Genomic DNA, 55,791 nt, shown 5'->3' on the forward strand with positions numbered 1-55,791 from the left:
TGATCCACCCGTCCTCATTACGGACTTTCATCGCCTCGCTGAACGACAAATCGACCTCGCGGGTCGCCGTGTAGGATTCGCCCGATTCGAGGGTTCCGACCGGCTCTTCACCGCGCCAGACCTCATCGCCGTCGGTGCCCTGCCCGGCGAAGATACGACTGTAGACCGTGGTGTCCTCTGCGGTCGTGTCCTGGTTGTTCGTCAGTGTCGTGGTGACCTCTCGGCAGGTCGTCCCGCACTCTTCGACGTTCTCGATCACGAAGCCGAACGGCGGGGTCGACGTCACCGCGGCGTCCGCGTCGGAGCCGTCGCTCGCTCCGTTCGATCCGCTGTCGCTTTCGGCCGTATCCTGCGGCGTCGACGCCGTCGGGAACGGCTCTGTGTCGTCGCCGGAGCTTCCGGGGAGGACGTCGTCGCCGACAATGACGACTCCCGCTCCGACGGCGACGAGCAACGCGATGACAACGATCGGTGTTCCGTTCATATGTGTGTGTGTCTGAAATGGGTGCCCATTGGGAGGGTGGCAATCAGTTACGTGGGCTATGTGGGTGGCACCCCGAAAGGGATACCGGTGTCAGCGGGGGTTCATCCCGTTTGGGAGCCAGCTATTCTCGTCGGTATCGGTTCTCAGGCGTCAGTAGATTCGTCGTCAGTCTCGCTTTCGTCATCGCTGTCACCGACGTCCTCACCGTTACCGGCCGCGTCGCTCACGGACGGGCCGAGCGAATCGATCGATCCGTCGATGAATCCGTTGATGAGGCCGTGGATATCCGAGACGAAGTCGGGGACGGCACTCGGGAGGTCCTCAGGGGGTCCAGCCTGCCCCGCGGCGCCGGATCCCGCGTTGTCGGCAGCCGGTGATTCGTTAGCCGTCTCCTCGGACGTATCCGACGCGTTCGCCGCGCCGTCGGACGCGTTCGCGGCGGTCGCCGCGCCGCCGTTGTCTGCCGTGGCTGTGCTCCCCGGAATCGCGGCCGCCGAGCCCGTCGCAACGAGGAGCGCTGCGAGCGCAACGGCGAGTAGCTTCGTTCGGTTCATTGGTGATCTGCACCCGGATCGTTAGCTCGAGGGGACCTAAACCGTCGAGTCGCTAAATCGGTTTCCGCCCGGGTTTCGCGGCAGTTAATCCGAATTAGCCGGGGTTGAATCGGATTTGAGTGGGTGCAATTGACGGCAAGGCTTCCAGCGCCGCCAACTGTCGCTCAGACTCGCGCGACGACGCGCGCGGGCGCGCCATCGGCGTCGATCCGGAGCGGGAACGCGAGTAACTCGAACGAACCGTCCGGAAGCGCGTCCAGATTGCAGACGTTCTCGACGATCGGCAGTCCCGCGCCGAGGAGCGCGCGGTGTGCGGGGTGATCCGTCTCGCGGTCCGAGGGATCGGGGCTGAGCGCGTCGGTCGCGACCGCGACGCCCGCGTCGGCACACAGGCGCGCCGTTTCGGCCGCGAGAAACGGGTGTTCGAGCATTCGGTCGGTTCCCCACTCGTCTGCCCAACCGGTGCGGAAGACGAGCGCGTCGAGATCGGTTCTCGACCCCGTACCGCGTAATCCGTCCACAACCGACGGGGCGATCGCTTCTCCGGCACCCACGTCGCGGCAGTCGACGACGCGCGCGGTGAACCGCAGGTCACCCGGCCCGAACGAGTCGAGCGTCGCTCCCGCGGGATCGACGTGCGCCGGGGCGTCGACGTGCGTGCCGGTGTGCGATCCGAGTCCGAGTCGGGACACGCGGTAGCCGTCGTCCCCGTGGGTCGCGTGCGGTTCGACGATTACCGGTGGATCACCGGGATAGACCGGCATCCCCGACTCGATCGGTCGCGTGAGATCGACGAATCGATCGCTGCCTGCCCCCGGCGTCTGATCGGTCACGGACGTCCCTAGGGGTGCGTCCAGTAGACGACCGACTCGTCGGAGCCGTGCTCGTCGACCCGGACGAACCCGATCCGTTCGAACTGGATCACGTCGTCGACGTCCGTCTCCGCGAAGTCTGGTTCGGCGACGCCGTCGACGTCACCCTCGGGCGTCCGCATACGAACGTCGATACCGCCCGCGGCGGGCGCCCAGTGGACGACGTCGACGTCGCCGTCGCGCACCGCGTCGATGTCGTCGTCGGTGACAACGAGCCGTTTGTCGGACGCGGCGTCCCCATCGTCGGCGCTTCCGTCGCCCTCGCGGCGGACGCACGCGAATCCTTTCAGCCAGACGCGCTCGCCTGCGGCGGGGACGTCGTCGGGTTCGAGGAGGACACCCGCCGTCGCGGGAATCGTTCGTTCACCGCGCTCGGCGTGGTCGGGGTGCAGCGGCGGGTGCCCGGCGTCTGGATCGCCCTCGACGACGAAGCGCTCGCCGTCGCGGACGAGGAAGTAGCGCTCGGCATCGTCGTCAACGAGCTCTCTGTTCGCCGCATAGATCGAACTCATCGAGAGGTCGACGTTCGAGGTCGACGTGCCGAGCGCGATCAGCGCGTCGACGACCGCCTCGCCGCGGATGCCACGCCGACGGAGGCTCTGAAGCGTCGGGGCGCGCGGGTCGTCCCAGCCGTCGAGTTCGCCCGCGTCGATCTGCTCTTTCAGCGTCGACGTCGAGAGCTTCACGTCGTAGGCGTCGATCTGAACGTGCCCCCAGTGGACGACTTCGGGGTACTCCCAGTCGAAGTAGTCGTAGACGAACTGCTGGCGCTTCGCCGAGTCCTGGAGGTCGATGCCGCGGATGATGTGCGTGACGCCCGTGAGGTGGTCGTCGACGCCGGACTGGAAGTCGAGCATCGGCCAGCAGCGGTAGTCGGAAGCCTCCTCGCGCGGGTGCGGCGTGTCGATCATCCGGAAGGCGACCCAGTCGCGGAGTGCGGGGTTCTTATGTTCGATGTCCGTACGCACGCGGAGGACCATCTCTCCGGACTCGTACTCGCCGTCGATCATCGCGCGGAACTCCTCGTGGGTCGTCTCCGCGTCCTTCTCGCGGTGCGGGCAGGCCTCGCCGCCGTTCTTCAGTTCAGAGAACGTCTCGCCCGAACAGGAACACGTGTACGCGCCGCCCGCGTCGATCAGTTCGCGGGCGTGCTCGTAGTACGTCTCCACTCTGTCAGAGGCGATGATGACGTCGTCGGGATCGAAGCCGAGATACGCGATATCGTCCAGAATGGCGTCGTACGCGTCGAGGTCCGGGCGCTTCGTCTCGGGGTCGGTGTCGTCGAAGCGGACGATAAACGAGCCGTCGTAGCGCTCCTTGTACGTCCCGATGACCGCGGGCATCCGCGCGTGGCCGATGTGCCACGGACCGTTGGGGTTGGGCGCGGCACGCATCCGAATCTCGTCGTACTCGTCGACGTTCGGGAGGTCCGGGAGGTCGTGGTCGTCGCCCTCGTCCTCGGCTTCGATCTCTGCGAGTTCCTCGGGCGCGAGGTCCTCCAGTCGCTCGCGCTTTTCGGCGGTGGAAAGGCCGTTGACGCGGGCGACGACGCCCCCGACGACGCCCGGAATTTCGTCTCCGTGCGGGCGGAAATCGGGGTTCTCGCCCATCAGCGGCCCCATCACGGCCCCGACGTCGGCGTCGCTCTCGTACTTCACCGCGTTCAAGAGCGCGTGCTTTTCGGCCTCGCGCTCGACGCGTTCGCGTAGATCGTCGTCCATTAGGCGTTCGTGCGTCCTCCCCGGTAAAAACAGGCCCGGATTGGGTGCTGACGGCGCTCCCGAGGCGGAGGACCGACGCGCTTCTGCGGTAACAGATCGACGCGCTCCCGCCGTGGAGCAGACGTATTTCAACGAGAGGTGGCCGATCCGTTCCGAATCGCTACATCCCGCCCGCGGACGCGTCGGATCCGTGGCTCCGCGTCATAATGACGCCGCTCGCGAGCATCAGTAGCGCGAGGAACGCCATCCCGGCATCCCAGCCCATCCCGGCGGTCATCGCGCTCCCGCCCATCATCCCGTCGCCCGCCGACATTCCACCGGTCATTCCCGACCCCGTCCCCGACCCGGGCATCATTCCGGTTCCGAGCAGGGCCTGGTTGAGGAGCATCACGGCGGCGTACCCGATCATCAGCGGTCCGCTCGCACCGCCCAATCGATCCGCGTAGTCCGTGAGTAAGACGACGCCGTGGACGAGTACGACGACGCCGAGAAGGGCCATCACCCATCCGCTGGCGCCCATTCGAGTCGCCGTCGACGCGCTCCACAGCGAGTACGTGCCCGAGGCGAACGCGATCGACGCCCCGTACAGGCGAGTGTTCGAGACCATACCGCGCCTTCACCGGCGACGACCAAGAAGGTCCGGCAGAAGGGGCGACCGACCGCCCACCCACCGCACTGTTTTGTCAGCGGCGGTTGAACGTCACGGTGATGACCTTCGATCCGGACCGCGTGCGGACGGTGACGTTCGACTCCTACAGCACCATCGTCGACGTCGACGCCGCCGAGTCTGCCCTCGCCGATCGCGTCGCCGAGCCGGAACCGATCTCGAAGCTCTGGCGGGCGCGCTCGATCGAATACACGTTCGTCGCCAACGAGATCGACGCCTACCAGCCGTTCTACGAGATGAACCGCGACGCGCTGCAGTACGCGCTCGACGCGCACGACGTCGACCTCTCGACGACAGAGCGCGACGAGATCCTCTCGGTCTATCACGAACTCGACGTGTTCGACGACGTGCGCGACGGGATCGAGCGCCTCCGCGAGGGTGGCTACGACTGTTATGTCGTTTCCAACGGCAACCCCGAGATGTTGGCGTCGATGGTCGACCACGCAGACATCGGTGATCTCCTCGCGGACACGGTCAGCGCCGACGAGGTCCGGACGTTCAAACCGAACGCGGCGATCTACCGTCACGCCGCGGCCCGCACGGGAACGCCGATCGACGAAATCGCGCACGTGACCGCCGGGTGGTTCGACGTGATGGGCGCGAAGCACGCCGGAATGCAGGGCGTCTGGGTCGATCGAAAAGGGACGCCGTGGGAGCCGTTCGATGGGCGGCCGGACCTGACCGTCGAGACGCTCTTCGAGCTAGCGGACGCGCTCGACGTCTGACAACGGAGACCCGTCTGAGCGTCTGACAACGGAACACGTCCGGTCGTCTGAGTCTGAAGACGCATCCAGGTGTCTGAACCCGAAGAAACGGCCGGGGTCAGTACCCGCGAGTGATGAGGTAGTCCGCGAGGTCGCACAGCAGGTCGCGGGCCTCGTTGTCCGGGAGCACCGAGAGGTGATCTTTCGCGTTCTCGGTGAGCTCTTCGGCCTTCGCCTCGGCGTACTCGATCGACCCGGCGACCCGCAGCTCCTCTACCGCGGCGTCGATCTCGGCCTCCGAGACCGAGTCGACGTCGTCGGTCCCGACGAGGGAGTCGACGTCGACGCCCTGCTGGCGCGCGTGCAGGGTGATGAGCGTCTCCTTGTTCTCGACGAGATCGGAGCCGCGCTGTTTGCCGAGCTTCTCGGACGGAACGGTCAGATCGAGGACGTCGTCCTGGATCTGGAACGCGCGCCCGGAATCGATTCCGTAGCGGTAGAGCGCATCGACGGTTTCGCCGTCGGCGTCCATCAGGACGGCCGCCGTCGCGGTCGCCGCGCCGTACAGGACCGCGGTTTTCAGCTCGACCATTTCGAGGTACTCCTCGGGGAGCACCCGGGTTCGGCGCTCGAACTCGACGTCGAGCGCCTGCCCCTCACAGATCTGAATGCAGGTGGTCGCGAGCCGTCGGACGGCTTCGAGTCCGTTCGCGGGGTCCGCGCCGGACTCCGAGAGCAACTCGAACGCCTTCGCGTAGAGCGTGTCGCCCGCGAGGATCGCCGTCTCGGTGTCGTACTCTTTGTGCACTGCGGGGACGCCGCGCCGGAGATCGTCGTCGTCCATAATGTCGTCGTGGATCAGCGTGAACGACTGGATGACCTCGATGCTCGTCGCGGCCGACATCACGTCGATTTCGGTGCCGTCGAGCGCCGGGAACGAGCGGTAGTTCTCGGAGAGCGGCTCGACGTCCGCGAGCGCCTCCGCAGTCAGCAGGGCGACAGTCGGCCGAAGCCGCTTGCCGCCCGCCTTCAGCAGGTAGCGCGTCGCCTCGTAGAGGCGCTCGGGGGACTTCATCGGGACGTCGTCGTCGAGCGCCTCGTTGACGAGTTCGCGTCGCTGTCGGACCGCGTCGAGTACCCGCTTTTCCGCCGCGTCCGAACTCATTTCACTCCACCAGCTGGATCATGTTCCCGTTCCGCGTGGCGTGCAGGTCTCGGCCCATCTGGTACCCCTGCGACTCCGCGAGGTCGACGTACGGAGCCATCCCCTTGAGGTCTTGGTGGGCGGGGATGACGTGCTGGGGCTGAAGCGCGTCGAGCATCTGGTAGTGGCCTTCCTCGCGCAGGTGCCCGGAGACGTGGATCTCGTCGTAGATCCGCGCGCCCTGCATCCGGAGCAGGCGCTCGGACTGGTAGCGCTGGCCCTCGTTCGTCGGCTCCGGGATGACCCGCGCACTGAAGATGACCTTGTCGCCGTCCTCGATTTCGTACGGCGTCTCGCCGCGGCCCATCCGGGTGAGCATCGCCCGCGGCTCGCCCTGGTGACCCGTGACGACGGGCAGGAAGTTCTCCTTTCCTTCCTTCATAATCCGCTTGAACGTCCGGTCGACGGACTTGCGGTGGCCGTACATCCCGACGTCGTCGGGGAAGTCGACGAAGCCGAGTCGCTCGGCGGTGCCGGAGTACTTCTCCATCGAGCGACCGAGCAGGACGGGCTGTCTGCCGATGTCTTTCGCGAACTCGACGATCGAGGAAACGCGCGAGACGTGCGAGGAGAACGTCGTGGCGACGATCCCGCCGTCGTAATCTTCGATCGATCGGATCGTGTCTTCGAGGTGGTTACGCGCGTGCGACTCCGAGGGCGTGCGGCCCTTCCGGCCCGCGTTCGTACAGTCCTCGATGTAACAGAGGACGCCGTTGCCCTCGCGGCCGATCTCGCGGAACCGCTCCATATCGATCGGGTCCTCGAGGACGGGCGAGTGGTCCATCCGCTTGTCGAGGCCGTAGACGATCGCGCCCTCGGGCGTGTGCAGGACCGGGTTGACCGCGTCGATGATCGAGTGAGTGACGTGGACGAACTCCATTTCGACGTTGCCGGAGTCGCCGATCGACATCGTCTCGCCGCCCTCCATCTTGATGAAGTCGTTGTCGAAGCTCCCGCTGAACTTCGTTTCGTCTTCGACCTGCTGTTTCGCGAGTTCGATCGTGAACGGAGCCGCCACGATCGGCGCGTCGTATCGGTGCGCGAGTTTCGGGATCGCACCGATGTGGTCGAGGTGGCCGTGCGTCGGCACGATGGCCTTCACGTCGCCCTCGAGATCGGACATCACCCGGTCATCCGGGATGGCGCCCATATCGATCAAGTCGAGGCTGTGCATCTTTTCGGTCTCCACGTTGTCGTGGATGAGGACCTGACTGAGGTTCAGACCCATGTCGAAGATGACGACGTCGTCGCCCGCGCGAACGGCCGTCATCTGTCGACCGACCTCTTCGTATCCGCCAATTGTCGCGATTTCGATTTCCATAGTTGAATCCGAGCATCGAAAGCCACTGCGAAGGGCGATTGTCGGCCCTTATGACGTGGCGAGGGTGCTCACTCAAACGTCCCGTTGTGGCGTAGTTGCCGCCCCGTCGTGGAGCGACGCGTCTCGGGACCGATCGGCCCCGGCGTCTTACAGCGCGTCGGTCGTCGGTCCCGCGTGCCTCGATCGCATCCAGGCACTTGCCCGCGGGAGTTCTGGTACTGGTCGATTCTCGGCCAGGGACTAAAAACTATCCGGGTTAGTGGCGAGCGTCGATTCGGGTGGAGGAAGGGCAATATCCGACTGGTTCAGGATTCCATAGCCCGCCAATGATTCACACCGTCTTTCACATAGTCCCCCCAATGGAGGAGTCAGATTATCGGATTCGATAGTTTCGGGGAAACGTTGACTATCAAAGACGTCAGCCGTTGCGGTAAGCCGTGACTGGGGACGAACCACCTGCTATCTGCGGGATCTCCGATGTCGACTTCTTTGAGCGTCTGCCAGTTCTGACCGCCCTGACGACGACCGATGACAGTGGAGCTTTGGTTCTCGAAGACTGTAACGACCGGTTCGCCCGACGACTCGGACGCACGCGAGCCGAGCTTTCCGGGCGGCCGTTGGCCGAGTTGTACGCGTCGGGAGCGATGCCGCCATCGGTGACGCCCGACGGAACGCACGGCGCGGAGTCCGGTTCTCGAGTGAAACCAGACGCCGGGAACGCGCTTCGAGACGTGGACGCAGACGCGCTCGATACCTCCGAGGGAACTGACCCCATCGGATCGCGCGACCGCAGCCGGTTCAGGTGCCGTTCGTCGGATTCGACACGCTCGGTAGAGACGGTCTCACCGGATCGGACGAGACGTGGAACCGACACCGACGACGAGGAACCCGTTTACACCCTCGTCAGGGCCGACGGCCGCCTGATCCAGACCATCGCTGAGGTGATCCCACGCGCCGACGCAGCGGAGGGATTCGTTATTTTTCACGTCGATGTAACTCGGCAGAAGCGCAGGGAAGAGCAGGCGGAAGTCCTGAATCGACTGATGAGACACAACGTCCGAAACGATCTGAACTTGCTCCGAGGCCACGCGAAAATCCTCTCGAGCCACGACGACGACGAGGTCGTCGACTCCGCGGCCGTATTCGACCGAGTCGCGGACCGCTGGCTGGGGCTGGCCGAAACGGTCCGCGACATCGAGCGATTGTTCGACGAGGTCTCCACGGAGACCGCGAGGGTCGAAGAGGTCGTCACCTCTGCCCGCCGAACGGTCGAACGAGAATTGACCGAGGCGTGCATCGAAATCGAGTGCGGCGTGGCGGCCTCGAAACGCGTCTCCGAGCGCCTCCACGTCGCGCTCGTCGAACTCTGCGAGAACGGTATCAAACACAACGACGAGCCCACCTCAAGCGACGACCCCACCGTTCGAATCACCGTCGAACAGAGCGACGCACCCGAGTGGATCACGATACACGTGGTGGACAACGGTCCAGGAATCCCCTCACAGGAACTGACCGCGCTCGACGTCGACGGCGAGACGCCCCTTCAACACGGCAGCGGCCTCGGTCTCTGGCTGGTCCAATTCGTCGTTCGACGGCTCGGCGGTGAGATCATCGCGCGAGAGCGGAACGGAGGCGGCACCGTCGTCTCGATGCACGTCCCGCTCGCCGACCACGCGTGATTCCGGGGGGAGACTCGGCCGGGGACGTGGGTCATTTAACTGCCCGTCCGCTCCTCTACGTGCCCGTTCACCTGCTCTCTGTACAGCTCATCCGTCCAGTCCCGACAGGACAGGAGAGCGGCACCGCTCGGAGAGAATTCGCTCACGGTGGTGACCGCATCCGATCCTTCGAGGCCGCGTGGCGGTTCGGCACATTTAATACCGAAACGGGAGGCGCTTGGGGTATGAGCGGACGACCCCTCGACGTTCTCGAAGCCGCACTCGAAGACGTCGTCACGGTCACGTTGAAGGACGGAACCGCGTACTACGGCACGCTCGCCGGGTACGACCAACATATGAACGCGGTGCTCGAACCGTCGGCTGACGCCGAGGACGCCGTGGGAGACCTCGACGCCACGGCAGTCGAAGACACAACGATTATACGCGGCGACAACGTCGTCACGATACAAACATGACGGGCGCAGGAACCCCAAGTCAAGGAAAGAAGAACAAAACGACGCACGTCAAGTGCCGCCGCTGCGGTGAGAAATCCTACCACGTGAAAAAGAAAAAGTGCTCCTCGTGCGGCTTCGGCAAGTCGGCGAAGCGCCGGGGCTACGAGTGGCAGTCGAAAGCTGGCGATAACTGAGCGGCTTCGGACCGACGGATCTGTTTTCTGTTCGATCTCCTCGCGATTTCACGCCCTCTGGTCCCATCGTGGGAGAGAACACCACACGAAGGCCGAGGAGGTGGACCTTTGGCGACGGAACCGCACGGATCCAATATGAGCGACGAACACGAGACACACGGTCATCACGACGACCACGATCACGGCCATACTCACGACCACGACAACAAGCACGCGCACGACCACGAGGACCACCACACACACGAGCACGGGGACCACCACGCACACGACGTCGGATCGCTCGGCGTCGCCGTGTTCACCGTCTCGACGTCGCGGTCGCTCGATGAGGACCCCGCGGGCGACGTCATCGCGTCGGCCTTCGAATCCGCAGGCCATAATATCACCGTCAGAGAGATCGTTCCCGACGACTTCGACACGCTCCAATCGAAGGTCAACGCCGTCGTCGACCGCGACGACGTCGAGGTAGTCGTGACGACCGGCGGCACAGGGGTCACGCCGGACGACGTGACCGTCGAGGCCGTCTACGACCTCTTCGAGAAGACGCTTCCGGGCTTCGGCGAGCTGTTCAGACGGTACTCCGAGGACGAGATCGGGACCCGCGTGGTCGGAACACGAGCGACCGCGGGCGTCGTGCAAGGCGTCCCTGTGTTCTGTCTCCCCGGCAGCGAGAACGCCGCCCGACTCGGCAGCGAGGAGATCATCGTTCCCGAAGCGCCGCACCTGGCGGGACTGGCGACGCGCCCCGAGGAGTGAGGAACTCACAGGCTTGCGTCCGACGGTATCGAATGGCGAACAGTCGGCACCCGGTCGCGACAGACCCCGTTGATCGCGACGACTCCCTCCCGCGCCGACGTGCCGAAACAACCGCGGCCCGACGCGGGGTGACGCTCAGAGCACACCCACGCTGGCCGCGTTCTCGTATATAAACGCTCGCTGGGCCCTTTTCGGGGCAACGTCCTCGTCGCGCGCGAGAACCGTAATCCCCGACGCTCGTGTGCGGATTGCGGTGTGACTATACGTATACGTAACTGATCGCGGTGCGGCCATGCGTGGCCTTTTAATGCCGCTGCGACTACGTCTCAGATATGAGCCAACAGGAACCACGCGAACGCGAGGACGGAGACCGGGAGCCGTTCTCCACCGGAAAGGACCCCGATCTCCCCAGTACGGACGTTACCGAAGGCCCCGATAAAGCGCCGCACCGCGCGATGTTCCGCGCGATGGGATTCGACGACGAGGACCTCGGCTCGCCGATGGTCGGCGTCGCCAACCCCGCCGCCGACATCACGCCGTGTAACGTCCACCTCGACGACGTCGCCGACGCCGCCATCGAGGGAATCGAAGACGCTGACGGGATGCCGATCGAGTTCGGGACGATCACGATATCCGACGCGATCTCGATGGGTACCGAGGGGATGAAGGCGTCGCTGATCTCCAGAGAGGTCATCGCCGACTCCGTCGAACTCGTCGCCTTCGGCGAGCGGATGGACGCCCTCGTCACCGTCGCGGGCTGCGACAAGAACCTCCCGGGGATGATGATGGCCTCGATCCGAACGGATCTCCCGTCGGTCTTCCTCTACGGTGGCTCGATTATGCCCGGTCAGCACGAGGGCCGCGACGTGACCGTCCAGAACGTCTTCGAGGGCGTCGGAACCTACGCGCAGGGCGAGATGGACGCGGACGAACTCGACGATCTCGAACGCCACGCCTGCCCCGGCGCGGGCTCCTGCGGCGGGATGTTCACGGCGAACACGATGGCCTCCATCTCCGAGGCGCTCGGGATGGCTCCGCTCGGCACCGCCGACGCGCCCGCCGAGTCGCCCGAGCGCTACGACGTCGCGCGGCGCTCCGGCGAGGCCGTCCTTCAGGCGGTCGAAAACGACCTCCGCCCCTCCGATATCCTCTCGAAGGAGTCCTTCGAGAACGCGATCGCCCTGCAGGTCGCGATCGGTGGCTCGACCAACGCCGTGCTCCACCTGCTCGCGCTCGCCGCGGAGGCGGACATCGACCTCTCGATCGAGGAGTTCGACGAGATCTCTCGAAAGACGCCGAAGATCGCAAACCTCCAGCCAGGAGGAACAAAGACGATGAACGACCTCCACGAGGAGGGCGGCGTGCCGATCGTCATTCGACGCCTTTTCGACGCCGGGCTGTTCCACGGCGACGCGATGACCGTCACCGGACGGACGATCGCCGAAGAGCTCGAACAGTTGGATCTCCCGGACGACTACGAGATCTCGGACGAATTCATCTACACCGTCGACGACCCCTACCAGGAGGAGGGCGCAATCAAGGTCCTCACCGGCAACCTCGCTCCCGACGGCGCGGTGCTGAAGGTGACCGGCGACGACGCGTTCCACCACAGCGGCCCGGCGCGCGTCTTCGAGGGCGAAGAGGAGGCGATGCGCTACGTCCAAGAGGGGAACCTCGAATCGGGCGACGTCATCGTCATTCGAAACGAAGGGCCGCAGGGCGGTCCCGGGATGCGCGAGATGCTCGGCGTCACGGCCGCCGTCGTCGGCCAGGGCCACGAGGACGACGTCGCGCTCATGACGGACGGTCGGTTCTCCGGGGCGACCCGCGGCCCGATGGTCGGTCACGTCGCGCCCGAGGCCGCCGTCGGCGGGACGATCGGACTCATCGAAGACGGCGACGAGGTCACCGTCGACATCCCGGAACGGGAGCTTTCAGTCGACCTTTCGGAATCCGAACTCGAAATCCGCCGCGAGGAGTGGGAGCCGCGCGAACCGGCCTACACCTCCGGCGTGCTCGCGAAGTACGGAAACGACTTCGGATCGGCCGCGAACGGCGCGGTGACGAACCCCGGCGCGAAGCGGGAATAGTTGGTTTCGCTCGTCGATTTTCTGAGCCCGATTCCGGGCTGGTCGCAATTGTTGGCATCCCCTTTCGACGTCCGCAACGATGGTGAGGTCCGCAGCAGGTATGTCAAATTTTAGCAAATCACCCACTACCTTTTGGTCCGTGGCGAGCGAATCTCTCTGACGCAATGGCGCAATCACCAACGATCGGCGACGAGGCACCGAACTTCCGCGCGACGCTCGCTGACGGGGAGTTATCGAAGTTCGAGTTCGACGACGCGCTGGGCGACGGTCCGGTCGTCCTCGCCTTTTTCCCGGGTGCGTTCACCCCTCCGTGTACGAGCGAGATGGTCGCCTTACAGGAATCCCTCGCCGACTTCGAGTCCGCGGGCGCGACCGTCTACGGGGTGAGTGCCGATTCGGCGTTATCGCAGAACGCCTTCCGGGAGAAGCACAGCCTCGAGTTCGGCCTACTCAGCGATATGGCCCGCAGCGCGATCGACAAGTACGGACTGGAGATCGATATCGACGCCCTCGGACTCGTGGGTGTCGCCAACCGCGCGGTGTTCATCGTCGACGAGGACGGCACGATCGCCTACGATTGGATCGCCGACGATCCGACCAACGAACCCGACTACGAGGAGCTACTCAACGAGGTACGGGAGCTGTAGGTCGGGGGCGATCGCGGTCCGAGTACCGCTCTGCGCACAGTGCTTCCATCCTTCGCACAGTGCTTCCATCCTTCGCACGGCGCTTCGAAACCCTACTTGTTGACGCCGTCATAGCGCCAGTATGCACCACGATTCGGTACGAGCGACCTTTCCGGAACTCGATGCGATCGAGGACGACGAGTTGCGTTCGGGCGTCGTCGACGCGTGGGCGACCGCGATGGCGGAGAACGGCATCGACGACCTCCGAGGAGTCCCGTGGCTGCCACCGACGCAGCGCGAGTTGGGTATCGAAGACGAAACCCTTGTCGGCCACGTGCGCGACGTGACCGCGGGATCGATCGCGCTCGCCGACGTGCTCTCCGAGCGACGTGGAGACAAACTGGACCTCGATCTCGACGTCGTCGTCGCTGGCGCGCTCGTCCACGACGTGAGCAAGCTCGCGGAGTTCGACGGAATGGACGATACGCCCGTCTACGACCTCCTCGGACACCCCTACTACGGCGTCCACGTCGTCGCGCGGGTCGGCCTCCCGATCGAACTGGCCCACATCGTCCTCTCGCACACGGGCCGAACGAACGTCGAACCCGCGACGATCGAAGCCGAAATCGTCCGGCGCGCCGACGAGGTCGCCGCCGCGTCGATCCGGTGGCGCGCGACCGACGACCTGCGGACGGTATAACAGAGACGCGGCGTCGCGGTCGCTGTCAGCGGGAGCTCTTTATAAGACGTAGTACCGCGAGGGGAACGAAGCGAGCCGAGCGGGAAGTTTTTCCCGCCAGGTTTTTGTCGGGGGTTCGAGGTCGCGCGGAGCGCGGCCGAGGACCTCCGAATAAAAAGGAGGGTTAGACCCAGCCCTCTTCGACGAGGAGTTCGCCGTTGAGGACCGACGCGCCGGCCGCGCCGCGGATCGTGTTGTGCGCGAGGCAGTTGTACTTCACGCCGTCTGTCGTCTCCTGGATGCCGCCCGCGGAGATCTGCATCCCGTCGCCGCGCTCGCGGTCGAGTCGGGGCTGCGGACGGTCGAAGTCGTCGAAGACGTGGATGAGTTGCTCGGGGGAAGAGTGCAGATCGGCGCTCGGGAACCCGCGCATCGCCTCCGCCGCGTCGTCCGGGGAGACGTCGTCAGCGGTTTCGGCGAAGACGTTCTCCAGGTGGCCGTCGAGCGTGGGGATTCGGTTACAGGAGGCGGCGACGTCCATCCCGTGCAGTTCGAGTGCTGCGCCGTCGAACGAGCCGAGGAGCTTTCGGGATTCGGTCTCCATCTTGTCGTCCTCGCCGTTGATGTGCGGGATGGCGTTGTCGATGATCTCCATCGAGGTGACGCCGGAGTAGCCCGCGCCGGAGACGGCCTGTAGCGTCGATACCTGCACCGATTCGAGGCCGAACTGATCGAGCGCGGCGAGCGTCGGGACCATCGTGATCGTCGAGCAGTTCGGGTTCTTCACGAGCGCGCCGTCCCAGCCCCGCTGGTCGCGCTGCACGTCGATCAGATCGAGGTGATCGGGATTGATTTCGGGGATCGTCAGCGGCACGTCGGGGGCCATCCGGTCGTTCGAGGAGTTCGAGGAGACGACGTAACCCGCTTCGAGGAAGTCGGGTTCGACGTCTGCGGCGGCGCCGGAGGGAAGCGACGAGAACAGCAGATCGACGTCGTCCGGAACGGCTTCCGGGCTCGTCTCGCTGACCGTCATCTCGGCGACATCGTCCGGAATCGGCGTGTTCACGCGCCACTTCGCGGCATCGCGGTACGTCTTCCCCGCGCTCGACTCCGACGCTGTCAGCGCCGCGAGCTCGAACGTCGGGTGGTCTTCGAGAAGCTGGATGAATCGCTGTCCCACCGCGCCCGTTGCGCCGAGGATACCGACACGTACTGTCATTACCGTTGGCGTGAGAGGCACACACATAAGGCGGTTTGGATTCCCGGCGTCTCTCACGAACGTTTAGCCGGATCCGACGGATGGTGAACCCAACGGAAAATATTCGAAGAGTGACGCAGAAAATTCGACGTTCGTCACGTCCTCCGTGCCACTCGCGACACGCGATTCGTTCCCAAGCCGAAGGAATCGGTAACTGGGTATTTTTGTCGACCGATCAATAGCTGAGATATGCCAGAAGAGCAACTGTTCAAAACCGAGGCGACGCAGACCCGACGGGAAATCGCCGACACGCTCGTGGCGGTCGCCGAGGAGATCAAATCCGGGACAGTCACGTTAGGGGGGATGGACGAACCGGTCGAGGCGTCGATTCCGGCGGACCCGACGTTCGAGGTCGAACTGGAGCGACTCACCGACTCCGAGACCGGCGAGGAGCGCTACGAACTCGAGTACGAGATCCGTTGGCGGCGAACTCCGACAACATCGACCGAGACGGAAGCGGAGTAACCGACAACTGCCTCGCCCAATTGCATTCGACAGCTGTCGAACTCCCCTTCGTGCAGAACCGACAGATAGAGGTGGCGCGTTTCAGAACACATCGGCAAATGTTCAACAAGGTTCTCGTCGCCAACCGCGGGGAGATCGCCCTCCGCGTGATGCGGGCGTGCCGCGACTTGGGCGTTCGGACCGTCGCCGTCTACAGCGAGGCCGACAAGCACGCGGGCCACGTCCGGTTCGCTGACGAGGCGTACAACGTCGGGCCCGCGCGCGCGGCCGAATCCTACTTGGACCACGAGGCGATCATCGACGCCGCCCGGAAGGCCGGTGCCGAGGCGATCCACCCGGGCTACGGCTTCCTCGCGGAAAACGCGACGTTCGCGCGGAAGGTCGAAGAAAGCGAGATCACGTGGGTCGGTCCCTCCGCGGATGCCATGGAGCGCCTGGGGGAAAAGACGAAAGCCCGCACGCTGATGCAGGACGCCGACGTCCCCGTCGTCCCCGGGACGACGGAGCCCGTCGAATCCGCCGAGGAGGTGAAAGCGATCGCCGAGGAGTACGGCTATCCGGTCGCGATCAAGGCCGAGGGCGGCGGCGGCGGCCGCGGTCTGAAGGTCGTCGAGTCGGCCGAGGAAGTCGAGTCACAGTTGGAGACGGCCCAGAGGGAGGGGGAGGCGTACTTCGACAACGCCTCCGTCTACGTCGAGAAGTACCTCGAATCGCCGCGACACATCGAGGTGCAGATCCTCGCCGACGAACACGGCAACGTGCGACACCTCGGCGAACGCGACTGTTCGTTGCAGCGACGACACCAGAAGGTGATCGAGGAAGCGCCGTCGCCCGCGCTCGAGGACGACCTCCGCGAGCGGATCGGCGAGGCGGCCCGTCGCGGCGTCAGCGCGGCCGACTACACCAACGCCGGGACGGTGGAGTTCCTCGTGGAAGATGGAGAGTTCTACTTCATGGAGGTCAACACCCGGATCCAGGTGGAACACACCGTCACCGAGGAGGTCACCGGAATCGACGTCGTGAAGTGGCAACTGCGGGTCGCCGCCGGTGAGGAACTCGACTTCGCGCAGTCGGACGTCGAGATCGACGGGCACGCGATCGAGTACCGAATCAACGCCGAGAACGCCGCCACCGAGTTCGCGCCCGCGACCGGCACGCTCGAAACGTACGACGCCCCGGGCGGCATCGGCGTCCGCGTCGACGACGCCGTCCGCCAGGGCGACGAGATCGGCGGCGATTACGACTCGATGATCGCGAAGCTGATCGTCTCCGCGGGCGACCGCACGGAGTGTCTCGCCCGCTCCGAGCGGGCCCTCTCGGAGTTCGCGATCGAGGGTGTCGAGACGATCATCCCCTTCCACCGACTGATGGTGACTGACCGGTCGTTCCGCGCGGGCGAGCACACCACGAAGTACCTCGACGAAGAACTCGATCCGACGCGGATCGAGCGCGCCGTCGAAAAGTGGGGCTCCGGCGACGTCGGGGACGGTTCGGACGACGCGCACGGCGGGAGCGAGACCCACGACGGAAGCGACGGGGACGGGGGCGGTCAGGTGACCGAACGCGAGTTCACCGTCGAGGTCAACGGCAAGCGGTTCGACGTCAACCTCGAAGAGCGCGGCGCGCCGCCGATTCCGGATCTCGAGGCCGCGGGCAGCGGGGCCGCCTCCGGGAGCGGACGGCCCTCGGCGCGTTCACGCCCGGAAACCGCTGCCAGCGACGACGGCGACGAGGTCGCCGTCGAAGGGGACGGCGAACAGGTCAAAGCCGAGATGCAGGGAACGATCCTGTCGGTCGACGTCGAGGAGGGCGAGGAAGTCGCCGCGGGCGAGGTGGTCTGCGTGCTCGAAGCGATGAAGATGGAGAACGACGTCGTGGCCGAGCGCGGCGGTACCGTCACGCAGGTCCTCGTCCGCGAGGGCGACAGCGTCGATATGGACGACGTGCTCGTCGTGCTCGAATAGGGCGGATGAACGAGACACGACGCGCACTGCTGGCGGCGCTCGCCGACGGCTCGGTCCCCGGGCCGACACTCGCGGAACGGCTCGGCGTGTCGCGGGCGGCCGTCTGGAAGCAGGTCGACGCGCTCCGCGAGGAGGGGTTCGAGATCGAGAGCGGCGACGACGGGTACCGCCTGGTCGGCGTCCCCGAGTACGGCGCGGCCGCCCTGGAGTTCGGCCTCGACGCCCCGTACGCGGTCGAGTACCACGACCGGGTCGCGAGCACGAACGACTGCGCCCGCGAACTCGCCGAGGAGGGGGCATCAGACATCGTCGTGGTCGCAGATGAACAGACCGGCGGCCGCGGGCGGTTGGCGCGGAGGTGGACCGCACCCAAAGGCGGTATCTGGGCGAGTCTGCTCGTTCGACCCCGACGTCCCCCCGCGGAGATTCCGCTGTACACGCTCGCCGCGGCCGTCGCGGTCGCCCGGGCGAGTCACGAGGTCGGCGTCGACGCGCGCATCAAGTGGCCGAACGACGTCCTCGTGGTGGACGCGTCGGGACGGGAGCGAAAGCTCGCGGGCATCCTGACGGAGATGGAGGGCGAGGCCGACCGCGTCTCCTGGCTCGTCGTCGGCACGGGCGTGAACGCGAACGTCGATGCCGACGACCTCCCGCCGGGAGCGACGAGCCTCCGCGCGGAGGTGGGCGACGTCGACCGGCGCGCGTTCCTCCAGCGGATGCTCGAAACGTTCCACGAACTCACGAGCGACGGGGCGAACCTCGATCGGATTCTCGACGCGTGGCGCGAACACGCCGCGACGCTCGGTCGACGCGTTCGGGTCGAGACGCCAGGTGGCGTCATCGAAGGCGACGCCGTCGACGTCCAGTTCCCGGGGAGTCTCGTCGTCAGAACAGACGACGGCGAGGAGCGCGTCGTCCACGCGGGCGACTGCGAACACCTGCGGCCAGCGTGAGTATTCGGTCTTTCCGGCGTAAGTCTAACTGGCGTTGTTACTCTTCCATCTGGTGTCGGGACTCATCTTCCTGGCGTCGGCACTCGTCTATCTGTACGCGGTTCTCGGACTACTCGGTGAACCCACTCGACTCGAAAACGCAACAAAAAGAGCCCCCGCGGTCGTCGCAGTCGACAGCGATCAGTTGCCGTCGCCGCCGTCCGTCAGCGGTCGGCCCCCGGCGGTGAGGACGCCGTCGGCGATTTCGCGCGCTTCGGCGGGCGACGGACGGCTGCCGTCGACGAACCGAGATCCGAGTTCCTCGACGACGTTCATCACGTCCGAGAGGTTCCCGTGCTCTGAAACGTCCGCGAAGACGTCCTCGTACGCGTGCGCTTCCCAGTAGCTGATCTCGTAGTCGTACGTGTCTGCCTGCGAGGCGACCGAGTATTGGAGCTGACGTGCCGCGTCTGAGGGGCGCATATTCGGGGTAACGTTGTGCCAATACTAAAGTGTACTCCGACTCGAAATCGAGTTAATTGTGCCGCACAGTCGTCCTCGACCGGATCGACGGGATCCGACCACGAGCCGTGCGTCGAACCCGTGCGTTTAGGAGGGCGGCGGACGGCCACTCGGATATGGACGCAGCGGACCGGACAGCGGTAGCACGCCGGGCGGCCGAAGCGGGTGCCACCGTCGCAGCCGAGCGCTTTCGAACCGAGATGGACGTCGAGCGAAAGGGAGAGAAGACGGACGTCGTGACGCAGGCCGACAGGGACGCGCAGGAGGCCGTGATCGACGTGATCCGCGGGGCGTATTCCGACGACGCCGTCGTCGGCGAGGAGGACGACGAACTGCGGTCGGTCCCCGAGACGGGTGGGGCGTGGATCGTCGATCCGATCGACGGGACGAACAACTACGTCCGCGGGATGCGCGTGTGGGGGACGGCGGTCGCGGCCGTGCGTGACGGCGAGCCCGTCGCCGCCGCTACGAACCTCCCAGCGCTCGGCGACGTCTACTGGACCGACGGCGAGGACGCGTACCGTAACGGGGAGCAGGTCACCGTTTCGACGCAAACCGACCCCGAGGCGTGCGTCGTCACGCCGACGATGTGGTGGGATTTCGGCGCGCGAGACCAGTACGGGCGGGCCTGTCAGGCGCTCGCGAACCGCTTCGGCGACCTCCGGCGGCTGGGATGCGCCCAGGCCGAGCTCGCGGCGGTCGCCGACGGGGCGCTGGACGGCGTCGTGACCAACCTCCGCGCCTTCCCATGGGATACCGTCGCTGGCGTCGCGATGATCCGGGCCGCGGGCGGGACAGTCACCGATCTGGCGGGCGATCGCTGGCGACACGACTCGGTCGGACTCGTGGCGTCGAACGGCCGCGTTCACGACACTCTCTTGAATGCCGCCCGCCAGATCGGCGACGAGTGACCGGTATCCCGGCCGGACGGAACGGCGAAGCCGCAAACCGCAAGTCGGTAGCTGCCGTCAGTACTGGTATGGAACTCGATGAAACGGACCGGGAGATCCTTCGAATCCTCCAATCGGATGCGAGGACGCCGTTCAGCGAGATCGCGCGGCGGATCGATATGTCCAGCGCGACCGTTCACGACCGCGTCGGGCGGATGGAGGACGCCGGAGTCATCGAGGGGTATCACGCGAAAATCGATCCGCGGTCGGTCGGCCTCGGGACGTCCGCATTCGTCGGGCTCCGAATCGAGCAGGGCCGCGAAGACGACGCGCTCGATCGCCTTCGAGAGATCGAAGGCGTGCAGGAAATCCATCTCACGACCGGCGAGTGGGACGTTATGTTGCGACTCACCGTCGAGGACACCGACGCCCTGCGCGAGGTGATGTTCGAGGAGGTATCGCGGATCAAAGGCTTTTCTCGCTCGCAGACGATGGTCGTTCTCGCGACCGATCTCGAAGAAGCGGCGCTCTCGATCTGAGGGACGGAGATGCCACCACCTGACGAGCAGGGTGAACAACTGACAGCAGGGTGAACAACTGACAGCAGGGTGAACAACTGACAGCAGAGGTGCCACCGACTGACAGCAGAGGTGCCACCGACTGAAGAGCAGTGGTACAACCAGCAGTCGGCGGCCGCATCGGAGACCGGAATCCTCAACACGGCCGCCGACCGCGTATCTGCTATGTCAACAGTCGCCGAACGCGTCGGCGTCGAGCCAGCGCGACTTTGGGCGGGCGGGGTACTGACCGCGCTCGTCGCGCTCCTCGTCGGCGCGCTCGTCTTCCCGGAAACGGTCTACGACGGCTTCATCTGGCACTACTTCTGGGGTCCGGTGCAGGCGGACGCAAACTCCGCGGTCTGTGCGGTCAGGCCGGGAAGTACGGTCGAGTATATGTACGATTCGCAAGCGTGCGCGAACGCCGCGGAACCGGTGGCCTACCCGGGTTACACGCTCGTCTCGGAGGTCGGGTATATGGTCACGCTGCTCGTCGCGCTCGTCGGCGTGGTCTTCCTCCTCCGTCGCCTCGATCTGGGGACGGACCGGGAGTTCTTCTACGCGCTCGTCCCGTTCGTCTTCTTCGGCGGCGCGCTCCGTGTCGTCGAGGATGCGAACGACGCGGTTCCGGCGGCCGAGGCTCTCATCAGCTATCCACTGAATACACTGTTCATCAGCCCGATCATTTACTTCACCGTCTTCGCGATCACCCTCGTCGCGGTCGTCGCAGCCGTCTGGGCCGCACGAAGTGCTGTCGTGGAGCGGTATGACTACACCCTATTCGGGATCGGGTCCGCCGTGTTGCTCCTCACGCTTGGCTATCTGTTCTGGCTGGTTCTCACGGGGGCCAACGGCGTTGAGTTCTACCCGCAGGTCTCTCTCGTCGTCCTCGCCGGATCGACGGTCGCCGCCGCGGCGACGTGGTGGTTCATCGAACGATACGCGCCCTCGGTCAACGCGGGAACCGGCCGCATCGGATTCGTCATCATCTGGGGACACGCGGTCGATGGCGTCGCCAACGTCGTCGGCCTCGATTGGATGCCCGCGCTCAACGCCGGGGCGAACCTCGTCCCGAAGCATCCGGTCAACCAGTTCGTCGTCGACGTCACCGGTTCCCTGCTCCCGGCGTCGGTGCTCGCCGTGACGGGCGATACGTGGCCGTTCCTCCTCGTGAAACTCGCCGCGGCGACCTTCGTGCTCTGGGTGTTCGAAGAGGAAATCTTCGAGGACAGTCCGCGATACACGATGCTGCTTCTCGTTGCCGTGCTCGCGGTCGGACTCGGCCCCGGCACGCGCGATATGCTCCGCGCGACGTTCGGCGTCTGAGAACCGCTCCGAGACTTTTTGTACGGGAACGCGGCCAACGCCGATATCGTCTGAACCGCACCACGCGGCGAGTAGCGGGAGCCCGACACACCGCCGCGTGGACGACCTCGTGTCGGCTGCCAGCCCAAATATCGCTCCGCAACCGGTCACGGATACGGGTGGTACGCGCGGTCGAGTTCCGGGTCGAATCCGAGCGACGCCGGAACCGTCCGCGCGCGGTCACCGAAGAACGGTGCACCCTGGAACAGCGGCTGCGCCGCCGGAACGAGCACGCGGACGGCCTCGAAACCGAGTGCGGCGACGTCCGCGGTCGTCGTCCGCGCGGCATAGACGTCGAGATCCGCGTCATCGAGGCGCTCCACCGCCATCTCCAACTCGGCCGCTCCGCCCGGGACGGTCTCGGGTCCGACCGTCCGGGCCGGGACCGTCGCGTCGGCGTCGACGAACGCGCGAGCGGCGTCGGGAAAGTCCGCGTACTCGCCGATGGCCCCGCCTTCGTCGGTTGCCTGTTCGGGCCCCATCGCACGGAGCTCCATCCAGTTCTGGAGCGCCTCCCCCAGCGCCGACCGCGCGGCGGCGACCGGATCGAGCGACGCGCCGGACCCGACGGCGAACTTCGGCCACTCCCCGTCGCGGTGGACCGCGACCGCAACGACTGGGATGTCGACGTCCTGCGTGACGAGCAGCGCCGTCACCGACAGGTCTTCGGCGCGTGCGCGCTTTTCGAGGGTCTCGAACCGTGAATCCGCCACCGAGAGCGCGAGCGGTTCGAACGAGGAGTACCACGCCAGCATCGTGGCGTCGCGCTCGACGACCTCGTAGAGCCCCGCGAGCAACGCCTCGACGCCGGAGTTGCCGAGCCCCAGCCCCGTCGTGATCGCGGGCTTGTAGCGCTCCTCGGGCGGCGGGTAGTGAACGAACTCCGCCGGAAGCGACACCGACTCGTCGGTTCCGAGGTCGACGCCGTCAACCCACGGGAGCGGCGTCTCCGGATCCGGTGTCGGGTAGTCGTCCGGTCGGACGAACTCCGTGGGTGAGACCGGTCTCGCCCGCGTGCGCTCCGGTGCGACCGTGAACTCCGATCGACGGTAGACGCCCGCGCAGTAGCGTTCGAGCCCCTCCCCCAGCGCCTTCATAAAGGCGGCGTCCCAGTCGGGGTCGACACCGGCGGCGAGTTCCGCCGCCCGCGCGTCGCTGAAGCCGGTCGTGTCTGTCGTCTGAGCCAGATAGTAGGGAACCGGAAACGACTCCCGCTCGCCGACCTGCGCGACGATCCCCGTTCGGTCGTCGAGCGCGCGCTCCGCGCGTGAGAGCGAGTCGTCGAGACTTACCTCACGGGCGTCGCGCCGCAGCGTGCGATCGCGTTCCGAGGCCTCAGGGACTGAGAGGACCCGTCGCTCGGCGACCACGCCGGTTCCGGCGACTTCGACGGCGGTTCCGGCGACGGTTTCGTCGCCCGCCAGGAGCGCGATGGCCCGCCGTCCGGCGATCGCTCCGGCGAGTCTAACGGCGCTGCGTTCGCCCGTCGGCGATCCGCTCGAATCGGTCGTCGCAGACACCCGCGTGTAGAGATCCGAGAACCGAGCGCCCGACGCCCCGAACGTCGAAACGGCGGCGTCGACGTCGTCGACGGCGTGACCGCCGATACCGCCGATTTCGACGAGCACCAGTCGATCCGCGCGGCCGTCGAGTTCGGGGACGGCGTCGCTTCCCGCGGGCGCGACGGCGACCGTCAATGCCGGATCGTCGGCGTCGGGGACAACTCGCGCGTCGACGTCGTCGAACGCGGCTGCCGCGGCCTCGGCGGCCGGGCCGCTTCCGACGAGTTCGATTTCGTGGGTCACAGCTTCGTGGTGGGCACAGAACAAGTAAAATCGGTGGGTCTGCGATGACGGCCAACCCGTACGAGCGGCGGTATCGGAAAATTAACTCCCAGAGCGGCGGCGCCGGAAACTCGCTCACACGGGGGAATCAGGGAATATACAGCCGGAGGTACGGTAAAATTAAGTATCCGCTCACGAGTTATTCAACGTATGTCCTCCCGTGAAAACGTGCACGGACGGTCCGTCGAGCACGTTGTCTCATCCGCCCTCCAACCCGTCGAATCGGCGGTCTACGTGGTCGATCCGACTCCGGCCGTCGTCGAATCGCTCGTCGAACGAAGCGTCGGAACCACGGGGCATCCACCGCTCCGATTCCTCGCCGACGAACAGGTACTCAAGGACGTTTTCGAGGACTTTCCCGTCGCGAGCGACGCCGCCGACCTCGTCGCCAGCGGGGCGCTCGATCTCCGAGTCACCGACCGACGGGCGGAGAACTCCCTCCTCGTGACCGACGAAACGGTCGTCGCCGTCGTCACGGCGGGTGATCGGGTCGCCGGGCTGGTAACCGACGAGGCTCCGTTCGTGCAGCGCGCCCGAGAGACCTACGGAAGCGCCTTCGAGTCGGCAATGCGGTTCAATCTCCGCACGCCAGCCATCACCGCGGTCCGCAACTCGCTCGAAACGGAGTTCGGACCGGACGTTCGCGGGGACTTCGATGCGGTCCTCGAATCGCTTCGCTCGAAGCGGGGCGACGGGATCGATCTCGACGAAGTGACGATCAGCCTGCTCGTCGCCGCGAAGAACGATCTCCTCCTGTACGACATCTCGAAGTGGGGCGAGGACGTCGGAATCGCAAGTAAAGCGACGTTCTCACGGACAAAGACCGAACTGGAGGAGGCGGGGGTAGTCGAGACCGAGAAGGTACCCATCGACGTCGGTCGCCCGCGGCTGCGCCTGCGCCTGAGCGACAACCGATTGCTCGACGCCGACGCGTCCGACCTCGCCGCCGCCGCACGGGATATTCTCGACCGCTGATTCCGTCGAGCGAGCGGTTCGTATTGGTGGCCCTCCGGCGTTTTCGACACCAAACGTCGAGCCCGTATAAACGGGTACGATAATCACTATGAACACACTTATTGGATCGACGAGTGCCGTATCACGTATGGACGACAGCCACGTCCGTGACGTCGATCCGGCCGTCGCAGACGCGCTCTCCGGCGAAGTACAGCGCCAGCGCGACACGCTGGCGATGATCGCGAGCGAGAATCACGCGAGCCGCGCGGTGCTCGAAGCGCAGGGAAGCGCACTCACGAACAAGTACGCGGAAGGCTACCCCGGTGAGCGGTACTACGCGGGATGCGAGTACGCGGACGAAGTCGAGGAACTGGCGATCGAACGGGCGAGAAAACTGTGGGGTGCCGAGCACGTCAACGTCCAACCGCATTCAGGATCGCAGGCGAATATGGGCGTGTATCTCGCCGTACTCGACCCCGGCGACAAGATCCTCTCGCTGGACCTCACGCACGGCGGACACCTCAGCCACGGCCACCCCGCGAACTTCGCGGGGCAGACCTACGAGGTCGAGCAGTACGAAGTCGACGCCGAGACCGGCTACGTCGATTACGACGGCCTCGCCGAGACCGCCGAATCGTTCGACCCCGACATCATCGTCTCCGGCTACTCGGCGTACCCGCGCGAGGTCGAGTGGGAACGCGTTCAGGAGATCGCCGAATCCACCGACGCGTACCACCTCGCGGATATCGCGCACATCACCGGGCTCGTCGCCGCGGGCGTTCACTCCTCGCCCGTCGGCGTCGCGGACTTCGTGACGGGATCGACGCACAAGACGATCCGCGCGGGTCGCGGCGGTATCATAATGTGCGGCGAGGAGCACGCCGATGCGATCGACAAGGCGGTGTTCCCCGGCTCGCAGGGCGGCCCCTTGATGCACAATATCGCGGGGAAAGCCGTCGGCTTCGGCGAGGCGCTCTCATCGGAGTTCGACGCCTACGCCGAACAGACCGTCAAAAACGCGAAGGCTCTCGCAGACCGACTCGAAGAGCACGGCCTGAGTCTCGTCTCGGGCGGGACCGACAACCACCTCGTGCTCGCCGACCTCCGTCCGTCCCACCCCGACACAACCGGCAAGGACGTCGAGGCGGCGCTCGAATCGGCAGGAATTGTGATGAACGCGAACACGGTGCCCGGCGAGACCCGCTCGGCGTTCGATCCCAGCGGGATCCGCCTCGGCACGCCCGCGATCACCACCCGCGGGTTCGATGAGGAGGCGACGCGCGAAGTCGCCGACCTCGTCGTCCGCGTGATCGACGACTACGACGACGAGCGCGTCGTCGAGGAGGTCGCCGCCCGAGTCGACGAACTCACCGACGAGTTCCCGCTGTACGACTGAGCGCGTCGACGAGGTCGGTAGGCAGTTCCTGCAGACGACGTCAGCAAACCGTTCGCGCGGACCACAAGTCACGCGCCCGAATCCGCACGTTTCAAGTGTGCTACCGACTCCCGTTACAGTATGACGGAGATTATCGACGGCAAGGCCGTCGCCTCGGACATCCGAACCGGTCTGCTCGACAGCATCCAGACGCTGACGGACGCCGGAACGACACCCTGTCTCGCGACCGTCCTGATGAACGACGACCCCGCGAGCGCGACGTACGTCTCGATGAAGCACAAAGACTGCAAGGAGGTCGGTATCGCCACGCGCGACATCGAACTCGACCCCGAGACGCCAGCCGAGGAGCTGTTCGACACCATCGACGACCTGAACGCCGACCCCGACGTGCACGGGATTCTCGTCCAGATGCCGCTGCCGGACCACGTCGACGAGCGAGAGGTCCTGCGACGGATCGACCCCGCGAAGGACGTCGACGGCTTCCACCCCGAGAACGTCGGCCGCCTCGTCGCCGGGAACGCGCGTTACAAACCCTGTACGCCGCACGGCGTCCAGAAGCTTCTCGCCGCGGCCGACGTCGAAACGGAGGGCGCAGACGCCGTCGTGGTCGGCCGGTCGAACATCGTCGGCAAGCCAATGGCGAACCTCCTGATTCAGAAGGCCGAGGGCGGCAACGCGACGGTCACCGTCTGCCACTCGCGCACGGATGACCTCGCCGAGAAGACCCGAAACGCCGACATCGTCGTCGCCGCCGCGGGCGTGCCCGAGATGGTCACCGGCGAGATGATCTCGGAGGGCACCGTCGTGATCGACGTCGGCATCAACCGCGTCGAGACCGAGGACGGATCAGAACTCGTCGGCGACGTCGACTACGACAGCGTCGCAGAGAAGGCGAGCGCGATCACGCCCGTTCCGGGCGGCGTCGGCCCGATGACGCGCGCGATGCTCCTGTGGAACACCGTCAAGTCCGCGGGCGACGTCGCCGACATCGACGTCGATCTCCCGTAGATCCGGTTACAGACCCGAACTCACCGAACATCCGCACTATTCTACTTTTTCAACCGAATCACTCGCCGAATCCACCCGGACCCGACGGTTCGCGCGGTCCGGACGGTCCCCGTCCCGCGATCGTGGTGTACGTCGGCTCGGGTTCGGGCTCGACCTCCTCGCCGTCGACGTACCTGACGAACGAGAGAAACAGTTCCGAGCCACACGGTGATTCTCCGCCCGGATTCTCGACGTCGTCGGCGCTGCTCCGGTCGTCGGTCCAGCGGACGCCGTCGCCGTCCTGGCCGCAGACCAGTCGGACGCCGTCTGCTGCATCAAAGTCCTCGTCGGGGTCCGCGTACTTCCAACCCGCGAGCGGGTACGGCGTCACCGACTTATCGGAGAGGTAGCCCTCGCGCTGAATTTCGACGACGGCGCCGCAGTGCGGACAGTAGTATCGGACCGGGAAGCCCATCGTCGGATGTGGGGCTCGAAGGGACTTAACGACCGCGCCGAGGCCGTCGTTGGCGGCGAGCGCAGTCACCGATCGCCCCAACATTCAAATACGAACACGGGACCATCGCCTCCGTGCGCTGACACCGGCCGCGAGACGGGCAGCGGGAGTGCGGTACGTCGTCTCGCGAGCGATTCGTACCGCCTGTTCGCCCCTACTGTAACCGGTCGACACGACGACAAGACGTGCTTATCGCTCCTCCCCCGAGACGTAGTCAACGCACCGCCTGCGAGACGCGTTCAGCGCTCCGCCTCCGAAACGTGTTCAGCGCTCGAAATCGCCTCGTCCACGTAGCGGAAGGTCACGTCCGCTCGTCGGGCCGATTCCTCGTCGCGAACCGAGTCGCCCACGAAGACGGTCTCGTCAGCCGAGGCACCTATCCGCCGGATCGTCTCCAAGAGCGGTTCGGGGTCGGGTTTCCTCGCCGGAACGGAGTCGCGTCCGACGACGGCGTCGACGTGAGCCGTGAGCCCGTGAACGTCGAGCGCGGTCCGACAGGCGCGCTCGCAGTTCAGCGAGCAGACGCCCTCCGCGTCGAACTGGCCCACGAAATCCGCGTGTGGGAGCCGGTCAGAGCGCCGTGCGCCCGCATCCTCGTGCTCGCCGATGACGGCTTCGACGTCGTCGCGGAGTCCCGACTCGTCGGCCAGATCTAACATCCCCCATAGATCGACATCACTCGCGTCGACACCTCCTGCCTCGAACACGGCTTCGACGTCGTCGGCGACGACGTCCCAGTCGACGAGGAGGTGGACGAGCGTGCCGTCCAAATCCCAAACGACGGCGTCGAACGTTTCCAGCGGACGTGCCCCCGCAGAACCCGCTTCGTCGGTCATTGCCAGCTGTAGGCTCGCGAGACGAATAGAGGCTTCGCCGGGTGGCTGAACGCTGGTGGTTGCGAAGACGGGGACTCGGCAGTGGTTACGAAGGTCGGCACTGGCAATGGTTACGAGGACGGCTCCAACTCGGTGAGTTCGTCGAGAACCTCGCCTGGATCGGCATCCAGCCCGCCGCCCTGCGCGAACGGCGGCCCGCCGCCGCCACCGCCGCCGAACGCCTCTGTGACGGCGTCGACGACCGATCCGGCGTGAACGTCGCTCTCGGATCCGGCGGCGACGACGACGTACGGCGCCGCCGATCCGCCCACGGCGACCACCACTTCGTCGTCGCCGACCGCGTCTTTCGCCGCCTCACCGGCATCATTGGGATCGATGCCGTCGAGGACGCCGAGTCGCCACGGCGTCCCGTCCTTCGTGATCCGATCAAAGCCGTCGAGCGCATCTTCGACGGCCGCGCGTTCGAGTTCACGAACTCGCTCGCGCAGGTCGTCGCGATCCGAACGGACGCGAGTCGCCGTCTCCGCGAGATCTTCGATTCCCGTCTCCAGCGCTGCGGCCGTCTCGCGTAGCGACAGATGTCGGTCCGCAGTGCGGTCGATTCCGGTCGGACCGACGGCGAATTCGACGCGCGTGAGTCCCTCGCCGGGGTTCGAGCGATCGAGGACCGTCACCGGTCCGATCTCGCGGGTGTTCGAGACGTGCGTGCCGCCGCACGCCGCGACGTCCCAGCCGTCGATGTCGACGATCCGGACCGTGTCGGCGTCATCCATCACGCCTTCTTCGGTCTTGGTGTTGAACGCGACGTCGTCGCGGGCGGTCGTCTCCTCGACCGGGACATCCTGCCACGTCACGGCACGTGAGTCCCAGACCGTCCGATTCACCAGCCGTTCGAGTTCGACGAGCGTCTCGTCGTCGATATCCGTCGAGGTGGTGAAGTCGACGCGGACCTTCGACCCGGAGATGTCGAAGCCGCCGTAGCCGAGGTCGTCGAGCAGCCGTCGCCCCGCGCCGTAGAGGACGTGACTCGCGGTGTGTGCGCGCATACAGTACGTCCGGAAGTCGTCGTCGACGACCCCCACGACAGTGTCACCGTCACCGAACTCGGGCTCCGTTTCGAGCGTGTGCCGAACGCCCGCTCCGTCCGCCTGCACGTCGACGACCCGTCGGCCGTCGATCGTACCCCGATCGGCCGGTTGGCCGCCGCTCTCGGCGTAGAAGTACGTGTGATCGAGCGTCACCGTCCGACCGTCGACGTCGACGACGTCGGCCTCGAACTCTCGGACCGTCGGTTCCGCCGGGGCGCGTGTCTGCATACCTCTCGCTGAGGCCGTCGGAGACAAAAATAGTTGTAGTTCCGCGTCGGCGCTTTGGGTTCGCAATCAATCGCTCGTCTCAGGAGGGAAATCCGCGGTTACGGAACGATTACTCGTCGACCAGGTCGACACCCAGCCGGTCTTCGAGCGCTCGAACGAGCGATCCGCCGACACCGGCGCGCGTCGCTCGTCCCTGTTCGACGGCAGTGATATCTGATTCATCGACGTCGAGTTCGGTCGCTAACTCCTCTATCGTCAGCCCCGCGTCCTGGCGGGCCGATTCGGCACGGTCGCCGTAGCCCGAAACGAGATACGGGAGTCGGTCCTCCTCGTAGTCGGTGCCTTTCTCCCAGTGAGAGGAATCTCCCTTCGCTTGGTCGTACACTTTCGCCTGTCGTTGAGCGGCCCGCTTTCGCCGCGAAACCGGTTCGTCACGGCTCCCTGTCTCGGACGAACTGCCGGTCTGTTTCCGAGAGTCGTCGTGCGGAGCGCAATCCCCACAGACGAGGAGGTCCGCGCCCGCAACGTTCGCCCGGCGGAGATTACCGGTCGAGCGGCCGCAGAGTTCGCAGCTATCGCCGTCGCTACCGCCTCCGCCGCTCCCAGTGGAGTATTTGGGCATAGCTCTCACTTTCGTTCGGATGGGTTAAAACGTATCCACTGACGCGGTCGTTTCCAGTGATGCGGCCGTTTCCGAGCGGTACAGAGCCGCAACTCCGATTGATACGGAGTGACAATCGCTACCGCGGAATCACAGCGTCTCGGCTCACGAATATAGCGTCAGTAGGATTGTGCGTGGGTGCTGTGTCCCCGAAGGGAGAAGCACCTGCATCGAGTGGCGATGAATCGCCGTGCGATGCGTGGGACCGGATTTGAACCGGCGGACCCCTATGGGACAGCGCCCTCAACGCTGCGCCGTTGGCCTGGCTTGGCTACCCACGCTCGCGGTGTCTTATACGCAATATCTGCTTGTCCGGGGTAATTTAAATGAGTTTCCTTTCGACTGCGGTCGGATTCGCAGTCGGCACCGTTTTCACCGCTCCGTCCGGCCATTCGAATATGCCCTTCCGCGCACGTGAGCGCGTGCTCGAACTGTCGGCGGCGCTCTCGATCGTTTCGCTCGCGGCAGTGTTCGCGGCGGTCTTGGGAGTCGTCCCGGCTGCGGCGCTCCCCGACGCACCCGCGTCACTCATCGAGGCGATTCCGCACGTCAATGCCGTTCTCAGCACGGTCGCGCTCGCGACGATCGGACTGGGAGTCCTGTTCATCCGCCGCGGCGACATCGGCCGCCACCGGGCGATGATGCTCACGACGTTGGGACTGTTCGTCGCGTTTCTTCTCCTCTATCTCTACCGCATCGCTCTCGAGGGCCCCGCCGACTTCCCCGGCCCGGAGGTCGTCTATCAGTTCGTCTATCTGCCGACTCTGGCGGTTCACGTCGTCCTCGCAATCGTCTGTATCCCACTGCTGTACTACGTCTTACTCCTCGCACTCACGCGGCCGGTCTCGGCGCTCTACGACTCGCCGCACGCGCGCGTCGGTCGGGTCGCCGCAGCGCTGTGGTTCGTCTCGTTCGCGCTCGGTGATCTCGTCTATCTGCTGTTGTACGTCGCGTACTGATCGGCTATCGGGCGGAGAGCCGTCCCGTCCTCCGGGGCCGAACATATTCGCCCCTGTCGATTTGCCTTTCGAGAACGTACACTCCATATGGCTCAATCGCAGACAGCTCGGCAGATAGCGGAGACGACCGTCGAGGTCCGTGCGACCGGACACGTCCGCGACGCGCTCGGCGTGCCCAAGCTCTCGTACACCTTCGAGGGCGACACGCTCCGGGAGTTCGTGGAGGCGTTCTTCGCCGACCACGACGTCCGCGACCTCGTGATCGCCGAAACGGAAGCGGAGTCGACCACCCGCGGATGGGCTCCGATCGATGCGGCCGACGTGCCCGGCAACCTGCGGAAGAACCCCGACGGTGAGCAGACTCGCGCTTACGCGCGGATCCTCGTCAACGGGCAGTTCAACGAGAATCTCGACGGTTTCGACACTGAGTTACACGACGGCGACCGGGTGGCGCTGGTCAATCCGTTTATGTTCTGCCTGTGAGTTCTGTCCGCGATTCGGCGCGGGAACGCTGACTTGGATCGAGAGCTGCAGATACAGATCGGAACGAGTGACCGAAACAACGACGGGTATCACAGGTCGGTACGCCGGAACGAGTGACCGGTACGTCAGTCGTCCGCGGGGGTCGGACCGTCGCCGATAACGGGGCGCTGCACGTCCCGATCGGTCGTCTCGTCGTCGATGTCGTAGGGGTACTCGCCCGTCACACAACCGAGACAGAGATCGAGACGGGATTCGCCGAGTACGTCGGCGATGGCGTCGATCGAGAGGTATCCGAGGCTGTCGGCACCGATCTCCTCGCGGATCTCGTCGACCGATTGGTCGGCCGCGATGAGTTCGTCTCTGGACGCCATATCGATCCCCATGTAACACGGTGCGACGATCGGCGGCGCGCCGATTCGGACGTGGACCTCGGCCGCTCCGGCGTCACGCATCAGTGAGACGAGTTGGCGCGAGGTCGTCCCGCGGACGATGCTGTCGTCGATGATCGTCACCGACTTGCCCTCGACGGTGCTCTTGATCGGGTTGAGTTTCAGCCGAACCGCGCGCTCGCGCTCGTCTTGCGTCGGCATAATGAACGTCCGCCCGACGTAGCGGTTCTTCATCAGCCCCTCCGCGAATTCGACGCCGGTCTCCTCGACGGGGCGTTTCCCGCCGTCGGCGGTCCTCTCGTTCGCGGCCTCGGCGTACCCGGAGGCGAACGCCCGCCCGGAGTCGGGCACGGGCATCACGACGTCACTTTCGATACCGGACTCCTCCCAGAGTTTCCGACCCAGGTTCCGCCGTGCCTCGTAGACGAGCGTGTCGTCGATGACCGAGTCGGGGCGCGCGAAGTAGACGTGTTCGAAGAAGCAGTGGGCGGTGTTATCCTTCTCGACGAGTTGGTAGGAGTCGAACCCCGACCCGTCGGGTTCGAGCACGACGAGTTCGCCGGGGCGGACGTCGCGGACGAGTTCGCCGTCGAGCGTGTCGATCGCGGCCGACTCGGAGGCGACGACGTAGCCGTCCTCGACCTCGCCGATGCAGAGCGGTCGGTTCCCCTGCGGGTCGCGGACCGCGAGGACGGTCTCGTCGTGCATAATCGTCAGCGCGTACGAGCCGTGGATGCGGTCCATCGTTCGCTTCACTGCGCGGACCAGGTCGGCTTCGAGGAGGTTGCGCGCGAGGTCGTGAGCGATGACCTCGGTGTCGCCGTCGGAGGTGAACGCGTGGCCGAGGTTCGCCAACTCCTCGCGGATCTCGTCGGCGTTGACGAGGTTGCCGTTGTGCGAGAGGCCGAGCGATCCCGACTTGAAGGACACCGAAAACGGCTGGGCGCAGGAGGCGTTGACCCCGCCGGACGTCGGATAGCGGACGTGGCCGATACCGGTCTCGCCAGCCAGGGAATCGAGATCCGATTCGTCGAACGCGTCGCCGACGAGCCCCATCTCGACGTGGCTGTGCTGCTGGAATCCGTCGTGGGTGACGATTCCCGCCGACTCCTGGCCGCGGTGTTGGAGGGCGTACAGCGAGTAGTACAACGGGCGCGACGCGGCCCGGTCGGCGAGCGCGACGCCGACCACCCCGCACTTCTCCGTCGGACCGGAGAGGTCGGCGGCGGTGGGCGTCCGTGTGGCGTTCGTCGGCCGCGTGGTCGTCGTCTCACGTCCGGGTGTGGGGGTCGAAGGATCCCGCCCGTCAGGCATACGAATCGATACGGGTTCCGGGGGCTAAAAACCCGTCCATATGCTACCTTCGATGCCTCTACCGGTGCAAAATATACACGAATTTGTACATATTCGAATATCGACCGGAGATCCGGCATCGATCGCGGATTCGACACCGACTGCGGATCCGACGTCAACTGCGGGACTGACGTCGACTACGGATTCGATATCGACCGCCTAACGGCTCGGTTACTCGTCGTTTGGGTGATCGCTATTCGAGAGTAGTTGTTCGGGTGATCGGCGCTCGGTTAATCGTCGCTGGGTGCCATCGCCGCGGGGCCACTGCTTCCCGCTTCGTCGTCGCCCGTGACCGTCACGTAGAACATAATGAGCATCGATGCGATCAGACAGAGCCCCCAAAGGAAGCCCGTCGGCATCAGGAAGAGGAGCCCGAAGCCCTCGCCCAGCCACACGATCCCCGGAATGCCCCACTGTCCGGCGATGAACAGGACCGTCACCGCCGTTCTGAGTGTCCCGGTGACGCCGAGCGCCGGGACGGCGAACCCCATCACGATCGCGAGGATCGAGAGCACGCCGAGGTGGGCGTGGCCCCCGATCATCCACCCCGGAACGGGATTTCCGCCCGAGAGAATCACGAACTGGTGCAGTCCGACCGCCATCATCACAGCCAATCCAAGGAATCCGGATGCCTTGAGTGCCTTCGTCATACGTCAACGAAAACACTATTGATGAGATACATAAAAGTAATCCCCGCCGTCCGCCAGTACGGCTGGCACAGAGAGACTAAATCAGCGTATCCGGGGCTGAAAGAATGGAGTCCCCGTCAGCGTTCACGAACGCGATGCGTTCGTGACCGAGTATTCGCGGGGCCTATTGCTCGGCGCTTTCGTCGTCGTCGTCGACGTCTTCGAAGTCGGCGTCGACGTATTCGTCGCCGTCGGCGGCCGCACCGCCCATATCACCCATTCCGCCGGGGCCTGCGCCCGCCGCGTCCGGTCCAGCGCCGCCCGGACCCGCACCCGCGCCACCGGCGGCCTGCTGGGCTTCGTACATCTGCTTGCCGATCTCCTGCAGTTCGGTCGTCAGCGCCTCGGTGGCGTCTTCGAGTTCCTCCTTCGTCGCGTCGTCGTCTTCGAGCGTCTCCTGAACGCTCGCGATCTTCTCCTCGATCGACTCGCGGAGGTCGTCGTCGACGTCCTCCTCGTTCTCTTCCAGCAGCGTTTCGGCGCGCTGGATCGTGCTCTCGGCCTCGTTGCGGGCCTCGATGCGCTCGCGACGCTGCTTGTCCTCTTCGGCGTGCGCCTCCGCCTCCTCCTGCATCTGCTCGATCTCCTCGTCGGAGAGGCCCGCGCCGCCCTCGATGGTGATCGACTCGGCATTGCCGGAGCCTTTGTCCTCGGCCTCGACGTTCACGATACCGTTCTCGTCGATGTTGAACGACACCTCGATCTGCGGCGTTCCGGCCGGGGCGGGCGGAATGCCCGTCAGTTGGAATTCGCCGAGCAGTTCGTTTTCCGCGGCGATCTCGCGTTCGCCCTGGAAGACGCGGACGTTCACGGACGTCTGGTTGGCCGCGGCGGTCGTGAAGATCTTCGATTCCTCCGTGGGAATCGTCGTGTTCTTCTCGATGAGGCGCTCGAAGAGACCGCCTTTCACCTCGATCCCGAGGCTCAGCGGCGTGACGTCGAGGAGGACGATGTCGTCGACCTCGCCGCCGAGGACGCCGCCCTGGATCGCCGCGCCGAGCGCGACGGCCTCGTCGGGGTTGACGTTCTTCTTCGGCTCGGTGCCGAGCATCTCTTCGACCGCCTCGTGGACCTGCGGCATCCGCGTCGAACCGCCGACGAGGATGACCTCGTCGATGTCATCCTTGTCGTACCCGGCGTCCGAGAGCGCCTGCTCCGTCGGGCCGACGGTGCGCTCGATCAGGTCCTCGGTGAGCGACTCGAACTTCGCCCGTGTGAGCGTCTCTTCGAGGTGGACCGGACCGGTGTCAGTCGCCGTGATGAAGGGGAGGTTGATCGTCGTCTCTTTCCTACTACTGAGTTCGATCTTGGCCTCCTCGGCGGCGTCCTTCAACCGCTGGAGCGCCTGCCGGTCCTCGCGGAGATCGATGTTGTGATCGTTCTGGAACTCCTCGGCGAGCCAGTCGATGACGGCCTCGTCCCAGTCGTCGCCGCCGAGGTCGTTGTCCCCGTTCGTGGCGACAACCTCGTAGACGCCGCCACCGAGATCGAGCACGCTCACGTCGAAGGTGCCGCCCCCGAGGTCGTACACGAGAATCGTCTGATTAGAGTCGTCGTCGAGGCCGTAGGCCATCGACGCCGCGGTCGGCTCGTTGACGATGCGCTCGACCTCGAACCCGGCGATCTCGCCCGCGTCCTTCGTCGCCTGACGCTGGCGGTCGTTGAAGTAGGCGGGGACCGTGATGACCGCCTTCTCGATCTCGTCGCCGAGGTAGTCCTCGGCGTCGCGCTTGATCTTCTGGAGGATCATCGCCGAGATCTGTTCGGGCGTGTACTCCTCGTCGTCGATCTGGACGGAGTAGTCGTCCTCGCCCATGTGCCGCTTGATCGAGCGGATCGTCTTATCTGGGTTCTGAATCGCCTGGTTCTTCGCGGGCTTCCCCACGAGTCGCTCCTCGTCGTCGGTAAACGCCACCACGGAGGGAGTGGTGCGGTCACCTTCGGAGTTCACGATGATCTCCGGGTCTCCACCCTCCATCACCGCGAACGCGCTGTTCGTGGTGCCGAGGTCGATACCGAGGATCTTGTTGCTCGCCATCTTGGGCGGAACTACTGGTCTAAATCGGTTAAAGGTTACTAGACGAGGACAACATCGCCTGTGAGTGACGTCGTCGCTGTGATGCGATTCGTTCGTGCGACGAATTAGCAGGTAGGAGCATTTATATCGAAGCGCAGATCAAGTCGGCTGGGTCGTCGACGAGATCAATCCGGTGTTGATCGACGGGTCGATTCGATGTTTGTGGACAGGTCGATTCGATGTCCGCGGACGGGTTCGACCCGATAGTTGAAACCGTCGCACGCGCAACTTCGAGATATGGTTACGTTTCTCGCCGGGGGGACCGGGACTCCGAAGGTCCTCGACGGCGCGGACCGAGTGTTCGATCCGACGGAGACGACCGTCGTCGCGAACACCGGCGACGACGTCGAACTCGGCGGACTGCTGGTGTGTCCGGACGTCGACACCGTCCTCTTTCACGGCGGCGGCGTCCTCGACACCGAGACGTGGTGGGGGATCGACGGCGATACGACGGCGACGTACGAGGAACTCCACCGGCTGGCCGACGCGGCCGGACTGGAGTCGGGACCGCGGTACCTCTCGGACGACGCGCAGACTTCCGGTCGCGACATCGCGCGCTGGCGGCGGTTTTCGGGCGTGGCCGAGTTTATGCGGATCGGCGACCGCGACCGGGCCGTTCACCTCACTCGGACGTCGCTCCTCGACGAGGGCCGTTCGCTGACTGACGTGACCCGCCTACTCGCCGACGCGTACGGGCTCGACGTCGAACTGCTACCGATGAGCGACGATCCGGTGGCGACGATCGTCCACACGCCCGAGGGACCGATGCACTTCCAGGAGTACTGGGTGCACCGCCGCGCGGACCCTGACGTGCGAGACGTCGAGTTCCGCGGCGCGGACCGGGCCGAACCCACCCCTGCGGTCCGCGACGCGCTCGCGGACCCCGTCGTCATCGGCCCGTCGAACCCCGTCACGAGCCTCGGTCCGATGCTCGCGATGGACGCCGTCGCCGACGCGCTGGAGGAGGCGCCGGTCGTCGCCGTCTCCCCGTTCGTCGAGAACGAGGTGTTCTCCGGCCCCGCGGCGGAGCTGATGGCGGGCGTCGGGTACGACCCCTCGACCGCGGGCGTCGCCGACGCGTACCCCTTCGCGGACGCGTTCGTCCTCGACAGCGACGACGGGACGGCTCTCGACCGGCCGGTGGTTCGAACAGACACGAAGATCAACGGCGTGGACGACGCGGCGCGCGTCGCGCGCGCTGTGGCGCGAGCGCTCGCAGAGGTATCGTGATGGCGCTGCTCCGAAATCGCGAGCGAGCCGCGTCTGCGGGGGTGTCCTGATGTTCGAGCCGCGAGTCGCGCTCGCCAGTCTCAGCGGCGAATCCGATGCGGACTGGGCACGGGCGGGCAGCGACCACGCCGGGGCGGCGTTCCTCGGGGGCGTGGCGCTCGACGAGGCGACGCGCGACGCCGCCCGGGAGATGGTCGCCCGCGACCGAACGGAGTTCCTCCCCCGAGACCCGCTCGCGTTCGTCGGACGCGAACTCGACGCGCTCTCGGACGCGCCCGTCCACCCGGGCGTCAACGTCCGGAGCGCGACGCTCGATCCCGTCTCGGCAGTCGCCGGGGTGTGCGCCGACCGCGACGCGATCGTCGAGATCAACGCCCACTGCCGACAGGCCGAGATGTGCGACGTCGGCTGCGGGGAGTCGCTCCTCCGCGACACCGATCGCCTCTGTGAGTACGTCGCGGTCGCGAGCGACGCGGGCGCGGACGTGAGCGTGAAGGTCCGCACCGAGGTTTCGGGAGTCGATCTCGCGGAGACCGCCCGCGCGATCGAGGCGGCTGGCGCGGACGTGATCCACGTCGACGCGATGGACACCGAATCGGCGGTCGCGGACGTCGCCGCCGCCGCACCGGGACTGTTCGTCGTCGCCAACAACGGGGTTCGAGGCCCCGAATCGGTCCGCGAATACCTCCGTTACGGGGCCGACGCGGTGAGCATCGGCCGTCCGAGCACGGAGCCCCGAATCAGGCGGCGCGTGCGCCGCGCGGTCGACGCGTGGTTCGCGGACGGCGGCGGGGACCCACGGCGGGCGAGCAACCGCGACTGAGGTTCGACACCACCGTCGGGACGCATCGAAGACTCCTTGTTCTCGCTCTCCGAGAGTGCGGATATGAGCGCAAATCAGCGCGAGGACGCTTCCATCGGGGGCGAGTCCGGCGAGAGCGACGCCGCCGACGTCCACGAGAACGCCCTCCAAGACGTGATCGCCGTCGATCCCGACGACAACCGGACCGGACTCGTCAACCGGCTCGATGCCCACACCGGCGACGGCATCCGTCACCGCGCGTTCACCTGCCTCGTCTTCGACGAGGAGGGTCGCATCCTGCTCGGACAGCGCGCGCCCGGAAAGCGCCTCTGGGACACCCACTGGGACGGGACGGTCGCCTCTCACCCCGTCGCCGGACAGTCGCAGACCGACGCGACGAAGCAGCGGCTCGAAGAGGAACTGGGCGTCACGCCCGATCAGTACAGTGACCTCCGGGTGACGGACAAGTTCGAGTACAAGCGTTACTACGAGAACGCGGGCCTGGAGTGGGAGGTCTGTGCGGTGCTGAAAGTGACGCTCGAGGACACGTCACTCGATCCCGACGAGGAGGAGATCGCGGGACTGCTGTGGGCGGACTACGAACGTCTCCACGAGCACCCCGAGTGGTATCGACAGCTTCGACTCTGTCCGTGGTTCGAGATCGCGATGCGTCGCGACTTCGACGAATAGGAACGAGACGCAATCCCCTTTTAGCTCCCTCGCGATTGCGTAACCGATGACCGATTCGACGCCGGAGCCGGAGCTGTACGACTCGCTCGACGGCCAGGTCGCACTGGTCACCGGGGCCAATCGCGGCCTCGGCCGACAGATCGCGACGAATCTCCAGGAACTCGGGGCGACCGTCTTCGCGGCCACGCGATCGGTCCGCCACGACGTCCCCGACGAGTGGGAGCACCTCCTCGTCGACGTCACTCAGGAGGGCGAGATCTCCGATGCGGCCGACGAGATTTTCCAGTCGGCGGGTCGGCTCGATATCGTCGTCAACAACGCCGGGATCGGCGACTTCGACAGCGACATCGTCTCCGAGTCGGTGGAGACGATCGACCGCACGCTCGCGACGAACCTCCGCGGGCCGATGCTCGTCTGCAAGCACACGGTTCCCCTGTTGCTCCAAACCGACGGCGGCCGCGTCGTCAACGTCTCCTCGGGGATGGGCGCGCTCGGCGAGGGACAGTCCGGCGGGTCGCCAGCCTATCGAGTCTCGAAAACAGGACTGAACGGACTCACGGCGTATCTCCACGGCGAGTACGCCGATCAGGGGTTGCTAGCGAACTCCGTGTGCCCCGGCTGGGTTCGAACGGATATGGGTGGCGAGGACGCCCGTCGGTCGGTTGAGGAGGGCGCGGAGACGCCGACGTGGCTCTGTCGATTCCGACCGGAATCGCCCGCCGGGCGATTCTGGCGCGATCGAGCGCCGATCGAGTGGTGAGTCGACTGAGTGATGAGTCGACCGAGTGGTGGTACTGTCTGACGACGAGACTCGATTCAGGAGGGACAACGCTTTGAGTCCGGTCCGCGTTGGAACGAATATGCCTGAGGAGCCGTCAGTTCGCGAACTCCCGGGGGCGCTCGTCGACTACGCTGCGGGCGTCGTCGACGTCGTCGCGCGTGGACTGATCGCCGTCGCGATCGCGACGTTACTGCTCGCTGCGATCGGGTTCGCAGTCGTCGGCGGGGGGGTTTCGCTCCTGCTTCTCGCCGTGTTCGGCCCCGCGATCGTAGCGGCGATTGCCCTCGAAGTGCCGTCTCGACTCCGCAAACGGCTCGAATAGCGTAGTCGGCAACCGGTGACCGATCAGCCGACCCGACGACGAAAAACCGGAGCCTTAAACCTACCCGAAATCGAAGCACGGAGTGCGCGAGGGTGGCTGAGTTTGGAAAAGGCGGCGGACTCAAGATCCGCTCTCGTAGGAGTCCGTGGGTTCAAATCCCTCCCCTCGCATCATCGTGCCCGAACGACAGTGAGGGCCGTGTATCGGACGAGAGATTTGAATCAGGGAGCAGGTTCGCTGCGACCGTGGTTCAACATCCCTCCCCTCGCACATAATTGCGCGAGCGACAGCGAGCGCTATTTGTTGGATAGGGATTTGAGCCCTGCCAGTCGCGCGGAGCGAACGAAGTGAGCGAGCACGTCTGGCTTCGGTTCAACATCCCTCCCCTCGCATCATCGTGCCCGAACGAGAGTGAGGGCCGTGTATCGGACGAGTAACAGTGCTGACCCTGCGCTTCTGACCAGTTCGGTGAAAATCGAAACAGACGGAACGGCTCAGTAGCTTCGGATCTTCGGTTCGTAGCGCTTGTCTTCGCCTTCCAGCAGCACCGGCTTGAACCACAGTTCTGGCGAGCCGTCGTTCCACGACAGCAGCGTGTGCTTCAGCCAGTTCTCGTCGTCGCGCTCCTGGTGTTCCTTGCGCCAGTGCGCGCCGCGGAACTCCTTGCGAACGAGCGCGCCGAGCGTGATCGCTTCCGCGAGGTCGATGATGTTCCGCGTCTCGATCGTCTGAAGAAGGTCGGTGTTGAACGTCCGCGACTGATCGGCGACGCCGACGTCCCGGTACGCTTCCCGGGCCGCGCGGATGTCGCGAAGCGCCTGTTCGAGGCCCGCCTTCTCGCGGAAGACGTTGACGTTCTCGGTCATCGACTGCTGGACGTCGGCGCGGATCTCCGCGTGGTTCCGGCCGTCCTCGTTCGCGAGCAGGGCTTCGACGCGCTCGGTCGCGCGCTCGGCCGCGCGTTCGACGAACCCGTCGGGGTCGAGTCCGGAGCCGCCGTCTGCGACGGCGTCGCCGGAGGTGTCGGCCTCGACCTCCGGTTCGACGGCCCCGGGTTCGACGGGCGTTTCGACGTCGCCCGCCTCCCACTCGCCGCGCTTGCCGGTCGGGATCTCGGCCTCGCCGAGGTCTCGACCGGCGGCGTGGGAGCCAGCGCGCGCGCCGAAGACGATGAGTTCGGGCAGCGCGTTGCCGCCGAGGCGGTTCGAGCCGTGGACCGAGGCACAGGCGCACTCGCCCGCCGCGTAGAGACCTGCCACGCACGTCTCACCGTTCTCGTCGGTCTCGATTCCGCCCATCGCGTAGTGCTGGCCGGGTTTGACGGGCATCGGCTCTTCGAGGGCGTCGACACCCTCGAAGTCCTCCGCGAGGTGAAGGATGTTTTCGAGGCGGTCGATGATGCGCTCCTCGCCGAGGTGACGCATATCGAGATGGACGTACTCGTCTTCGATGCCGCGACCCGCGTTCACTTCGCTCAGTTCCGCGCGGGCGACGACGTCGCGGGAGGCGAGTTCGCCGTCGTTGCTCGCGTACCCGTACTCGAACATGAAGCGCTCGCCCTCGCCGTTGTAGAGAATGCCACCTTCGCCGCGGACGCCCTCGGAGATGAGCACGCCCGTCGACGGGAGCGTCGTGGGGTGGAACTGGATGAACTCCATGTCCTCCATCGGAACGCCCGCCCGGTAGGCCATCGCGACCCCGTCGCCGGTGTTCGACACCGCGTTGGTGGTGTGATCGTACACCTGTCCGGGCCCGCCGGTCGCGAGGATCACGCCGTCGCGGGCGCGGAACCCCTCGATGTTGCCCGACTGGATATCGTAGCCGACGACGCCGTGGCAGCTCCGGTCTTCGGGGGCGTCCTCGTCGCTGACAGCGAGGTCGAGGACGTACCACTCGTCGTAGACCTCGATGCCGCGTTTGACGAGCTGTTCGTACATCGTGTGCAGGAGTTGGTGGCCGGTTTCCGCGCCCGCGTAGGTCGTTCGCGGGAACGAGAGGCCGCCGAACGGTCGCTGGCTGACGCGGCCGTCCTCCTCTCTGGAGAACGCCATTCCCCAGTGTTCGAGTTGGATGACCTCTTCGGGGCTGTCCTGTGCGAGCGTCTCGATGGCCGGGGCGTCGCCGAGGTAGTCCGACCCCTTCATCGTGTCGTAAGCGTGGTCCTGCCAGGAGTCTCCCTCGCGGAGCGCCGCGTTGATGCCGCCCTCGGCCGCGCCCGTGTGGCTTCGCACCGGGTGCAGCTTCGAGACGATCGCCACGTCGGCTCCCTCTTCTTGTGCCGCGATGGCCGCGCGAAGGCCTGCCCCTCCCGCGCCCACCACGATGACGTCGTGTTCGTACATATTGTTGAATCGTGTCGTTATATCCGAATTACCAGAATTTCAGGTTGCTCTTGACCGCCTCGCGCTTCAGTTCCTGAATGTGCTCGGTCAGCGGGATGTCCTTCGGACAGACGTTCGTACAGGAGAACTGCGTCTGACACCGCCAGACGCCGTGTTCCTGTTCGAGGATCTCGAGGCGGTGCTGCTTCATGTCCTCGCCCTCGCGCTCGTCCATCGTGAACCGGTACGCCTTGTTGATGGCGGCGGGGCCGAGGTACTGATTGTCGCCCGCGGCGATGTTACAGGAGGACATACACGCGCCGCACCAGATACACCGCGTCGACATCTTCACCTTCTCGCGGTTCTCCCGCGACTGGCGCTGCTCTTCGAGTTCGCCCTCCGGGAGGTCGTTCGTCTGGAAGTACGGCTCGACCGCCTCCATCTGGTCGTAAAAGTGCTCCATATCCACGACGAGGTCCTTGACGACTTCCTGGTGCGGAAGCGGTTCGATGCGAACCGGTTCCTCGAGGTCCGACAGCTGGGTCTTACAGCAGAGTCGCTGTCTGCCGTTGACGAACATCGCGTCCGACCCGCAGATCGCCTGTCGGCAGGAGTGCCGGAACGTGAGGCTCGAATCGTACGTGTCGCGAGCGTACATCAGCGCGTCGAGGACAGTCATTCCCTTGTGGTAGGGGACGTGGAAGTCGTCGAAGCGCGGCTCTTTCTTCCCCTCGATCTCGGGATCGTACCGGAACACCTTCAGGTGGTACGTCTCCGTCTCGGCGAGGGCGGCTTCGGCCTCCTCTGTCTGTCGCGTCTCCTCGGCCTCCGCGGCGCGCTGGCGCTTCTTCTCCATCCGGCGCTGTTGGGCGGCGGGGGCCGTTTCGGCCTCGCTGGCGGACGATTCGTCGTCGGTCTGATCCGGAACTTGTGTACTCATCTGTGGAGTCGATTAGAGTGGGACGCCTCCGGCCCACGCGAGTGCGGTTCTGACGCCCTGGACGATCACCACTGCGCTCGCGACGGCGAGGGTCAGCTTCACGGCGGTCTTGCGGGTTCCCGTCAAGCCCTGGTTGATGAGGGCGTTGTAGACGCCGTTGACCCCGTGGAACGTTGCGGCGAGGAGGAACAAAATCATAAGCGAAAAGTACGTCAGCTCCTGCATCCGCGCCTGCGACATCGCGAACGTGACCTCGTCGGCGTGGTTCACGAAGTGAAGCAGGAAAAAGTGGAACGCGAGCACGACGACCAAGAAGGCGGCCGTGATGCGCTGCCAGAGCCACAGGCGGCCGCCGGACTCGAAGGAGGAGTAACGCTCGGCCATCAGCCGAACACCCCCGCGAGGAACGTCGGTACGCTCGCGATGGCGATCGCCCCCGTCAGAACGAGCGACGCGTAGAAGCTCTTGTCCTGCGATTCGAGTCCGACACCGAGATCGATGAACAGCAGCCGAACCCCGTTGAGAATGTGGAAGACGGCCACCGACAGGAGCCCGACCTCCAGGATGCGCACGACCAACAGACTCTCCAACGACTGGATCGTCGTCGTGTACGCCTCCGGGCTCTGTAGCGCCGTCGAGAGGACGGCGATGTGGGTGAACAGGTACCCCACGAGCACCCACCCCGTGAACTTGTGGAACACCCAGGCCCACATCCCCGCTGAGAACTCCCGCCAGCGGCCGAAGTCCTCGATGAGGCCCCGATTGTAAGACTGACTCATACTCTCGTGAGTCTCGGGTCGGACCCACTATAGAACTTACGTGTGCGGTCGGGCGGAGCCACGGGAGAAAGACCACGACAGCGTCGGGATCAGTGCATTCGCAATCGGAACCGGCAGCGACCGCGTGATGAGAACCGACGAGTAGAACGGCCGAGACCACTACACGCGGGTGGCCGCTACGTGGTTCGGTCCGCCTGTTCGCGCTCGACGACCCGTCTGACCTTCGGTTCGAGTTCGACGAGGTGACAGAGCGGGTTGCCGGGGTAGACGACCGGGTTCTCCAGGATGCCGACGAGCAGCCCCGTAAAGGGGGCATCGACGGCGACGTTGTCGTCTTTGAACGGGTTCGTGAGCGTGCAGATTCGCTCGCCCTCGCGAACGAGTGAACCGCGCTCGGGGTGCATATCGACGATGCCGCCCGCGTCGGCACGGATCCACGTCTTCTCGTTCTCGTCGTCGATGACGGTTCGCCAACCGGGCCAGCGCACCGCCGACGTTTCGAGCAGTTCGTATTCGGAGAACACGCTTTTAACGCCCGCGAGCGCGTCGTCGATGAGACCGCGTTGGAACCGGTGCGCCTCTCCCATTTCGACGGTCACGGTCGGAATTCCCACCCGCGTCGCCTCCGTCCGGAGGACGCCGTCGCTGCCCTCGCTGTCGATGATCACGTTCGAGCCGTACGCCTTCGCGAGTCGTGCGACCGCGTCGTTGGACATGTCCGCCCGGACGTGGAGCATATTCGTCCGCCCGCGCGTCGAGGTGTGGAAGTCGATTCCGAAGTCGCACGGCGCGACGAAGTTGTCGAAGATTCGGGCCGCCATCCGCTTGGCACTCGTGGAGTCCTCTCGTCCGGGGAACGAGCGGTTCAGGTCGCGATCGTATATCGGCAGGTAGCGCTGTTGGGCCAGAAACCCGGGGACGTTCAGGACCGGCAGACAGACGAGCGTCCCCGCGAGGTCGGAGAGGTCCCACTCGTGTGCGACCTCGCGAACGACCTCGATGCCGTTGAGTTCGTCGCCGTGCGCCGCCGCCGAGAGAAACACCGTCGGCCCCGGCTGCTCGCCGTTGATAATGGTGACCGGGATGCGGACCGGATCGCCGAGATACGTCTCGCTGATTCCGTATCGGAGGTTCTGTCGCTCTCCGGGATCGACCTTCCCGCCGTTGTACGTGAAGGTCCCGTCGGTGCTCATACGCGCCATCGGACAGCCGACGGGATAAACGCTCGCAACGATGCGACGGGTAAGGGTACGGTGCTCGGGACGAAACCGATCGCCGGCGTATCGATCCGCTCGCGAGCCGAATGAGATACGCTCACATCGGGCGAGAGAGTCATCAATCGGCATTCCTTTTATTCTCTGCTTGAGTACGGCTCATTATGTCTACTGACGGCGATCCGGTTCGCGTTGGCGTCCTTTCATTACACAACAGCAAGGAGACAAAGGCCATCCTCAACGCTGTCGACGACCTCGGCCACGAGGGCGTGTGGTTGCGGCGAGAGAACACCGCAATCAGCGTCGAAGACGGCGACGTCGCGGTCGAACCCGAAGTAGACATCATCGCCAACCGACTGCTGCTCTCGAACACCGAAGAACCCGCCGAGTTACTCGGCTTGGCGACGACGTTCGAGCGGATCCGGCCGATGCTGAACGAACCGGCGTCGGTGCTCACCGCGATCCACAAGTTCGCCACGGCGGCGACGCTGGCGAACTGGAACATCAAGGTCCCGGACGCGCTGTTAGCACTCTCGAACGATCGGTTGAATCAAGGTCGGGACCGATTCGGCGAGGTCGGAGTCTACAAGTCCGCGATCGGGACCCACGGCGGCGGGACGTGGAAGGTAGACCTCACGGAGCCCGTGAATCCGAAGGTGGGTAGTCGACAGGCGTTCCTGCAGGACCTCATCGACCGCGACGAGGAGAAACACCGCGACCTGCGCGTCTACGTCGTCGACGGCGAGGTCATCGGGGCGATGTACCGCTACGCCCCGGAGGGCGAGTGGCGGACCAACGTCGCGCTCGGCGGCGACGTAGTCGATGCGACCGACGATATGCCGACGGAAGCGAGGGAGACGGCGCTCTACGCGGCCGAAGTGATGGAACTCGACTACGTCGGCGTCGACCTCATTGAGGGCGAGGACGGCTGGTTCGTCCTCGAAGTCAACCCGACCGCCGGGTTCAAAGGCCTCCACAAGGCAACCGGTCTCAGTCCCGCGCCGTACATCGCCAAGCTGGCGATCGAACGGGGCGGCGGCGAGGTCGACGACACGCGGGTCGAGGGGCTATCGGCGACGCTCGACGATTCCCGTCCGGCGGGGATGCCGCGGATCGACACAGGCCCCGTCGGCGACAGACCGACGATCGGCTACATCGAGGAGGTCGTCGTCTCCGGGACCAGCGGCTCGACGCAGGCCAGTGCGAAGTCCGACACGGGCGCGACGCGAACGAGCATCGACACGTCGCTTGCGGCCGAGATCGGTGCCGGTCCGATCAAGAGTATGACGCGCGTCAAATCCGGCTCCCTGAAGACCGGCAAGGCGCGTCCCGTCGTCGATCTCGTGATCGGCATCGGCGGAACCCAACACACCGTCACCGCGAGTGTCGAGGACCGATCGCACATGGACTACCCGCTGCTCCTCGGGCGCGACATCCTCAAGCACTACCAGGTCGACGTGAACCGCCGCTCCGACGATGGCGGCCGCGACGACACCGAGCGCGAAGAGGAGTACCTGGAGTAGCTCGGGCGAGGAGTGCGACAGGCACTCGGTGGCCGCGTCGGCCGCTGAGGGCACAGCTAGTGCTGCGGCTGCATCGGGGACGAACAGCCGACACGTCCGCTCCCGCGCCGACGTGTCGGACAACCGCGGCCCGACGCGGGATACTGCTCACCGCATACCCCGCCTGCCCGCGTCATCTGTGATAAACGTCCGTCCAAAGTTGTTGACGGTGATAAACATCTGCTCGGCGGCAGTCACGGCGAGTACGGTCTACTTGACACTGTTGACGACCAACGGCGCGAAGCGGCGTTGACTCGCCCGGCAGTAATTTAAGTATTCCACAACCACCTACGTCTAGATGGGTACCGAGCGCGTCGACGGGCTACCGGACGAGCTCGAATCGTGGGTTGCCGACCGGGCGGCAGCGGAGGGGCTCACCCGCGAGGAGTTCCTTCGCCGGTTGGTGGACGCTCACCGGACATCGGAGTCCGAGGACGGATCGATCGATATCGCCCCGCTGAGAGGGATCGACGGGGCGTCCAGCGCCTCTGAATCGGCCGTAGAGGAACTGGAGGAACTGGAAGAACAGGTACGCGACGTCACCACCCGCGTCGCCGCCGTCGAAGAGAACCTCGACGAGAAAGTGGCGGACATCCGGCAGCGCGTTATTCAGGTCAAACGCGAGACCGACGTCAAAGCGCCCCGTGAACACGGTCACCCCGATATCGAGCGCCGGATGGAGGCCGGGTTCGAGAACTACGAATCGATTCTCGAATATCTCGCGGAAACCACGGACGAACACGACTCGAAGCTCGACCGCGTCGGCGAGGCCACCGTCGACCTCCGCCGCCGCGTCGGGGCACTCGAACGGGTGATCGACGAACGCACGGCGGCCGCGGAGATCCGCAGCGAAGCGAACCGCCACGGCGTCGTCGAGGCCGTCTGCGGAGCCTGCGAGGAGTCGGTTCACCTCGGCCTGCTCGACAGTCCGCGCTGTCCGCACTGTGACGCGCCGATCGACGGCGTCGAGCCGAAGCGGGGCTTTTTCGGTTCGCATCGCTTGCTGATCGGCGACCGACCCGCGCTCGAAGCGAGCGATGAGACAGCTTCGACCGAGATGCCGACCCAAGGCGTGGAGTCGAAACCAGACGACGGTACCGGAGATAGCGCCGAAGACGGCGGGTTCCGATTCGGTAACGGAGCGGATTCGAAGTGACAGCCGAGGACGACGGTCACGATTCCGACGAGAAGCCAGACAACGGCGCGGAGTCGTACCGTGACTCCGAGACGCAACGCGAGGCGGAGGCCCCGCTCTCGGAACTCGCCCGCGACGTGACGGCGCGGCGCACCCCTCGTTCCGAATCGGAGAGCAAACGCGGCGATACGCCCCAGGAAACGGGCGGTAACGGCGACCCCTTCGAGGAGATGTCGGCCCCGGAGATCGACACCGAGGCGCTCTGGGAGTCGCTGGCTGGAGAGGATGACGCAGAGACGCAGGCTCCCGGCGAACTCGCGCCCGACGCGGCGACCCCGCTGGACGGGGAGGCCGAGACGGGAGCCCGCGAACACGTCGTCGAGAAGGAGGCGTTCTGCCAGAAGTGCCCACACTTCGCCGATCCGCCGGAGTTCGGGTGCACCCACGAGGGGACCGAGATCGTCGAGGTCGTCGACAGCGAGCACTTCCGCGTGCGAAACTGTCCGATCGTCGACGAATGAGACCACCGCCCGGACGAGACGATCGCGACCGCGCCCGAGAGACACTTCTGTCCGCGGCGAGTAGTGACGGGATATGCAGTTTTGCGACGACTGCGGAACGATGATGGTCTCACGCGACGGAACGATGGTCTGCACCAACGACGACTGCGGTACGGAGGCCGAACAGGACGAGGAACTGGCCGCGCAGTTCGTCTCGACGGAGGAACAGAGCGACGACGACGTGATCGAGACGACCGAAGACGCCAACTTCGAGGGGAAACCGACGGCGACTGACGTCGTCTGCGACGAGTGTGGGACACAGAAAGCGTGGTACACGATCAAGCAGACCGGCTCGGCCGACGAGCCGCCGACTCGGTTCTTCAAGTGTACCGAGTGCGGCCATCGGTGGCGAGGGTATAACTAGGGGGACGACTCTGTCGCACCGCACAGAGTCTGAGACGTATCTGGGCAAGAAGCGTCGCGTTTGCACACGTTCTCTCACTCGATCGAACGCTGCCGTGCGACCGGAGATGCGGTCAGTCACAGACATGACGGAGACCCAATAATTTATTTTGAAGAACCGAAGACGAAGAGGTACTGGAGACGAAGCTTGAGCGAAAACACTGAGAATATGATCGTCACGTCGATACTAGACGACTCCTCAACTGATTACTCATCCGTATGAGTCGGTCGTATCGATCCAGCGTGGTTGTCGTCGGAATCTGTCTCGCACTCGCGACGATGACGCTGTCTCCCGTCGTCGCTGGCGCATCCGGACCAGCCACCGCCGCCTCTGCCGATACCGCGATCGGGTCCAACACTGACAGCTTCGAGGCCGTAACCGGCAGCGGGATCGAGCCACGGCAGCCACAGGTATCTGCCGCGGTTGCCGAGGAGAGAGTGGTTCCCACCACGATCGAAATCGAACGCCTCAACGGCACCGACGGAGTGCAGTTCACGTATACGTTCGACCTCCCGGGCGATACCACGCTGTTCGATGTCGAAAGTATCTCACCGGACGACGGGTACTCCGTGGTCGCGACGACCGGGTTCGAGGACGGCCAACAGTTATCGTGGGACACGGAGACGACAGCGCCCTCGATCACAGTCGAACACATGCTTCCTAACGACACAAACGGCGGTATGCACCGCGTCGATACGCCGCGGGTATATGGCTCAATTCAACGCGGGGATTCACCCAAGGACGGCCACGTCGACGCCGTGTATAACCAACCCGTCGGCTTCCACTTGGACACGAGCGTCCGGGTATCTGACGAAGGCAGGTACGTGGCCGGAGAGGTGATACTCGGCGAATACAGCACGTACACCGAGACCGCGGATGGCAAGAACATCACACTGTTCGTGCCTAATGAGGTCGATATGGCCGTGTCGCCGGAAGAAGCGATCACAGCGGCCGCAGCGACTGATCACACCATCGAGGGAGATCCGCACCGAGACGTCTATCTCTTCGTCCTCGAGGGGCAGATCGCAGCCGGAGGTGCGAGCGGATCGACCGCGGTAGTCCACGCGGGATCCCCCCTCGGAATCTACGTCCACGAGACCGCACACATCAACGAAGGAGCGACGTTCGGAAAGAAGATAGCGTGGTTTACCGAGGCCAGTGCCACGTACTACGGAAAGGATTTCCAAGTAGCCGATGGTGAACTCAGGATCAAACGTGCGAAACTGCTAGAACGAACCGATCCGGACGGCAGGTGGCCACGGGGAGGTCACCACAACAACAGCACCTTAGCCGAACCGAGCACGTGGGGCCACAAGACCGACTACCAGAAAGGCTCGCGGCTGCTGTTCGCCTTGGACGCGAAACTCCGGGAGGCGACAGACGGCGAGGCGACGATTCACGACGTGATGCGACGGGTCAACCAATACGACGAGCGGTACGGGGCGCTCACCTATACGGATTTCCGCGAGATAATCGTCGATCTCGCGGACGAAGAGACCGCTTCGTGGCTCGACCCCTATGTGCTGACGTCACAGAACCCGCCGCAACCGAACGCCAGCGCGTTCGGTCCCCCGCCGAAATTCGCCGACGAGACGACTGATCTCAGCGGCGACGCGAGCGAAGCGTTTGAGTTTGCCATCAACCTCTCGCCCGGAGAACAGCCGGGTCCCGCGTCGGTCACGCTGGCAATCGACGCCGGTGAAACAACCGTCGAGGCCGTCGCCACCGACGGCAACGACGACGGTCGCGTTACTGTCCGCTTCCAGCCGTACGGTCCCAACGGAGAGACCGTGCTCGAACCGACTGATCCCGCTGATGAGGTGACTGTCACGGAGGGGACCGTAGCGGATCCAGTCGTATCCGAGTCGATACGGGTCGATCTGCTCCTCACGGACACAAGCGGTAGCCACAGGGTTTCCACGATGTCCATCAGACTGGAGTCGATCCCGACGGCCCTCGGGTCGACACCGACGGATGCTCCCGCGTCGACGCCGGAATCGGACCCCGTTTCCGAGTTCGTTTCCGAGGTCAGCTCCGATCTCTCCACGACGAATCTGGTGGTCGGAATCCCCTTCGCACTCGCTGCGCTGCTCGTAGCGATAAAAGGTCGATAAGCGGAGGCTGCGCTGGCGTTCGACTGGAGCCCCCGCGCCGTATTGTCCGCCTCCAATGCGTTCGATCCCTCACTGGAACCCGAGATTATTACCCTCGGCCAACGAACGCCACGCCGTGTCCCTCCAATCTGCCCTCCGCGACCGCTTCCGCCCGTGGTACCTCCTCGACGTCGCCGCATTCCTGTTCGGTGCAGGCGGGTCGATCTGGCGCACCGTCTCGGGATTCGACGAACTCGACGCGTTGACCACGTTCACAGCCGTCACAGCCGTCGTCTACGGCCTCCTCGCGGTCGTCGTCCTGCGGTTCACCGTTGGCAACCTCTGGAGCTACGCCGTCGAGTACGCCAACGCGGGCGGCCGGTGGAGCGATCTACCGTTCCTCGTTCCCGTCGGTGGCGGCCTCGCGGTCGTCGCGGTCACGTACGCGGTGACTGAGAGTCTCGGCGCGGCCGCGTGGGCCGGTTTCTGGTCGTTTGCGGTCATCGCTGGCGTCGTCGCGGTCGCCGTCTCGCTCGCGGCGGGCTACCGCGAGGCCTCCCCCTGAAGGATTGGGCGAAGAAAGTCGACCACCGCCTCCGCGACCTTCGCCCCCTGACCGATGAAGAAGTGATCCGCGGCGAACTCGACGACTTCGAACCCGCGAGCGCGAGCGACATCGACGACCGGGCCGACGTGGGCGACGTCGTCGCGCGTGCCGTAGATGACCTGGACGGGGAATCCGGCTGGGAGTGTTTCGATATCGGCGACGACGTCGACGCCCCCGATCCCCCCCTCGTCCGGCGCGTCGGGATCCGACCGCTCCGTGCCGAGGCGCGCGGGCGGAGCGAGCGCGGCCACCGCGTCGACGTCTGCGCCGGTGGCGGTCGCCGAAAGCGCGAGCGCGCCCCCGAAGCTGAATCCGAAGAGGGCGACGCGGTCGTATCGCTCTCGGGCCCACGCGACCGCGTTTCGGACGTCCGTTCGCTCCCCCCGGCCGCCGTCCCACGGCCCGTAATCGAACCGCAGACAGTCGATACCGCGCTCGCCGAGCGCGTCGCTCACCGCTCGGAGACGCTGATCGCCGCGATTGCCGCGGTGCTGCGGGTGGGGGGGGCAGGCGACGACGCACGCGCGGGCCGCTGTTTTCGACGTGTCGTCGAACGTCGTCGCTTCATCGAGCGTCGTCGCTTCATCGAGCGTTCCGCGGGCGTCGCGGCCGCCGGGGAGAAAGATCGGTTCGCTCATTCGGTTCCGGGAGTTCGGCACGTGAGGTTTTAACTCCGCCGTGCACAACGTGAGACGTATGGGAATCCTCTCACGCGCGTCTTACGTCGTCCGCTCGAAGCTGAACGCCCTCCTCAACCGCGCGGAGGATCCGACGGAGACGCTCGATTACTCCTACGAGCAGATGCGCGACGAACTGCAGGACGTCAAACAGGGCATCGCCGACCTGACGACCCAGAAGAAGCGCCTGGAGATCCAGAAACGTCGGCTCGAAGAGAACGTCGAAAAGCACAACGAGCAGGCTAGAGAGGCCGTCAGACAGGATCGCGACGACCTCGCGCGACAGGCCTTAGAGAAGAAGCAGGCGAAGATGAATCAGATCGAGGAGTTGGAGGGGCAGATCGCGAATCTCCAGTCGACGCAGGACGATCTCGTCGAGAAGAAGAACGAACTCCAGAACCGGATCGAGGAGTTCCGCACCAAGAAGGAGACGATGAAGGCACGCTACGAGGCCGCGGAGGCGTCCTCCCGAGTCTCGGAGGCGATGACCGGCGTCGGCGACGAGATGGCCGACGTCTCGCGGGCGATCGAGCGCGCCGAGGAGCGCACCGACGAGATGGAGGCGCGCTCGGAGGCGATGGACGAACTCGTCGACACCGGCGCGTTCGAGGACGCGATGTCCGACAAGGACAGCATCGACCGCGAACTCGAGAGCGGCCGGTCGAACGCCGAAGTCGATTCCGAACTGGAGACGCTGAAAGCGGAGATGGGCGGCGAAGCCGACGAAGCCGCAGACGGCGAAGCCGAAGCGGCTGTCGAAGAAACGGACGCGACGGCCGACGTCGACGTCTCCGACGAGGAGGTCGAAGCCGAGTTAGAGGAGCTCAAAGACGACGAGAACTGATCGCGGTCGTAAATCCGAGGGAATACCCGCCAGACGGATCGCGAGCGTCTCCGGATGGATACGGTGTTCACTACGTGCCGATCGAACTTGCAGACGACATCTGAGAATCCACGTCAATATGGGAGACGAACCGAAGGACACGATGCGAAGCCGGGGCGAGGAGAACCGCGCGAAGCTTTGGCTCCTGTTGGAAGCGAACCGCTGGATCGTCGCCGTGATCATCGTCCTCGTGTTCTTTCTCGGAACGCTGGCCGTGGCGAGCGTCGTTCCCAACCGGGTTCTCATCTCCGTCGACGACCCGGTGGAGACGCTCTTTCAAGCGCTCGTGACCGCGACGATCACGAGCGTCACGCTCGTCGTCTCGATCAACTCGCTCGTCCTCTCACAGGAGTTGGGCGCGCTGGGCGATCAGCGCGACCGGATGGAGGGTGCGATGTCGTTCCGCCGCGAGGTGGAGGGAGAACTCGGAATCGACGTCGCGCCCGCAACGCCCGCGGCCTTCCTTCGGACCCTCGTCGTTGCGGCCGAGGAACGGGCGGAGGCGCTTTCGTCGACTATTGATTCGGCCGGGGCGGAGGTCGCCCGAACGATTCCGGAGGAAACCGAACGGGTGCGCGAATACGCCGACGAACTGCGACGACACGCGTCGTCTGTGGAATCGGATCTCCAGGATCGGGAATTCGGTACGTTCGACGTGCTCTCGGCGGCGTTGAACTTCAACTACTCGTGGAAGATCCACGAGGGACGGCGGCTGCGGGCGGCGTTCGACGAGGGGTCAGCGGACCGGGGGTCCGACGACCCGGATACGTCGGTCGCGGCTGCGCTGGACGACATCATCTCGGTGCTGACGCTGTTCGGTCCGGCGAGAGAGCACGTCAAGACGCTCTACTTCCAGTGGGAACTCGTGAACCTCTCGCGCGCGATGCTGTACAGCGCCGTTCCGGCGCTCATCGTCGCGACGAACGTCCTCCTGTTTCACGGCGTGCTGCAGGCGGTGTCCGGATGGACGCTCGGAATCGCCCACTACGTCTGGATCGTCGCGCTCACCGCGGCCGTCTCGCTCGCGCCGTTCGCCATCCTCTTCTCCTTCGTCCTCCGGATCGGCACGGTCGCGAAGCGGACGCTCTCGATCGGTCCGTTCATCCTGCGAACGACGGAAAGCGATCAGTCGGATGAAAACGACTGAGTCGAGTCGGGTTGGCTGAACCGGATCGAATCACATTGGCTGAATCGGGGTGAATCACATTGGCTGAATCGGCCGAACCGGGTGGACCGACCCAACCGGATCGGACCGAGGTTCGCGACATAGCCAGTCGACAGTATCAGTAATCGTCGGCTCGAATAGGGAACAACGATGGACACGATCGATACCGTCCGCGCGGCGTTGGACTCGGACCGACGGGCTTCCTTCGCCCGTCGCGTCGAACGCGAAGCCGAGGCGCTGCAGACGGCCGTCCGCGACGGCGCGTTCGACGCGACGGAGTTCGCGGTCGGGATGGAGCTCGAAGGCTACGTCGTCGACAGTCGGGGGCGACTCGCCGACGCGCCCGAAGGACTCTTCGAAACAGACGGCTGCAGCCGCGAGCTCGGCGTTCACAACGCCGAGTTGCACACCGAACCCGACGTCGTCTGCGACGCCGGAATCCGACGGCAGTTCGAGGAGCTGCGTTCGGTCCACGGATCGGTCCAGGGGATTCTCGGAGAAGCCGACCGCCGGTTCGTCCTCGACGCGATGTGGACGGTGCCGCCAGTGTCGGGGACGCGTCGATACCTCGAAGGCGGGCGGGACGTCGACGGCGTCTTTCTGCCCGACAATATGCGACCAGTCCCGCGGTACATCGCCCTCAACCAGGTGATTCGCGCGGGCGCAGACGGACGAATCGACCTCGGTTTGCCCGGTCTCGAATCGACGGACTCGATGCTCGTCGAGTCGCTGGCGACGTCGATGCAGCCGCACCTCCAGATCCCGGACCCGGCCGACGTCCCTCGCTATTTGAACGTCGCCACGCGGACGATGGGCCCGGTGCTCTCGCTCTCGGCGAACTCGCCGTTCCTTCCCGCCGATCTGTATGCCGAGGCGCTCGGAAAGGGTGGCGTTCGGATCGATGACCTCCTCGGAGACGCGCCGCACGAACACCGGATTCCGATCTTCGAGCGCTCCGTCGACGAGGGATCGAACAAGTGTCGCATCCCGAGCGACGTCGAGACCGTCGACGACCTGATCGCGCGGATCGCGGCCGATCCGACGCTGGTCGCGGCCCCCGACCTCGACGACGAGACCGACGCGGCGAGCGGCCGATACGACGCCTTCGGCGCGAAGCGCGGCACGTACTGGCGGTGGGTCCGCCCGGTGTTCGGCGGCGAGGTCCCGCGGGCGAGCGACGGCGACCCGGTCCCGGGCGGCGACGAAGAGTCGATCAGAATCGAGTACCGGCCGC

56 protein-coding genes and 2 tRNA genes (2 of these 58 cut by a window edge) are annotated in these 55,791 nt (G+C 65.4%); 34 read left to right on the top strand and 24 right to left on the bottom strand.

Translation table 11 applies throughout. The features are described 5' to 3' along the window. From FJT57_RS06955 to FJT57_RS06975, 5 genes are all read right to left on the bottom strand, one after another. A protein-coding gene (locus FJT57_RS06955) for a hypothetical protein (RefSeq protein ID WP_144903436.1) crosses the window boundary here: on the bottom strand, positions 1-484 show its 5' portion. It extends 68 nt beyond the left edge of the window; 484 of the gene's 552 nt are visible here — the first part of the coding sequence; the start codon lies at positions 482-484; its stop codon lies beyond the left edge, outside the window. A 143-nt stretch (positions 485-627) separates the two neighbouring features. Beyond that, positions 628-1,038, bottom strand: coding sequence for a hypothetical protein (locus tag FJT57_RS06960; RefSeq protein WP_144903439.1), 411 nt, complete (start codon positions 1,036-1,038; stop codon positions 628-630). Between the two features lie 164 nt (positions 1,039-1,202). After that, positions 1,203-1,871, bottom strand: a complete 669-nt coding sequence (locus tag FJT57_RS06965; RefSeq protein ID WP_275264650.1) for a cyclase family protein — start codon at positions 1,869-1,871, stop codon at positions 1,203-1,205. 8 nt (positions 1,872-1,879) lie between these two features. Further along, the gene (locus FJT57_RS06970) at positions 1,880-3,631 is read right to left on the bottom strand and encodes a glutamate--tRNA ligase (protein ID WP_144903442.1); all 1,752 of its coding nucleotides are present in this window, start codon (positions 3,629-3,631) and stop codon (positions 1,880-1,882) included. 160 nt (positions 3,632-3,791) lie between these two features. Then, complete coding sequence (locus tag FJT57_RS06975) at positions 3,792-4,238, bottom strand: hypothetical protein (protein ID WP_144903445.1); 447 nt, start codon at positions 4,236-4,238, stop codon at positions 3,792-3,794. A 101-nt stretch (positions 4,239-4,339) separates the two neighbouring features. On the opposite strand from FJT57_RS06975, the gene FJT57_RS06980 reads away from it, so the two are divergent. After that, positions 4,340-5,023, top strand: coding sequence for a haloacid dehalogenase type II (locus FJT57_RS06980; RefSeq protein ID WP_144903449.1), 684 nt, complete (start codon positions 4,340-4,342; stop codon positions 5,021-5,023). 97 nt (positions 5,024-5,120) lie between these two features. Here the strand turns inward: FJT57_RS06980 and idsA3 are convergent, their stop codons facing one another. After that, positions 5,121-6,167 (bottom strand): geranylfarnesyl diphosphate synthase, encoded by a 1,047-nt coding sequence (idsA3, locus tag FJT57_RS06985; RefSeq protein WP_144903452.1) that lies wholly within the window; start codon positions 6,165-6,167, stop codon positions 5,121-5,123. Position 6,168: 1 nt separating this feature from the next. Next, the gene (locus tag FJT57_RS06990; RefSeq protein ID WP_144903455.1) at positions 6,169-7,527 is read right to left on the bottom strand and encodes a ribonuclease J; all 1,359 of its coding nucleotides are present in this window, start codon (positions 7,525-7,527) and stop codon (positions 6,169-6,171) included. Between the two features lie 542 nt (positions 7,528-8,069). On the opposite strand from FJT57_RS06990, the gene FJT57_RS06995 reads away from it, so the two are divergent. The 7 genes from FJT57_RS06995 to FJT57_RS07025 all read left to right on the top strand — a co-directional run bounded on the left by FJT57_RS06995 (position 8,070) and on the right by FJT57_RS07025 (position 14,003). Further along, positions 8,070-9,206: a sensor histidine kinase gene (locus tag FJT57_RS06995; protein ID WP_144903458.1), complete on the top strand. Its 1,137-nt coding sequence runs from the start codon at positions 8,070-8,072 to the stop codon at positions 9,204-9,206. Positions 9,207-9,430: 224 nt separating this feature from the next. Continuing rightward, the gene (locus FJT57_RS07000; RefSeq protein WP_144903461.1) at positions 9,431-9,661 is read left to right on the top strand and encodes an LSM domain-containing protein; all 231 of its coding nucleotides are present in this window, start codon (positions 9,431-9,433) and stop codon (positions 9,659-9,661) included. After that, positions 9,658-9,834, top strand: coding sequence for a 50S ribosomal protein L37e (locus FJT57_RS07005; protein WP_144903464.1), 177 nt, complete (start codon positions 9,658-9,660; stop codon positions 9,832-9,834). The genes FJT57_RS07000 and FJT57_RS07005 overlap by 4 nt, the downstream gene beginning before the upstream one ends. A gap of 135 nt (positions 9,835-9,969) precedes the next feature. After that, a complete protein-coding gene (locus tag FJT57_RS07010) occupies positions 9,970-10,587 on the top strand; it encodes a MogA/MoaB family molybdenum cofactor biosynthesis protein (protein ID WP_144903467.1) in 618 nt (205 codons plus the stop codon). Positions 10,588-10,919: 332 nt separating this feature from the next. After that, positions 10,920-12,677 carry a dihydroxy-acid dehydratase gene (gene ilvD / locus FJT57_RS07015; protein ID WP_144903470.1) on the top strand — a complete coding sequence of 586 codons (1,758 nt, stop codon included), beginning with the start codon at positions 10,920-10,922 and terminating at the stop codon, positions 12,675-12,677. A gap of 164 nt (positions 12,678-12,841) precedes the next feature. Then, entirely contained in the window at positions 12,842-13,324 is a 483-nt protein-coding gene (locus FJT57_RS07020) for a redoxin domain-containing protein (RefSeq protein WP_144903473.1), read from the top strand. A gap of 121 nt (positions 13,325-13,445) precedes the next feature. Beyond that, positions 13,446-14,003, top strand: coding sequence for an HD domain-containing protein (locus tag FJT57_RS07025; protein ID WP_144903476.1), 558 nt, complete (start codon positions 13,446-13,448; stop codon positions 14,001-14,003). 163 nt (positions 14,004-14,166) lie between these two features. Here the strand turns inward: FJT57_RS07025 and asd are convergent, their stop codons facing one another. Continuing rightward, complete coding sequence (gene asd, locus FJT57_RS07030) at positions 14,167-15,201, bottom strand: aspartate-semialdehyde dehydrogenase (protein ID WP_144903478.1); 1,035 nt, start codon at positions 15,199-15,201, stop codon at positions 14,167-14,169. A gap of 228 nt (positions 15,202-15,429) precedes the next feature. Here asd and FJT57_RS07035 point away from each other — a divergent pair, with 228 nt between their 5' ends. The 3 genes from FJT57_RS07035 (at position 15,430) to FJT57_RS07045 (ending at position 18,622) form a co-directional block, all read left to right on the top strand. Then, entirely contained in the window at positions 15,430-15,705 is a 276-nt protein-coding gene (locus FJT57_RS07035) for an amphi-Trp domain-containing protein (RefSeq protein WP_144903481.1), read from the top strand. 98 nt (positions 15,706-15,803) lie between these two features. Next, positions 15,804-17,669 (top strand): acetyl-CoA carboxylase biotin carboxylase subunit, encoded by a 1,866-nt coding sequence (locus FJT57_RS07040; protein WP_144903482.1) that lies wholly within the window; start codon positions 15,804-15,806, stop codon positions 17,667-17,669. A 5-nt stretch (positions 17,670-17,674) separates the two neighbouring features. After that, positions 17,675-18,622 (top strand): biotin--[acetyl-CoA-carboxylase] ligase, encoded by a 948-nt coding sequence (locus FJT57_RS07045; protein ID WP_144903485.1) that lies wholly within the window; start codon positions 17,675-17,677, stop codon positions 18,620-18,622. Between the two features lie 180 nt (positions 18,623-18,802). On the opposite strand, the gene FJT57_RS07050 is transcribed toward FJT57_RS07045, so the two are convergent. Continuing rightward, positions 18,803-19,084, bottom strand: a complete 282-nt coding sequence (locus tag FJT57_RS07050; protein ID WP_144903488.1) for a hypothetical protein — start codon at positions 19,082-19,084, stop codon at positions 18,803-18,805. A gap of 155 nt (positions 19,085-19,239) precedes the next feature. Between FJT57_RS07050 and FJT57_RS07055 the strand changes: the two genes are divergently transcribed. The 3 genes from FJT57_RS07055 (at position 19,240) to FJT57_RS07065 (ending at position 21,896) form a co-directional block, all read left to right on the top strand. Then, positions 19,240-20,034: an inositol monophosphatase family protein gene (locus FJT57_RS07055; protein WP_144903490.1), complete on the top strand. Its 795-nt coding sequence runs from the start codon at positions 19,240-19,242 to the stop codon at positions 20,032-20,034. A gap of 68 nt (positions 20,035-20,102) precedes the next feature. Next, positions 20,103-20,552: an Lrp/AsnC family transcriptional regulator gene (locus FJT57_RS07060; protein ID WP_144903493.1), complete on the top strand. Its 450-nt coding sequence runs from the start codon at positions 20,103-20,105 to the stop codon at positions 20,550-20,552. Positions 20,553-20,756: 204 nt separating this feature from the next. Next, positions 20,757-21,896, top strand: coding sequence for a DUF63 family protein (locus tag FJT57_RS07065; RefSeq protein ID WP_144904478.1), 1,140 nt, complete (start codon positions 20,757-20,759; stop codon positions 21,894-21,896). Between the two features lie 146 nt (positions 21,897-22,042). Here the strand turns inward: FJT57_RS07065 and FJT57_RS07070 are convergent, their stop codons facing one another. Continuing rightward, complete coding sequence (locus tag FJT57_RS07070) at positions 22,043-23,740, bottom strand: YcaO-like family protein (RefSeq protein WP_144903496.1); 1,698 nt, start codon at positions 23,738-23,740, stop codon at positions 22,043-22,045. Between the two features lie 189 nt (positions 23,741-23,929). On the opposite strand from FJT57_RS07070, the gene tbsP reads away from it, so the two are divergent. From tbsP to folD, 3 genes are all read left to right on the top strand, one after another. Then, positions 23,930-24,754 (top strand): transcriptional regulator TbsP, encoded by an 825-nt coding sequence (gene tbsP / locus FJT57_RS07075; protein ID WP_144903499.1) that lies wholly within the window; start codon positions 23,930-23,932, stop codon positions 24,752-24,754. Between the two features lie 127 nt (positions 24,755-24,881). After that, positions 24,882-26,129: a serine hydroxymethyltransferase gene (gene glyA / locus FJT57_RS07080; RefSeq protein ID WP_144903502.1), complete on the top strand. Its 1,248-nt coding sequence runs from the start codon at positions 24,882-24,884 to the stop codon at positions 26,127-26,129. Positions 26,130-26,249: 120 nt separating this feature from the next. Continuing rightward, a complete protein-coding gene (folD, locus tag FJT57_RS07085; protein ID WP_144903505.1) occupies positions 26,250-27,137 on the top strand; it encodes a bifunctional methylenetetrahydrofolate dehydrogenase/methenyltetrahydrofolate cyclohydrolase FolD in 888 nt (295 codons plus the stop codon). A gap of 58 nt (positions 27,138-27,195) precedes the next feature. Here the strand turns inward: folD and FJT57_RS07090 are convergent, their stop codons facing one another. From FJT57_RS07090 to FJT57_RS07110, 5 genes are all read right to left on the bottom strand, one after another. Continuing rightward, positions 27,196-27,591 (bottom strand): hypothetical protein, encoded by a 396-nt coding sequence (locus FJT57_RS07090; RefSeq protein ID WP_144904480.1) that lies wholly within the window; start codon positions 27,589-27,591, stop codon positions 27,196-27,198. A gap of 278 nt (positions 27,592-27,869) precedes the next feature. Further along, complete coding sequence (locus tag FJT57_RS07095) at positions 27,870-28,466, bottom strand: HAD family hydrolase (protein ID WP_144903508.1); 597 nt, start codon at positions 28,464-28,466, stop codon at positions 27,870-27,872. 110 nt (positions 28,467-28,576) lie between these two features. Then, complete coding sequence (locus FJT57_RS07100; protein ID WP_144903511.1) at positions 28,577-29,782, bottom strand: alanine--tRNA ligase-related protein; 1,206 nt, start codon at positions 29,780-29,782, stop codon at positions 28,577-28,579. Positions 29,783-29,891: 109 nt separating this feature from the next. Then, positions 29,892-30,404, bottom strand: a complete 513-nt coding sequence (locus tag FJT57_RS07105; protein WP_144903514.1) for a helix-turn-helix domain-containing protein — start codon at positions 30,402-30,404, stop codon at positions 29,892-29,894. 235 nt (positions 30,405-30,639) lie between these two features. Then, positions 30,640-30,724, bottom strand: a tRNA-Leu gene (locus FJT57_RS07110). Between the two features lie 117 nt (positions 30,725-30,841). Between FJT57_RS07110 and FJT57_RS07115 the strand changes: the two genes are divergently transcribed. Together FJT57_RS07115 and FJT57_RS07120 are read left to right on the top strand one after the other, a co-directional pair. Continuing rightward, positions 30,842-31,402 (top strand): DUF420 domain-containing protein, encoded by a 561-nt coding sequence (locus tag FJT57_RS07115; protein WP_144903516.1) that lies wholly within the window; start codon positions 30,842-30,844, stop codon positions 31,400-31,402. 87 nt (positions 31,403-31,489) lie between these two features. Then, positions 31,490-31,885 (top strand): MoaD/ThiS family protein, encoded by a 396-nt coding sequence (locus FJT57_RS07120; RefSeq protein WP_144903519.1) that lies wholly within the window; start codon positions 31,490-31,492, stop codon positions 31,883-31,885. A gap of 125 nt (positions 31,886-32,010) precedes the next feature. Here FJT57_RS07120 and purF read toward each other — a convergent pair whose 3' ends face one another. The 3 genes from purF to dnaK all read right to left on the bottom strand — a co-directional run bounded on the left by purF (position 32,011) and on the right by dnaK (position 36,354). Next, the gene (gene purF, locus FJT57_RS07125) at positions 32,011-33,588 is read right to left on the bottom strand and encodes an amidophosphoribosyltransferase (protein ID WP_144903522.1); all 1,578 of its coding nucleotides are present in this window, start codon (positions 33,586-33,588) and stop codon (positions 32,011-32,013) included. Positions 33,589-33,857: 269 nt separating this feature from the next. Further along, a complete protein-coding gene (locus FJT57_RS07130; protein WP_144903525.1) occupies positions 33,858-34,277 on the bottom strand; it encodes a hypothetical protein in 420 nt (139 codons plus the stop codon). A 163-nt stretch (positions 34,278-34,440) separates the two neighbouring features. Next, the gene (dnaK, locus tag FJT57_RS07135; protein WP_144903528.1) at positions 34,441-36,354 is read right to left on the bottom strand and encodes a molecular chaperone DnaK; all 1,914 of its coding nucleotides are present in this window, start codon (positions 36,352-36,354) and stop codon (positions 34,441-34,443) included. 276 nt (positions 36,355-36,630) lie between these two features. Here dnaK and cofD point away from each other — a divergent pair, with 276 nt between their 5' ends. The 6 genes from cofD to FJT57_RS07165 all read left to right on the top strand — a co-directional run bounded on the left by cofD (position 36,631) and on the right by FJT57_RS07165 (position 40,388). After that, on the top strand, positions 36,631-37,623 hold the full coding sequence (cofD, locus tag FJT57_RS07140) for a 2-phospho-L-lactate transferase (RefSeq protein WP_144903531.1): 993 nt from the start codon (positions 36,631-36,633) through the stop codon (positions 37,621-37,623). A gap of 49 nt (positions 37,624-37,672) precedes the next feature. Next, the gene (locus tag FJT57_RS07145; RefSeq protein ID WP_144903534.1) at positions 37,673-38,446 is read left to right on the top strand and encodes a tRNA-dihydrouridine synthase; all 774 of its coding nucleotides are present in this window, start codon (positions 37,673-37,675) and stop codon (positions 38,444-38,446) included. Between the two features lie 63 nt (positions 38,447-38,509). Next, the gene (locus tag FJT57_RS07150) at positions 38,510-39,115 is read left to right on the top strand and encodes an NUDIX hydrolase (RefSeq protein WP_144903537.1); all 606 of its coding nucleotides are present in this window, start codon (positions 38,510-38,512) and stop codon (positions 39,113-39,115) included. A gap of 46 nt (positions 39,116-39,161) precedes the next feature. Then, positions 39,162-39,875, top strand: a complete 714-nt coding sequence (locus FJT57_RS07155) for an SDR family NAD(P)-dependent oxidoreductase (RefSeq protein ID WP_144903538.1) — start codon at positions 39,162-39,164, stop codon at positions 39,873-39,875. Between the two features lie 100 nt (positions 39,876-39,975). After that, complete coding sequence (locus FJT57_RS07160) at positions 39,976-40,218, top strand: hypothetical protein (protein WP_144903539.1); 243 nt, start codon at positions 39,976-39,978, stop codon at positions 40,216-40,218. An 86-nt stretch (positions 40,219-40,304) separates the two neighbouring features. Next, positions 40,305-40,388, top strand: a tRNA-Leu gene (locus tag FJT57_RS07165). A gap of 324 nt (positions 40,389-40,712) precedes the next feature. Here the strand turns inward: FJT57_RS07165 and FJT57_RS07170 are convergent. The 5 genes from FJT57_RS07170 to FJT57_RS07190 form a co-directional block, all read right to left on the bottom strand. Continuing rightward, on the bottom strand, positions 40,713-42,560 hold the full coding sequence (locus FJT57_RS07170; protein WP_144903540.1) for an FAD-binding protein: 1,848 nt from the start codon (positions 42,558-42,560) through the stop codon (positions 40,713-40,715). Between the two features lie 28 nt (positions 42,561-42,588). Continuing rightward, positions 42,589-43,479: a succinate dehydrogenase/fumarate reductase iron-sulfur subunit gene (locus FJT57_RS07175; RefSeq protein ID WP_144903541.1), complete on the bottom strand. Its 891-nt coding sequence runs from the start codon at positions 43,477-43,479 to the stop codon at positions 42,589-42,591. 12 nt (positions 43,480-43,491) lie between these two features. Then, on the bottom strand, positions 43,492-43,863 hold the full coding sequence (locus tag FJT57_RS07180; RefSeq protein WP_144903542.1) for a succinate dehydrogenase: 372 nt from the start codon (positions 43,861-43,863) through the stop codon (positions 43,492-43,494). After that, on the bottom strand, positions 43,863-44,258 hold the full coding sequence (gene sdhC / locus FJT57_RS07185; RefSeq protein WP_144903543.1) for a succinate dehydrogenase, cytochrome b556 subunit: 396 nt from the start codon (positions 44,256-44,258) through the stop codon (positions 43,863-43,865). The genes FJT57_RS07180 and sdhC overlap by 1 nt, the downstream gene beginning before the upstream one ends. Positions 44,259-44,434: 176 nt before the next feature. Next, positions 44,435-45,451, bottom strand: a complete 1,017-nt coding sequence (locus tag FJT57_RS07190; RefSeq protein ID WP_144903545.1) for a succinylglutamate desuccinylase/aspartoacylase family protein — start codon at positions 45,449-45,451, stop codon at positions 44,435-44,437. A 185-nt stretch (positions 45,452-45,636) separates the two neighbouring features. Here FJT57_RS07190 and FJT57_RS07195 point away from each other — a divergent pair, with 185 nt between their 5' ends. The 6 genes from FJT57_RS07195 to FJT57_RS07220 all read left to right on the top strand — a co-directional run bounded on the left by FJT57_RS07195 (position 45,637) and on the right by FJT57_RS07220 (position 51,790). Next, positions 45,637-46,995, top strand: a complete 1,359-nt coding sequence (locus FJT57_RS07195) for a putative ATP-dependent zinc protease (protein WP_144903547.1) — start codon at positions 45,637-45,639, stop codon at positions 46,993-46,995. 337 nt (positions 46,996-47,332) lie between these two features. After that, complete coding sequence (locus FJT57_RS07200; protein ID WP_144903549.1) at positions 47,333-48,190, top strand: CopG family transcriptional regulator; 858 nt, start codon at positions 47,333-47,335, stop codon at positions 48,188-48,190. After that, positions 48,187-48,690: a hypothetical protein gene (locus tag FJT57_RS07205; protein ID WP_144903551.1), complete on the top strand. Its 504-nt coding sequence runs from the start codon at positions 48,187-48,189 to the stop codon at positions 48,688-48,690. Before FJT57_RS07200 ends, FJT57_RS07205 begins: the two co-directional genes overlap by 4 nt. Before the next feature lie 73 nt (positions 48,691-48,763). Further along, on the top strand, positions 48,764-49,093 hold the full coding sequence (locus FJT57_RS07210) for a transcription factor S (protein WP_144903553.1): 330 nt from the start codon (positions 48,764-48,766) through the stop codon (positions 49,091-49,093). 257 nt (positions 49,094-49,350) lie between these two features. Next, positions 49,351-51,246 (top strand): hypothetical protein, encoded by a 1,896-nt coding sequence (locus tag FJT57_RS07215; protein ID WP_144903555.1) that lies wholly within the window; start codon positions 49,351-49,353, stop codon positions 51,244-51,246. Between the two features lie 115 nt (positions 51,247-51,361). After that, on the top strand, positions 51,362-51,790 hold the full coding sequence (locus FJT57_RS07220; RefSeq protein WP_144903557.1) for a hypothetical protein: 429 nt from the start codon (positions 51,362-51,364) through the stop codon (positions 51,788-51,790). Here FJT57_RS07220 and FJT57_RS07225 read toward each other — a convergent pair. After that, complete coding sequence (locus FJT57_RS07225) at positions 51,769-52,470, bottom strand: alpha/beta hydrolase (RefSeq protein ID WP_144903560.1); 702 nt, start codon at positions 52,468-52,470, stop codon at positions 51,769-51,771. The two genes, FJT57_RS07220 and FJT57_RS07225, sit on opposite strands and share 22 nt — an antisense overlap. 58 nt (positions 52,471-52,528) lie before the next feature. On the opposite strand from FJT57_RS07225, the gene FJT57_RS07230 reads away from it, so the two are divergent. From FJT57_RS07230 to FJT57_RS07240, 3 genes are all read left to right on the top strand, one after another. Continuing rightward, the gene (locus tag FJT57_RS07230; RefSeq protein ID WP_144903563.1) at positions 52,529-53,353 is read left to right on the top strand and encodes a PspA/IM30 family protein; all 825 of its coding nucleotides are present in this window, start codon (positions 52,529-52,531) and stop codon (positions 53,351-53,353) included. Between the two features lie 118 nt (positions 53,354-53,471). Continuing rightward, positions 53,472-54,539, top strand: a complete 1,068-nt coding sequence (locus tag FJT57_RS07235) for a hypothetical protein (protein ID WP_144903566.1) — start codon at positions 53,472-53,474, stop codon at positions 54,537-54,539. 168 nt (positions 54,540-54,707) lie between these two features. Further along, positions 54,708-55,791 carry the 5' portion of a hypothetical protein gene (locus FJT57_RS07240; RefSeq protein WP_144903569.1) on the top strand. The gene runs 461 nt beyond the window's last position, so the window shows 1,084 of its 1,545 coding nt (coding positions 1-1,084); its start codon is at positions 54,708-54,710; the stop codon falls past the right edge of the window.

Origin of the sequence: Halobellus captivus (assembly GCF_007655485.1) — an archaeon.
GTDB classification, from domain to species: Archaea; Halobacteriota; Halobacteria; order Halobacteriales; family Haloferacaceae; genus Haloquadratum; species Haloquadratum captivum.

Bases quoted from the DNA above. Each gene is read 5' to 3' on its own strand.
- FJT57_RS06960 (WP_144903439.1), bottom strand. From the start codon at position 1,038: ATGAACCGAACGAAGCTACTCGCCGTTGCGCTCGCAGCGCTCCTCGTT.
- FJT57_RS06970 (WP_144903442.1), bottom strand. From the start codon at position 3,631: ATGGACGACGATCTACGCGAACGCGTCGAGCGCGAGGCCGAAAAGCAC.
- FJT57_RS06975 (WP_144903445.1), bottom strand. From the start codon at position 4,238: ATGGTCTCGAACACTCGCCTGTACGGGGCGTCGATCGCGTTCGCCTCG.
- FJT57_RS06980 (WP_144903449.1), top strand. From the start codon at position 4,340: ATGACCTTCGATCCGGACCGCGTGCGGACGGTGACGTTCGACTCCTAC.
- idsA3 (WP_144903452.1), bottom strand. From the start codon at position 6,167: ATGAGTTCGGACGCGGCGGAAAAGCGGGTACTCGACGCGGTCCGACAG.
- FJT57_RS06990 (WP_144903455.1), bottom strand. From the start codon at position 7,527: ATGGAAATCGAAATCGCGACAATTGGCGGATACGAAGAGGTCGGTCGA.
- FJT57_RS07000 (WP_144903461.1), top strand. From the start codon at position 9,431: ATGAGCGGACGACCCCTCGACGTTCTCGAAGCCGCACTCGAAGACGTC.
- FJT57_RS07005 (WP_144903464.1), top strand. From the start codon at position 9,658: ATGACGGGCGCAGGAACCCCAAGTCAAGGAAAGAAGAACAAAACGACG.
- FJT57_RS07010 (WP_144903467.1), top strand. From the start codon at position 9,970: ATGAGCGACGAACACGAGACACACGGTCATCACGACGACCACGATCAC.
- ilvD (WP_144903470.1), top strand. From the start codon at position 10,920: ATGAGCCAACAGGAACCACGCGAACGCGAGGACGGAGACCGGGAGCCG.
- FJT57_RS07020 (WP_144903473.1), top strand. From the start codon at position 12,842: ATGGCGCAATCACCAACGATCGGCGACGAGGCACCGAACTTCCGCGCG.
- FJT57_RS07025 (WP_144903476.1), top strand. From the start codon at position 13,446: ATGCACCACGATTCGGTACGAGCGACCTTTCCGGAACTCGATGCGATC.
- asd (WP_144903478.1), bottom strand. From the start codon at position 15,201: ATGACAGTACGTGTCGGTATCCTCGGCGCAACGGGCGCGGTGGGACAG.
- FJT57_RS07035 (WP_144903481.1), top strand. From the start codon at position 15,430: ATGCCAGAAGAGCAACTGTTCAAAACCGAGGCGACGCAGACCCGACGG.
- FJT57_RS07040 (WP_144903482.1), top strand. From the start codon at position 15,804: ATGTTCAACAAGGTTCTCGTCGCCAACCGCGGGGAGATCGCCCTCCGC.
- FJT57_RS07045 (WP_144903485.1), top strand. From the start codon at position 17,675: ATGAACGAGACACGACGCGCACTGCTGGCGGCGCTCGCCGACGGCTCG.
- FJT57_RS07050 (WP_144903488.1), bottom strand. From the start codon at position 19,084: ATGCGCCCCTCAGACGCGGCACGTCAGCTCCAATACTCGGTCGCCTCG.
- FJT57_RS07055 (WP_144903490.1), top strand. From the start codon at position 19,240: ATGGACGCAGCGGACCGGACAGCGGTAGCACGCCGGGCGGCCGAAGCG.
- FJT57_RS07060 (WP_144903493.1), top strand. From the start codon at position 20,103: ATGGAACTCGATGAAACGGACCGGGAGATCCTTCGAATCCTCCAATCG.
- FJT57_RS07065 (WP_144904478.1), top strand. From the start codon at position 20,757: ATGTCAACAGTCGCCGAACGCGTCGGCGTCGAGCCAGCGCGACTTTGG.
- tbsP (WP_144903499.1), top strand. From the start codon at position 23,930: ATGTCCTCCCGTGAAAACGTGCACGGACGGTCCGTCGAGCACGTTGTC.
- glyA (WP_144903502.1), top strand. From the start codon at position 24,882: ATGGACGACAGCCACGTCCGTGACGTCGATCCGGCCGTCGCAGACGCG.
- folD (WP_144903505.1), top strand. From the start codon at position 26,250: ATGACGGAGATTATCGACGGCAAGGCCGTCGCCTCGGACATCCGAACC.
- FJT57_RS07090 (WP_144904480.1), bottom strand. From the start codon at position 27,591: ATGGGCTTCCCGGTCCGATACTACTGTCCGCACTGCGGCGCCGTCGTC.
- FJT57_RS07095 (WP_144903508.1), bottom strand. From the start codon at position 28,466: ATGACCGACGAAGCGGGTTCTGCGGGGGCACGTCCGCTGGAAACGTTC.
- FJT57_RS07100 (WP_144903511.1), bottom strand. From the start codon at position 29,782: ATGCAGACACGCGCCCCGGCGGAACCGACGGTCCGAGAGTTCGAGGCC.
- FJT57_RS07105 (WP_144903514.1), bottom strand. From the start codon at position 30,404: ATGCCCAAATACTCCACTGGGAGCGGCGGAGGCGGTAGCGACGGCGAT.
- FJT57_RS07115 (WP_144903516.1), top strand. From the start codon at position 30,842: ATGCCCTTCCGCGCACGTGAGCGCGTGCTCGAACTGTCGGCGGCGCTC.
- FJT57_RS07120 (WP_144903519.1), top strand. From the start codon at position 31,490: ATGGCTCAATCGCAGACAGCTCGGCAGATAGCGGAGACGACCGTCGAG.
- purF (WP_144903522.1), bottom strand. From the start codon at position 33,588: ATGCCTGACGGGCGGGATCCTTCGACCCCCACACCCGGACGTGAGACG.
- FJT57_RS07130 (WP_144903525.1), bottom strand. From the start codon at position 34,277: ATGACGAAGGCACTCAAGGCATCCGGATTCCTTGGATTGGCTGTGATG.
- dnaK (WP_144903528.1), bottom strand. From the start codon at position 36,354: ATGGCGAGCAACAAGATCCTCGGTATCGACCTCGGCACCACGAACAGC.
- cofD (WP_144903531.1), top strand. From the start codon at position 36,631: ATGGTTACGTTTCTCGCCGGGGGGACCGGGACTCCGAAGGTCCTCGAC.
- FJT57_RS07145 (WP_144903534.1), top strand. From the start codon at position 37,673: ATGTTCGAGCCGCGAGTCGCGCTCGCCAGTCTCAGCGGCGAATCCGAT.
- FJT57_RS07150 (WP_144903537.1), top strand. From the start codon at position 38,510: ATGAGCGCAAATCAGCGCGAGGACGCTTCCATCGGGGGCGAGTCCGGC.
- FJT57_RS07155 (WP_144903538.1), top strand. From the start codon at position 39,162: ATGACCGATTCGACGCCGGAGCCGGAGCTGTACGACTCGCTCGACGGC.
- FJT57_RS07160 (WP_144903539.1), top strand. From the start codon at position 39,976: ATGCCTGAGGAGCCGTCAGTTCGCGAACTCCCGGGGGCGCTCGTCGAC.
- FJT57_RS07170 (WP_144903540.1), bottom strand. From the start codon at position 42,560: ATGTACGAACACGACGTCATCGTGGTGGGCGCGGGAGGGGCAGGCCTT.
- FJT57_RS07175 (WP_144903541.1), bottom strand. From the start codon at position 43,479: ATGAGTACACAAGTTCCGGATCAGACCGACGACGAATCGTCCGCCAGC.
- FJT57_RS07180 (WP_144903542.1), bottom strand. From the start codon at position 43,863: ATGGCCGAGCGTTACTCCTCCTTCGAGTCCGGCGGCCGCCTGTGGCTC.
- sdhC (WP_144903543.1), bottom strand. From the start codon at position 44,258: ATGAGTCAGTCTTACAATCGGGGCCTCATCGAGGACTTCGGCCGCTGG.
- FJT57_RS07190 (WP_144903545.1), bottom strand. From the start codon at position 45,451: ATGAGCACCGACGGGACCTTCACGTACAACGGCGGGAAGGTCGATCCC.
- FJT57_RS07195 (WP_144903547.1), top strand. From the start codon at position 45,637: ATGTCTACTGACGGCGATCCGGTTCGCGTTGGCGTCCTTTCATTACAC.
- FJT57_RS07200 (WP_144903549.1), top strand. From the start codon at position 47,333: ATGGGTACCGAGCGCGTCGACGGGCTACCGGACGAGCTCGAATCGTGG.
- FJT57_RS07210 (WP_144903553.1), top strand. From the start codon at position 48,764: ATGCAGTTTTGCGACGACTGCGGAACGATGATGGTCTCACGCGACGGA.
- FJT57_RS07215 (WP_144903555.1), top strand. From the start codon at position 49,351: ATGAGTCGGTCGTATCGATCCAGCGTGGTTGTCGTCGGAATCTGTCTC.
- FJT57_RS07225 (WP_144903560.1), bottom strand. From the start codon at position 52,470: ATGAGCGAACCGATCTTTCTCCCCGGCGGCCGCGACGCCCGCGGAACG.
- FJT57_RS07230 (WP_144903563.1), top strand. From the start codon at position 52,529: ATGGGAATCCTCTCACGCGCGTCTTACGTCGTCCGCTCGAAGCTGAAC.
- FJT57_RS07235 (WP_144903566.1), top strand. From the start codon at position 53,472: ATGGGAGACGAACCGAAGGACACGATGCGAAGCCGGGGCGAGGAGAAC.